This is a genomic window from Streptomyces yangpuensis (assembly GCF_001005295.1).
In the GTDB taxonomy this organism is placed as follows: domain Bacteria; phylum Actinomycetota; class Actinomycetes; order Streptomycetales; family Streptomycetaceae; genus Streptomyces; species Streptomyces yangpuensis.
This window is the reverse complement of record NZ_LBMK01000009.1, coordinates 170,102-226,821: the sequence shown is the minus strand read 5'-3', so window position 1 is coordinate 226,821 and position 56,720 is coordinate 170,102. Positions and strand designations below refer to the sequence as shown.

51 protein-coding genes and 7 tRNA genes (1 of these 58 cut by a window edge) are annotated in these 56,720 nt (G+C 72.4%); 38 read left to right on the top strand and 20 right to left on the bottom strand.

Going from position 1 to position 56,720, the window contains the following annotated elements:
• Window positions 1-240: 240 nt before the first annotated feature.
• From AAT21_RS31700 to AAT21_RS31675, 6 genes are all read left to right on the top strand, one after another.
• The gene (locus tag AAT21_RS31700) at window positions 241-978 is read left to right on the top strand and encodes a GNAT family N-acetyltransferase (protein ID WP_046780488.1); all 738 of its coding nucleotides are present in this window, start codon (window positions 241-243) and stop codon (window positions 976-978) included.
• Window positions 979-1,047: 69 nt separating this feature from the next.
• Entirely contained in the window at window positions 1,048-2,250 is a 1,203-nt protein-coding gene (gene cbiE, locus AAT21_RS31695; RefSeq protein WP_046780410.1) for a precorrin-6y C5,15-methyltransferase (decarboxylating) subunit CbiE, read from the top strand.
• Between the two features lie 275 nt (window positions 2,251-2,525).
• Window positions 2,526-5,783, top strand: a complete 3,258-nt coding sequence (cobT, locus tag AAT21_RS31690; RefSeq protein WP_046780409.1) for a nicotinate-nucleotide--dimethylbenzimidazole phosphoribosyltransferase — start codon at window positions 2,526-2,528, stop codon at window positions 5,781-5,783.
• A gap of 57 nt (window positions 5,784-5,840) precedes the next feature.
• Window positions 5,841-7,301, top strand: coding sequence for a hypothetical protein (locus AAT21_RS31685; RefSeq protein WP_046780408.1), 1,461 nt, complete (start codon window positions 5,841-5,843; stop codon window positions 7,299-7,301).
• A 118-nt stretch (window positions 7,302-7,419) separates the two neighbouring features.
• Window positions 7,420-8,655, top strand: coding sequence for a uroporphyrinogen-III C-methyltransferase (gene cobA, locus AAT21_RS31680; RefSeq protein WP_046780407.1), 1,236 nt, complete (start codon window positions 7,420-7,422; stop codon window positions 8,653-8,655).
• Between the two features lie 43 nt (window positions 8,656-8,698).
• Entirely contained in the window at window positions 8,699-9,511 is an 813-nt protein-coding gene (locus tag AAT21_RS31675) for a TrmH family RNA methyltransferase (protein ID WP_046780406.1), read from the top strand.
• Between the two features lie 74 nt (window positions 9,512-9,585).
• On the opposite strand, the gene AAT21_RS31670 is transcribed toward AAT21_RS31675, so the two are convergent.
• Window positions 9,586-10,782: a serine/threonine-protein kinase gene (locus tag AAT21_RS31670; RefSeq protein ID WP_046780487.1), complete on the bottom strand. Its 1,197-nt coding sequence runs from the start codon at window positions 10,780-10,782 to the stop codon at window positions 9,586-9,588.
• A 551-nt stretch (window positions 10,783-11,333) separates the two neighbouring features.
• Between AAT21_RS31670 and AAT21_RS31665 the strand changes: the two genes are divergently transcribed.
• A complete protein-coding gene (locus AAT21_RS31665) occupies window positions 11,334-11,519 on the top strand; it encodes a hypothetical protein (protein WP_046780405.1) in 186 nt (61 codons plus the stop codon).
• Window positions 11,520-11,763: 244 nt separating this feature from the next.
• Here the strand turns inward: AAT21_RS31665 and AAT21_RS31660 are convergent.
• The 5 genes from AAT21_RS31660 to AAT21_RS31640 all read right to left on the bottom strand — a co-directional run bounded on the left by AAT21_RS31660 (window position 11,764) and on the right by AAT21_RS31640 (window position 12,228).
• Window positions 11,764-11,838: transfer RNA gene (locus AAT21_RS31660), tRNA-Val, on the bottom strand.
• Between the two features lie 40 nt (window positions 11,839-11,878).
• Window positions 11,879-11,950, bottom strand: a tRNA-Val gene (locus AAT21_RS31655).
• A gap of 19 nt (window positions 11,951-11,969) precedes the next feature.
• Window positions 11,970-12,041: transfer RNA gene (locus tag AAT21_RS31650), tRNA-Val, on the bottom strand.
• A gap of 1 nt (window position 12,042) precedes the next feature.
• Window positions 12,043-12,116: transfer RNA gene (locus tag AAT21_RS31645), tRNA-Cys, on the bottom strand.
• A 39-nt stretch (window positions 12,117-12,155) separates the two neighbouring features.
• Window positions 12,156-12,228 (bottom strand) — tRNA-Gly (locus AAT21_RS31640).
• Between the two features lie 180 nt (window positions 12,229-12,408).
• Between AAT21_RS31640 and AAT21_RS31635 the strand changes: the two genes are divergently transcribed.
• From AAT21_RS31635 to AAT21_RS31625, 3 genes are read left to right on the top strand one after another with little or no spacing between them, the layout of a single operon-like run.
• Entirely contained in the window at window positions 12,409-13,491 is a 1,083-nt protein-coding gene (locus tag AAT21_RS31635; RefSeq protein WP_046780404.1) for a chorismate-binding protein, read from the top strand.
• A complete protein-coding gene (locus AAT21_RS31630) occupies window positions 13,488-14,309 on the top strand; it encodes an aminotransferase class IV (protein WP_046780403.1) in 822 nt (273 codons plus the stop codon). Before AAT21_RS31635 ends, AAT21_RS31630 begins: the two co-directional genes overlap by 4 nt.
• 43 nt (window positions 14,310-14,352) lie before the next feature.
• On the top strand, window positions 14,353-15,195 hold the full coding sequence (locus tag AAT21_RS31625) for a GNAT family N-acetyltransferase (protein WP_046780402.1): 843 nt from the start codon (window positions 14,353-14,355) through the stop codon (window positions 15,193-15,195).
• A gap of 47 nt (window positions 15,196-15,242) precedes the next feature.
• On the opposite strand, the gene AAT21_RS31620 is transcribed toward AAT21_RS31625, so the two are convergent.
• Window positions 15,243-15,737: a DsbA family protein gene (locus AAT21_RS31620; protein WP_046780401.1), complete on the bottom strand. Its 495-nt coding sequence runs from the start codon at window positions 15,735-15,737 to the stop codon at window positions 15,243-15,245.
• Between the two features lie 196 nt (window positions 15,738-15,933).
• On the opposite strand from AAT21_RS31620, the gene AAT21_RS31615 reads away from it, so the two are divergent.
• Complete coding sequence (locus AAT21_RS31615) at window positions 15,934-16,374, top strand: hypothetical protein (RefSeq protein WP_046780400.1); 441 nt, start codon at window positions 15,934-15,936, stop codon at window positions 16,372-16,374.
• 168 nt (window positions 16,375-16,542) lie between these two features.
• Window positions 16,543-16,716, top strand: a complete 174-nt coding sequence (locus tag AAT21_RS36295) for a hypothetical protein (RefSeq protein WP_200904491.1) — start codon at window positions 16,543-16,545, stop codon at window positions 16,714-16,716.
• Here the strand turns inward: AAT21_RS36295 and AAT21_RS31610 are convergent.
• Window positions 16,657-17,277: a CGNR zinc finger domain-containing protein gene (locus AAT21_RS31610; RefSeq protein ID WP_046780486.1), complete on the bottom strand. Its 621-nt coding sequence runs from the start codon at window positions 17,275-17,277 to the stop codon at window positions 16,657-16,659. The two genes, AAT21_RS36295 and AAT21_RS31610, sit on opposite strands and share 60 nt — an antisense overlap.
• 198 nt (window positions 17,278-17,475) lie before the next feature.
• Window positions 17,476-17,889 carry an SsgA family sporulation/cell division regulator gene (locus tag AAT21_RS31605; RefSeq protein ID WP_030011909.1) on the bottom strand — a complete coding sequence of 138 codons (414 nt, stop codon included), beginning with the start codon at window positions 17,887-17,889 and terminating at the stop codon, window positions 17,476-17,478.
• 176 nt (window positions 17,890-18,065) lie between these two features.
• On the opposite strand from AAT21_RS31605, the gene AAT21_RS31600 reads away from it, so the two are divergent.
• Both AAT21_RS31600 and AAT21_RS31595 read left to right on the top strand, forming a co-directional pair.
• A complete protein-coding gene (locus AAT21_RS31600) occupies window positions 18,066-18,557 on the top strand; it encodes a TIGR02611 family protein (protein WP_046780399.1) in 492 nt (163 codons plus the stop codon).
• Window positions 18,558-18,603: 46 nt separating this feature from the next.
• Window positions 18,604-18,675, top strand: a tRNA-Val gene (locus AAT21_RS31595).
• Window positions 18,676-18,743: 68 nt separating this feature from the next.
• On the opposite strand, the gene AAT21_RS31590 is transcribed toward AAT21_RS31595, so the two are convergent.
• Window positions 18,744-21,074: an SCO7613 C-terminal domain-containing membrane protein gene (locus AAT21_RS31590; RefSeq protein ID WP_046780398.1), complete on the bottom strand. Its 2,331-nt coding sequence runs from the start codon at window positions 21,072-21,074 to the stop codon at window positions 18,744-18,746.
• Window positions 21,075-21,213: 139 nt separating this feature from the next.
• Here AAT21_RS31590 and AAT21_RS31585 point away from each other — a divergent pair.
• A tRNA-Val gene (locus tag AAT21_RS31585) sits at window positions 21,214-21,285 on the top strand.
• A gap of 61 nt (window positions 21,286-21,346) precedes the next feature.
• Here the strand turns inward: AAT21_RS31585 and AAT21_RS31580 are convergent.
• Window positions 21,347-22,072 (bottom strand): 3'-5' exonuclease, encoded by a 726-nt coding sequence (locus AAT21_RS31580; protein WP_046780397.1) that lies wholly within the window; start codon window positions 22,070-22,072, stop codon window positions 21,347-21,349.
• A 222-nt stretch (window positions 22,073-22,294) separates the two neighbouring features.
• Between AAT21_RS31580 and AAT21_RS31575 the strand changes: the two genes are divergently transcribed.
• Window positions 22,295-22,909: a DUF4365 domain-containing protein gene (locus AAT21_RS31575; RefSeq protein WP_030963318.1), complete on the top strand. Its 615-nt coding sequence runs from the start codon at window positions 22,295-22,297 to the stop codon at window positions 22,907-22,909.
• Window positions 22,909-24,153: a hypothetical protein gene (locus AAT21_RS31570; protein WP_235439294.1), complete on the top strand. Its 1,245-nt coding sequence runs from the start codon at window positions 22,909-22,911 to the stop codon at window positions 24,151-24,153. Before AAT21_RS31575 ends, AAT21_RS31570 begins: the two co-directional genes overlap by 1 nt.
• On the opposite strand, the gene AAT21_RS31565 is transcribed toward AAT21_RS31570, so the two are convergent.
• On the bottom strand, window positions 24,095-24,619 hold the full coding sequence (locus AAT21_RS31565; protein WP_052758076.1) for a GNAT family N-acetyltransferase: 525 nt from the start codon (window positions 24,617-24,619) through the stop codon (window positions 24,095-24,097). The genes AAT21_RS31570 and AAT21_RS31565 overlap by 59 nt on opposite strands.
• A 420-nt stretch (window positions 24,620-25,039) precedes the next feature.
• Between AAT21_RS31565 and thrS the strand changes: the two genes are divergently transcribed.
• The gene (thrS, locus tag AAT21_RS31560; RefSeq protein ID WP_030965188.1) at window positions 25,040-27,016 is read left to right on the top strand and encodes a threonine--tRNA ligase; all 1,977 of its coding nucleotides are present in this window, start codon (window positions 25,040-25,042) and stop codon (window positions 27,014-27,016) included.
• Window positions 27,017-27,087: 71 nt separating this feature from the next.
• Entirely contained in the window at window positions 27,088-27,648 is a 561-nt protein-coding gene (locus AAT21_RS31555; RefSeq protein ID WP_046780396.1) for an HIT family protein, read from the top strand.
• Between the two features lie 40 nt (window positions 27,649-27,688).
• On the opposite strand, the gene AAT21_RS31550 is transcribed toward AAT21_RS31555, so the two are convergent.
• From AAT21_RS31550 to AAT21_RS31530, 5 genes are all read right to left on the bottom strand, one after another.
• On the bottom strand, window positions 27,689-28,090 hold the full coding sequence (locus tag AAT21_RS31550) for a DnaJ family domain-containing protein (protein WP_046780395.1): 402 nt from the start codon (window positions 28,088-28,090) through the stop codon (window positions 27,689-27,691).
• Window positions 28,091-28,315: 225 nt separating this feature from the next.
• Window positions 28,316-28,897: a TetR/AcrR family transcriptional regulator gene (locus AAT21_RS31545; RefSeq protein ID WP_046780394.1), complete on the bottom strand. Its 582-nt coding sequence runs from the start codon at window positions 28,895-28,897 to the stop codon at window positions 28,316-28,318.
• Window positions 28,898-28,973: 76 nt separating this feature from the next.
• Window positions 28,974-29,864, bottom strand: a complete 891-nt coding sequence (locus AAT21_RS31540) for an SDR family NAD(P)-dependent oxidoreductase (RefSeq protein ID WP_046780393.1) — start codon at window positions 29,862-29,864, stop codon at window positions 28,974-28,976.
• A gap of 281 nt (window positions 29,865-30,145) precedes the next feature.
• Window positions 30,146-31,810, bottom strand: a complete 1,665-nt coding sequence (locus AAT21_RS31535; RefSeq protein ID WP_046780392.1) for a hypothetical protein — start codon at window positions 31,808-31,810, stop codon at window positions 30,146-30,148.
• A gap of 149 nt (window positions 31,811-31,959) precedes the next feature.
• Window positions 31,960-34,173 (bottom strand): elongation factor G-like protein EF-G2, encoded by a 2,214-nt coding sequence (locus tag AAT21_RS31530; RefSeq protein ID WP_046780391.1) that lies wholly within the window; start codon window positions 34,171-34,173, stop codon window positions 31,960-31,962.
• Window positions 34,174-34,486: 313 nt separating this feature from the next.
• Between AAT21_RS31530 and pgsA the strand changes: the two genes are divergently transcribed.
• From pgsA to AAT21_RS31455, 15 genes are all read left to right on the top strand, one after another.
• Window positions 34,487-35,152, top strand: a complete 666-nt coding sequence (gene pgsA, locus AAT21_RS31525; RefSeq protein WP_046780390.1) for a phosphatidylinositol phosphate synthase — start codon at window positions 34,487-34,489, stop codon at window positions 35,150-35,152.
• The gene (locus tag AAT21_RS31520) at window positions 35,152-36,057 is read left to right on the top strand and encodes a phosphatidylinositol mannoside acyltransferase (RefSeq protein ID WP_046780389.1); all 906 of its coding nucleotides are present in this window, start codon (window positions 35,152-35,154) and stop codon (window positions 36,055-36,057) included. Before pgsA ends, AAT21_RS31520 begins: the two co-directional genes overlap by 1 nt.
• Complete coding sequence (locus tag AAT21_RS31515) at window positions 36,054-37,226, top strand: glycosyltransferase family 4 protein (RefSeq protein ID WP_046780388.1); 1,173 nt, start codon at window positions 36,054-36,056, stop codon at window positions 37,224-37,226. Before AAT21_RS31520 ends, AAT21_RS31515 begins: the two co-directional genes overlap by 4 nt.
• 87 nt (window positions 37,227-37,313) lie before the next feature.
• Window positions 37,314-37,856: a LemA family protein gene (locus AAT21_RS31510; protein ID WP_030034543.1), complete on the top strand. Its 543-nt coding sequence runs from the start codon at window positions 37,314-37,316 to the stop codon at window positions 37,854-37,856.
• A gap of 194 nt (window positions 37,857-38,050) precedes the next feature.
• Entirely contained in the window at window positions 38,051-38,968 is a 918-nt protein-coding gene (gene pdxS / locus AAT21_RS31505; RefSeq protein WP_030656154.1) for a pyridoxal 5'-phosphate synthase lyase subunit PdxS, read from the top strand.
• Window positions 38,969-38,975: 7 nt separating this feature from the next.
• Window positions 38,976-39,569: a pyridoxal 5'-phosphate synthase glutaminase subunit PdxT gene (gene pdxT / locus AAT21_RS31500; protein ID WP_046780387.1), complete on the top strand. Its 594-nt coding sequence runs from the start codon at window positions 38,976-38,978 to the stop codon at window positions 39,567-39,569.
• Between the two features lie 57 nt (window positions 39,570-39,626).
• On the top strand, window positions 39,627-40,379 hold the full coding sequence (locus AAT21_RS31495; protein ID WP_046780386.1) for a YebC/PmpR family DNA-binding transcriptional regulator: 753 nt from the start codon (window positions 39,627-39,629) through the stop codon (window positions 40,377-40,379).
• Window positions 40,380-40,583: 204 nt separating this feature from the next.
• Window positions 40,584-41,114, top strand: a complete 531-nt coding sequence (gene ruvC, locus AAT21_RS31490; RefSeq protein ID WP_046780483.1) for a crossover junction endodeoxyribonuclease RuvC — start codon at window positions 40,584-40,586, stop codon at window positions 41,112-41,114.
• Complete coding sequence (gene ruvA, locus AAT21_RS31485) at window positions 41,111-41,734, top strand: Holliday junction branch migration protein RuvA (RefSeq protein WP_030965171.1); 624 nt, start codon at window positions 41,111-41,113, stop codon at window positions 41,732-41,734. The genes ruvC and ruvA overlap by 4 nt, the downstream gene beginning before the upstream one ends.
• Before the next feature lie 142 nt (window positions 41,735-41,876).
• Window positions 41,877-42,950 (top strand): Holliday junction branch migration DNA helicase RuvB, encoded by a 1,074-nt coding sequence (ruvB, locus tag AAT21_RS31480; protein ID WP_046780385.1) that lies wholly within the window; start codon window positions 41,877-41,879, stop codon window positions 42,948-42,950.
• 165 nt (window positions 42,951-43,115) lie between these two features.
• The gene (yajC, locus tag AAT21_RS31475; protein WP_046780384.1) at window positions 43,116-43,559 is read left to right on the top strand and encodes a preprotein translocase subunit YajC; all 444 of its coding nucleotides are present in this window, start codon (window positions 43,116-43,118) and stop codon (window positions 43,557-43,559) included.
• A gap of 153 nt (window positions 43,560-43,712) precedes the next feature.
• Window positions 43,713-45,491: a protein translocase subunit SecD gene (gene secD, locus AAT21_RS31470; protein ID WP_079026088.1), complete on the top strand. Its 1,779-nt coding sequence runs from the start codon at window positions 43,713-43,715 to the stop codon at window positions 45,489-45,491.
• Between the two features lie 3 nt (window positions 45,492-45,494).
• Window positions 45,495-46,553 carry a protein translocase subunit SecF gene (gene secF, locus AAT21_RS31465; protein WP_046780383.1) on the top strand — a complete coding sequence of 353 codons (1,059 nt, stop codon included), beginning with the start codon at window positions 45,495-45,497 and terminating at the stop codon, window positions 46,551-46,553.
• Complete coding sequence (locus AAT21_RS31460; RefSeq protein WP_046780382.1) at window positions 46,550-47,104, top strand: adenine phosphoribosyltransferase; 555 nt, start codon at window positions 46,550-46,552, stop codon at window positions 47,102-47,104. The genes secF and AAT21_RS31460 overlap by 4 nt, the downstream gene beginning before the upstream one ends.
• 190 nt (window positions 47,105-47,294) lie before the next feature.
• Entirely contained in the window at window positions 47,295-49,748 is a 2,454-nt protein-coding gene (locus AAT21_RS31455) for a RelA/SpoT family protein (protein ID WP_046780381.1), read from the top strand.
• 69 nt (window positions 49,749-49,817) lie between these two features.
• Here the strand turns inward: AAT21_RS31455 and AAT21_RS31450 are convergent, their stop codons facing one another.
• Window positions 49,818-51,047 carry a DUF349 domain-containing protein gene (locus AAT21_RS31450; protein WP_046780380.1) on the bottom strand — a complete coding sequence of 410 codons (1,230 nt, stop codon included), beginning with the start codon at window positions 51,045-51,047 and terminating at the stop codon, window positions 49,818-49,820.
• Between the two features lie 190 nt (window positions 51,048-51,237).
• Window positions 51,238-52,023: a peptidylprolyl isomerase gene (locus AAT21_RS31445; RefSeq protein ID WP_046780379.1), complete on the bottom strand. Its 786-nt coding sequence runs from the start codon at window positions 52,021-52,023 to the stop codon at window positions 51,238-51,240.
• A gap of 153 nt (window positions 52,024-52,176) precedes the next feature.
• On the opposite strand from AAT21_RS31445, the gene AAT21_RS31440 reads away from it, so the two are divergent.
• The 4 genes from AAT21_RS31440 (at window position 52,177) to AAT21_RS31425 (ending at window position 56,399) form a co-directional block, all read left to right on the top strand.
• Window positions 52,177-52,887, top strand: coding sequence for an MBL fold metallo-hydrolase (locus AAT21_RS31440; protein WP_046780378.1), 711 nt, complete (start codon window positions 52,177-52,179; stop codon window positions 52,885-52,887).
• Window positions 52,888-52,897: 10 nt separating this feature from the next.
• Window positions 52,898-54,157 carry a histidine--tRNA ligase gene (hisS, locus tag AAT21_RS31435; RefSeq protein ID WP_046780377.1) on the top strand — a complete coding sequence of 420 codons (1,260 nt, stop codon included), beginning with the start codon at window positions 52,898-52,900 and terminating at the stop codon, window positions 54,155-54,157.
• 113 nt (window positions 54,158-54,270) lie between these two features.
• Window positions 54,271-54,888, top strand: a complete 618-nt coding sequence (locus AAT21_RS31430) for a vitamin K epoxide reductase family protein (protein ID WP_030965156.1) — start codon at window positions 54,271-54,273, stop codon at window positions 54,886-54,888.
• A 152-nt stretch (window positions 54,889-55,040) separates the two neighbouring features.
• Window positions 55,041-56,399 (top strand): replication-associated recombination protein A, encoded by a 1,359-nt coding sequence (locus AAT21_RS31425; protein WP_046780376.1) that lies wholly within the window; start codon window positions 55,041-55,043, stop codon window positions 56,397-56,399.
• Between the two features lie 121 nt (window positions 56,400-56,520).
• On the opposite strand, the gene AAT21_RS31420 is transcribed toward AAT21_RS31425, so the two are convergent.
• Window positions 56,521-56,720, bottom strand: the 3' end of a protein-coding gene (locus AAT21_RS31420) for a DUF2470 domain-containing protein (RefSeq protein ID WP_046780375.1). 496 nt of this gene lie beyond the right edge of the window; the window shows 200 of its 696 coding nt (coding positions 497-696); its start codon lies off the right edge, out of view; its stop codon occupies window positions 56,521-56,523.

Here is a 56,720-nt window from a genome sequence, read left to right as displayed (position 1 = left end):
CCGGACCCCGCCGCCCGATGCCGTCGGGCCCCCGGACGGTCATGCATCTCGGCCCCGTACGCCCCTGTCGGCGCGCGGGGCCGAGTCCTGCCCGCTCCCGGGCAACCCGGCCCTGCACATCCCCCCGCCGATGCTGCATGCTGTGGCCTACGACCCGTGGACCCGGTTCCGCACCAACTGCCCCCGCCCACGGTCGCATCGCACCACGGTCGCACCACGTTCTCAGGCATGGAGCTGCGCATGACTACCACCTTTCCGGACGTCACCATCAGCACGGACCGGCTGGTGCTGCGCCCGTTCGAGGAGGAGGACGTCACCGCGCTCGCCGAGATGATGAACGACGAGAACATCACCGCCTGGACCTCCGTACCGCACCCGTACACCCACGCCCACGCGCGGGCATGGGCCACCCGGGACTCCCACGCCGAACGCGCCGAGGGCCGCGGCATCGTCTTCGCCGTCACCGAGTTCCTCACCCAGCGCCTCGTCGGCATCGTCCACCTGCGCAACACCGACTGGCGCACCCGCGCCACCGAGGCCGGCTACGTCACCGCGCCCTGGGCCCGCGGCGAGGGCTACGCCAGCGAGTCCGTCCTGGCCGTCGCCCAATGGCTCTTCCGTGAGCAGGCGTTCGAGCGCCTCGAACTGCGCACCGCCGCCGACAACACCGCCTCCCAGCAGGTCGCCCAGAAGATCGGCTGCATCAGCGAGGGCGTCCTGCGCAACGCGTGGACCGTGCGCACGCAGACGGCCGACGGCGGCTGGGCCGACACCCGCACCGACCTCATCGTCTGGAGCCTCCTGCCCGAGGACCTCGACGAGGGCGACGGCCTCGACGGGTACGACGGCTACGAGAGCTACGACACCCACGAAACCCACGACACCCACGGCGGCGGCCGGGGCGCGTACCCGGGCCACGTGGTCCCCGGACAGCGGTCCGACGCGAACGGCCACCCCGTCGGCGCCGACCGGAAATGAACCGATGACCGGGTAGTCTCACCGTGCCCGCCCCTCCCTCCCGCCCCCCACATCAGGAGACAGACGACGATGGCCGACCGGGTCACGGTGATCGGCTGGGACGGTTCGCCCCTGACCTCGGCCGCCCGGTCCGCGCTCTCCGCCGCCACCCTCGTGGCCGGAGCCGCCCACCACCTCGCGCTCCCCGAAGTCCCGCCCACCGCCGAACGCATCCGCCTGGGCAGCCCGGGCCTGGCCGCCCGCCGCATCGCCGGCCACCGCGGCACCGCGGTGGTCCTCGCCGACGGCGACCCCGGCTTCTTCGGCGTCGTACGCACCCTGCGCGCCCCGGAGCACGGCCTGGAGGTCGAGGTCGTCCCCGCCGTCTCCTCCGTCGCGGCCGCCTTCGCCCGCGCCGGCATGCCCTGGGACGACGCCCAGGTCGTCGTCGCCCACCCCCGCACCCTGCGGCGCGCCGTCAACGTCTGCCGCGCCCCCCCCAAGGTCGCCGTCCTCACCTCGCCCGGCGCCGGCCCCGCCGAACTCGCCCTGCTCCTCGACGGGGTCCACCGCACCTTCGTGGTCTGCGAGGAACTCGGCACGGACCGCGAGCAGGTGAGCGTCCTCACCTCCGACAAGGCCGCCGACCACAGCTGGCGCGACCCGAACGTCGTCATCGTCATCGGCGGCGCGGGACAGGCACCCGCCGCCGAGCCCGGCTGGCTGCTCGGCCAGACCCCCGCGCACTCCGCCGAACGCGGCTGGGCCCGGGCGCAGCCCGGCGCGGGGGAGGGGGAGTCGGGACTGCTGCACGCCGCCCAACTCGCCCGGCTCGGCCCGCGCACCGGCGACCTCGTCTGGGACATCGGCACCGGGTCCGGTGGCGTGGCCGTGGACGCGGCCGCCCTCGGCGCGGCCGTCATCGCCGTGGACGCCGACCCCGCGGCCCGCGACCGGGTGACCGCCGCCGCCCGCGCCCGCGGAGTGCAACTGCAGTTCGTCGACGGGCGGGCACCGCACGTCCTGGAGAACCTGCCCGAGCCCGACGTCGTCCGTGTCGGCGGCGGCGGCGCCGAGGTCGTCGCGGCCGTCGCGGACAGGCGCCCCGGACGGATCGTCAGCCACGCCTCCACCCGCGACGAGGCGGAGGCCATCGGCCGGGTCCTCACCGAACACGGTTACGACGTCGAGTGCGCGCTCCTGCAGTCCGTCGGCCTGGACCCCCGCACCTGGGCCGAACAGGACCGTTCCGTGGTGTTCCTCCTGGCAGCTCAGCGCCCTGTCACCCGCTGAGACGAGGGCCGGGGTAGGCTGGCCGATCGTCGTACTGCGCGGACGTTTCCGGCATCGCGACACGGCCTGGACGCGCGACGTGGCGCAGTCCACAGAGGACCGTGGTGGTTATGGCCGCCACGATCGCTAACGGGCGCGACAATGCTTACTGGTTGTCGCGCAGGCGCACGTGAGACGGACTCGTCGCACCCGCGACACCGCACGGCAACTCCGCTCGGAGGCCTCGTGGGCGACCGGGTGATCGAAGAGGCAACACCGATGGGCGAGGGGTAAGCATGACTGACACCGGCCAGGTCCCGGGCGAGGGTCTCCCGGACAACACGGGCATGGTGGATCAGCAGGGCATGCCCGCCCCGGTCCAGATGCCGGCACCGATGCCCGGCTACGCCTTCCAGGACCTCATGGACCCGGCCGAGCCGGAGGACGAGGAACTCCTGCTGATGCCGAGCGCCCAGGGTTCCTGGAGCGACCCGCAGGTCGTCCCGCAGGTCCCGGCCTTCCCGGTGGAGCCCCAGGCCGCCGAGCCGCAGCTGTACGCCGACCCGGCCTACGGCACCGACGCCGCCTATCCCGGCGCCCCGGCGGCGTACCCCGAGCCCGGCGGGTACACCGAGTTCCCGCAGCCCGTCTTCCCCGACGGCTCCTACAGCGCGGGCGCCCACGAGACGGGCGGCCGGGACTCCGGCGCGCTCGACCTCGGCGGGCTCGTCGTCCCGCCGCCCGCGGCCCCCGCCGCCCCGACGGCGCCCGCGGCTCCCGTCCGGCGCCCGCTGCACATGGGCCCGCCCGTGCCCGACGCCACCGGCGGAGTCGTACGGTCGCTCGCGGACCGCGGCCCAGCCGCCGCGCCCGCGCAGGCCGCCCCGCTCGCCTCCGCCCTGAACACCGCCACGGGGGCCACCCCGCTCCACCAGGCCGGCCCACCGACCATCGGGCCCGAGTACCTGGACGTGCCCCGCGCGGAAGCCGCCCAGGAGCCCGCCCCGCAGCTCGGCGAGGTCCCGCCGCAGGCCGGGGCGCCGTGGACGCCGGAGCCGGTCGCCGCGCCGGAGCCGCTGCCGGCCGCGGCAGCCCAGGCCCCCGAGCCTGCCGCAGCCCCCGAGCCGGCCGTAGCCCCCGAGCCTGCACAGGCCGCCGAGCCCGTACAGGCCGCCGTGGAGCCCGAGGCTGCGGCGGCGCCCGCCGAGCCGGTGGCGGCCCAGGCCCCGCAGCAGCCCGAGCCCGCAACGGCCGAGGCGCCCGCCCCGACGGCGGAGACCTCCGAGTCGGCGGCCGCCGGGGCACCCGTCGTCACACCCCAGGCGGCCGCACCCGCGGAGCCGGCCGAGGCGTCCGTCGAGGCCGCCGTCGTGGAGCCGGTCCAGCCCGTGCCGACCGAGGCCGCGCCCGCCGAGGCCGCGCCCGCCGAGGTCCCGCCGGTGGCCGTCCCGCCGCAGCCCGTGGCGGTCGCCCCCGCGGAGGCCACGGAGCCGGTCGCGCCCGCCGCACCTGTCGCGCCCGAGCCGGGCCACCCCGAGCCCGTGGCCGTCGTCGTGGAGCCCGCCGAGCCGGCCGTCGAGGCCGCTGTCGTGGAGCCCGTCCAGCCGGTGCCCGCCGAGGCCGTCGCCCCCGTCCCGGTCCAGCCGGTGGCCGACCCGGCCCAGCCCGTCGTGACCGCCCCCGAGGAAGCCGCCCAGCCGCTCGCCGAGGCCGTCGCCGTGGAGCCCGTCCAGCCGGAGCCCGCAGAGGCCCAGGACGCCGACCGGCCGGAGCAGGCCGAGGCCGAGCAGACCGAGCACGCCGAGCCCGAGCCCGCCGCGGGCGAGCCGGCCCCCGGGTACGACGACGCCGAGCGCGAGGCCGTCCTGCGCGTCATGCGCGAGCGCCGCGACATCCGCAAGGGCTTCCGGACCGACCCGATCCCGCACGAGGTGCTGCTCCGCGTCCTGGAGGCGGCTCACACCGCGCCCAGCGTCGGCCACTCCCAGCCCTGGGACTTCGTCGTCATCCGCTCCGCCGACACCCGCCGGACGATGCACGAGCTCGCCCAGCGCCAGCGCGAGGCCTACGCGAAGTCGCTGCCGAAGGGCCGCGCGAAGCAGTTCAAGGAACTGAAGATCGAGGCCATCCTCGACACCCCGGTGAACATCGTGGTCACCGCCGACCCCACCCGCGGCGGCCGCCACACCCTCGGCCGGCACACCCAGCCGCAGATGGCCCCGTACTCCTCGGCCCTCGCCGTCGAGAACCTCTGGCTCGCCGCACGCGCCGAAGGCCTCGGCGTCGGCTGGGTCAGCTTCTTCGACGAGCGCGAGATGGTCCGCGAGCTCGGCCTGCCCGAGCACCTGGAGGTCGTCGCCTACCTGTGCGTCGGCTACGTGGACGAGTTCCCTGAGGAACCCGAGCTCGCCCAGGCCGGCTGGTCGCAGCGCCGGCCGCTCTCCTGGGTGGTCCACGAGGAGACCTACGGCCGTCGCGCGCTGCCCGGCGAGGAGCCGCACGACCTCCTCTCCGAGACGGTCGCCAGCATCCGCCCGCTCGACGCGAAGGCGCTCGGCGAGGCCTGGGAGCGCCAGAAGCGCATGACGAAGCCCGCCGGGGCCCTGGGCATGCTGGAGATCATCTCCGCCCAGCTCGCGGGCCTGTCCCGGGTCTGCCCGCCGCCGATCCCCGAGCCGGCCGCGGTCGCGATCTTCGCGGGCGACCACGGGGTCCACGCCCAGGGCGTCACCCCGTGGCCCCAGGAGGTCACCACGCAGATGGTCGCCAACTTCCTGGGCGGCGGCGCGGTCTGCAACGCCTTCGCCAACCAGGTCGGCGCCGAGGTCTGCGTGATCGACGTCGGCGTCGCGGGCGACCTCCCGGCCACCCCCGGCCTGCTCCCGCGCAAGGTCCGCCCCGGCACCGCCGACCTGTCCACGGGCCCGGCGATGACCCGCGAGGAGGCGGTCGCGGCCATCGAGGTGGGCATCGAGACGGCCCGCGACCTGGTCGCGGCGGGCAACAAGGCGCTCCTCACGGGCGAGATGGGCATCGCGAACACCACGGTCTCCGCCGCCCTCATCTCCGTCTTCACGGGCGTCGACCCGTCCGAGGTCACCGGCCGCGGCACGGGCATCAACGACGAGACGCACGCCCGCAAGGTGGACGTCGTCCGCCGCGCCCTGGAACTGCACCAGCCGGACCCGGCGGACCCGATCGGCGTCCTCGCGGCGATCGGCGGCCTGGAGCACGCGGCGATCGTGGGCCTCCTCCTGGGCGGCGCCTCCCTGCGTACGCCGGTGATCCTGGACGGCGTCAGCGCCGGAGCGGCCGCACTGGTGGCACGCGCCATCGCCCCGGAGTCGCTCTCGGCCTGCATCGCGGGTCACCGCAGCGCGGAGCCGGGCCACGTGGCGGCCCTGAACAAGCTGGGCCTGCGCCCCCTGGTCGACCTGGACCTCCGCCTCGGCGAGGGCACCGGCGCCCTGCTCGCCCTCCCGCTGGTCCAGAGCGCGGCCCGCGCGATGCACGAGGTCGCCACCTTCGACTCGGCGGGCGTCACGGAAAAGTAGGGCCGACCGGAGCACCCCGCCGCGCGGCGGGGTGCGACCCCCCGGAGCCTGGTTCCCATGAGCATCGGAGCCAGGCCCAGGGTGGTCGTCTCCCCACCGGACACCCGGGGCCTGCGCGAGGTGAGCGCGGGCAGCCGGGTCCTGGGCCGCGTCTGGTCGCTCCGAGAGCTGCGTCGCGTTCTGCACAGGGCCCGCTACCCGTCGGCCATGCCCCTGCGCGACCCGCGCTTCGTCATCTGGCGCGGCGCCGGCCCCGATACCTGGCCCGACCACCCCTGGCCCCGCCGCACGGCGGGGACTGTGATGGCGCTCGGCCTGGCGGGCTCCGCCGTGCTCCTAGTCCGCATCGGCGCCGTGGACGCCTTCGAGTCCCAGACCTTCGCCGGGCGCCTGACCGGATGGCTGCTGCTCGTCGCGGCCGCGGTGCAGTCCGCGGGGGTCGTCTCCGCGCTCGACTACTGGGGCAAGCGGCGCTGGAAATACTCGGGCGCTGTCACGCTGATCGGAGCCCTGATCGCTCTGGCGATGAGCGTGCTGCTGCTCAGCATGTGGTTCGAGGCGTCGGAGTTCGTCGTCTACCTGCCGGTCTACGTCGCTCTGCTCGGCTGGTCCTCGTGGGCTCTGTGGCGGCTCTGCCGACACGCGGCCTGGAAGGGCCTGCCCCACCCCAGGAGCGTCGTCGCGGGCCTGACGCTCTCCGCCGTCCTGGCCGGTGTGAACTTTGCGAACACCACGCTCTACGAACCCAACGTGCGGCGCAGCCTCATCACGACCGAGGCGAAACTGGGGGAGCCCAAGCTCAGTCCGGACGGCAAGATCGTGCACATTCCGCTCAGGGTGAGCATCAAGAACGTCGGCACGGTTCCCGTGGACATCCTCACCACGATCTTCTGGGTGATCGGAGTGAAAACGGTGCTCCACGAGGAGACGAGGCTCCAGTACTGGCGGGAGATCCTGGCCTTCGACGGTGATGCCGAGCAGTACACCGAGGTCACCGGCCGGGACCAGCTGGCCACCGGTACATTCGGAACCGAGGGCTCCTGGCTCGATCCGGGCAACGAACACGCCGAAGACAAGATCATCCAGATTCCGGCAGGGGTCGAGTACTCCATGATCGAGGCATCGGCCAAGGCGATCACCACGAGAAGGGACCGCGGCAAGATCGCGCCGGGTTACGGGCAACCCCAGTTCTCCTGGCACCCTTCCTCGCCCGGTTTCTCGGCCTGCCCGCTCCCGGGCGGTGACTGCATCGCCTTCCGGGCGCGCATCAGGCACAACAATAATCTGATCAACGTCACCAGGAGAGCCCGCTACGTCACGTCGTGGTGGCAGATGGAACCGGGTGGCCGGAACTCCGAGATCAATTCCGTGATCGGACCCGGAACCCCGTGCCGGGGCGTGCTGCCGCTCAGGGAGGAGCCGGACCGCTACGGGCTCATGAAGACCCTCTCCGTGACGTCCAGGGTCCCCGCCACCGGGCTCATGCGCCCGTCGGGTGCTCCGACCCCTCCACCCTGACCGGACGGCCCGCGCCGTATGGTGGACCCGCACCGCATCACCGCACGTCAGCAATCCCGCCGCTCCAGCGCCGCAGCGGCACGCAAGAGCACCGCCGCCCCCAGGAGCCGCATCCGCCATGGCCGACACCCCCGCCTACCCCGTAGGACTCCGCCTCGCCGGCCGCCGCGTCGTCGTCATCGGCGGTGGCCAGGTCGCCCAGCGCCGCCTCCCCGCGCTCATCGCGGCCGGCGCCGACGTCCTCCTCGTCTCGCCCTCCGCCACCCCCTCCGTGGACGCCATGGCCGAGACCGGCGAGATCCGCTGGGAGCGCCGCCGCTACCAGGACGGCGACCTCGCCGGCGCCTGGTACGCCCTCATCGCCACGCAGCACCGCGACGTCAACGAGCAGGCCTCCGCCGAGGCCGAGCGCGAGCGCGTCTGGTGCGTGCGCGCCGACGACGCCGCCGCGGCCACCGCCTGGACCCCGGCCACCGGCCGCATCGAGGGCGTCACCGTCGCCGTGCTGACCGGCAACGACCCGCGGCGGTCCGCCGCCGTCCGGGACGCCGTGGTCGAGGGCCTGCGCGACGGCAGCCTCGCCGCCCCCGGCCACCGCCACAAGTCCACCCCCGGCGTCGCCCTCGTCGGCGGCGGCCCCGGGGACCCGGACCTGATCACCGTGCGCGGCCGCCGCCTCCTCGCCGAGGCCGACGTGGTCATCGCCGACCGGCTCGGCCCCCGCGACCTGCTCGACGAGCTCCCGCCGCACGTCGAGGTCATCGACGCCGCGAAGATCCCGTACGGCCGGTTCATGGCCCAGGAGGCCATCAACAACGCGCTGATCGAGCACGCCAAGGCCGGCAAGGCCGTGGTCCGGCTCAAGGGCGGGGACCCGTACGTCTTCGGCCGCGGCATGGAGGAGCTCCAGGCCCTCGCCGAGGCCGGTATCGCCTGCACCGTCGTCCCCGGCATCTCCAGCTCCATCTCCGTGCCCGGCGCCGTCGGCATCCCGGTCACCCACCGCGGGGTCGCCCACGAGTTCACCGTGGTCAGCGGCCACGTCGGCCCCGACGACCCGCGCTCCCTCGTGGACTGGGCCTCCCTCGCCAAGCTCACCGGCACCCTGGTGATCCTCATGGGCGTCGACAAGATCGGCCTGATCGCCGAGGCGCTCGTCCGGCACGGCCGCTCCGCCGACACCCCCGTCGCGGTCGTCCAGGAGGGCACCACCGCCACCCAGCGCCGGGTGGACGCCACCCTCGCCACGGTCGGCGAGACGGTCCGCGCCGAGGAGGTCCGCCCGCCGGCGGTCATCGTCATCGGCGAGGTCGTCCGCGTCAAAAGCCCGGACGTTCCCACCACCAGCGCCTGACAAGGCCGTTGGCACCGCACCCAGGACAAGGCAGTATCACCCTGTGGCTGATCTCATCACCATCACCGACCCCGACGACCCCCGCCTGCGCGACTACACGGGCCTGACCGACGTCGAACTGCGGCGCAGGCGCGAACCCGCGGAAGGCCTCTTCATCGCCGAGGGCGAGAAGGTCATCAGACGGGCCAAGGACGCCGGGTACGAGATGCGCTCGATGCTGCTCTCCGCCAAGTGGGTCGACGTCATGCGCGACGTGATCGACGAGATCCCGGCCCCGGTCTACGCCGTCAGCCCGGACCTCGCCGAACGCGTCACCGGCTACCACGTGCACCGCGGCGCCCTCGCCTCCATGCAGCGCAAGCCGCTGCCCACGGCCGAGGAACTCCTCGCCACGACACGCCGCGTGGTCGTCATGGAGGCGGTCAACGACCACACCAACATCGGGGCCATCTTCCGCAGCGCCGCCGCCCTCGGCATGGACGCCGTGCTGCTGTCGCCCGACTGCGCCGACCCGCTCTACCGGCGCTCGGTCAAGGTCTCCATGGGCGCGGTGTTCTCCGTGCCCTACGCCCGGCTGGAAGCCTGGCCCAAGAGCCTGGACTCGGTGCGCGAGGCCGGCTTCAAGCTGCTGGCGCTGACCCCGCATGAGAAGGCGACCCCGGTCGACGTGGCGGCCCCGCAGTCCCTGGAGCGGGTCGCGCTCATGCTCGGCGCCGAGGGCGACGGCCTGTCCACGCAGGCGCTCGTCGCCGCCGACGAGTGGGTGCGCATCCCCATGGCCCACGGCGTGGACTCCCTGAACGTGGGCGCCGCCGCCGCGGTCGCCTTCTACGCGGTGGCCCAGGGCCGCCCCTAGTGCTGTGACCGGAAAGGTTCACCAGCACTAGATTCTGTCGTCGAAGCAGCGCCGCGGGCCAGGCGGGGGCGTCGCTACAGCTTCTGTGCCGCCGCGATGCCCAGCGCCACGATCAGCGTGACCACGATGAACACGATCAGGCGCTGGCGCATCAGCTTCGGGTCCGGCCGCGGGGGACGCCGCCCCGCACCCGTCGTCCTGGGCGCCGGACGGCCGCCCGTGCGTCCCGCGGTCGGCCGGGAGGACGGGCCGCCGGGACTGCGCGGGTTGCGCGAGGAGGAGGGCCGCGAGTGCGGGCCGCCGGGCGCGCCGCCTTGCGGCCTGGGCGCGCTGCCGCCCGTACGGCGCTCCGTACGCAGTTCCGCGTGGTCCGCGGACCCCTCGGGCAGTCGTCCCGTCGGCCGTTCGACGCGGGCCCGCTGCGCCGGCGGGCGGCCGTCCGGGAGCCCCTGCGCCTCGCGGGCCGCGATCTCCTTGAGCCGCATCGACAGCTGGAGCGTGCTGGGGCGCTCCTCGGGGTCCTTGGCCAGACAGGCCCGTACGAGGGGCGCCAGCGCGTCCGGGACGCCCTGCAGGTGCGGTTCCTCGTGCACCACGCGGTACAGCATGACCTCGGAACTGCCGTGCCCGAAGGGCGAGTCGGCGGTGGCCGCGTAGGCGAGGGTGGCGCCGAGGGCGAAGACGTCCGTGGCCGGGGTGACGGCGGCGCCGCGCACCTGTTCGGGGGCGAGGAAGCCGGGGGAGCCGACGGCCGTACCCACATGGGTGAGGGTGCTCGCCCCGGTCGCCCACGCGATCCCGAAGTCGATGATCCGGGGGCCCTTGGGGGACAGGAGGATGTTCGAGGGCTTGAGGTCGCGGTGGACGACTCCCGCCTCGTGGACGGCCACCAGCCCCTCGGAGAGCGCGGCGCCGACGGCGGCGATCTGCGCGGCCGTCAGGGGGCCCTCCTCGGCCACCTTGTCGTGGAGCGAGGGCCCGGGCACGTACTGGGTGGCGAACCAGGGCCGCTCGGCCTCCAGGTCCGCGGCGACCAGGCGCGCCGTGCACCCGCCCCGGATCCGCCGGGCCGCGGACACCTCGCGGGCGAACCGCGAGCGGAACTCCTGGTCCTCGGCCAGATCCGGCCGGATGACCTTGAGCGCGACGCGCTGCCCGCGCCGGTCCGATCCCAGGTAGACCACGCCCATGCCGCCGGCCCCGAGCCGCCGGTGCAGTCTGAACGAGCCGACGACACGCGGGTCCTCGCGCCGGAGCCGCATCATCGCCATGTCCACCCCGCTGACCGGTCGTCCTGTTGACGTGCCACAGCTTACGGACCATCCGGCATGCGTGCTCAGAGGCCGCGCCCTCGTCGGGAGATTCGATTGTCAGTGCGGCACAGCACACTTGAGGGAGCTTCAGGGATCCGGCCGGCCGTTGCTACCGGGGCGCACGGCATGCCCAAACGGCCCTTCGGGCAAGGGGATTGGCGCCCCGCCGCAGGCCGGAGCGCGCCGGAGTGCGCGCCGGAGCCGCCGCGACCCGAGTCGATCTTGCGGATGGCCGGTCGGCGGACACGCGGAAACAGGGAGTGACGGAAGTGAGGGAAGTCACTACCCTCCGGTCATCCCCTCCGGGATGACCCCGACGTGAGGGGGAGGGTCTCCACCCAGGGGAGTACACGGGACGGCCGCCCTCATCCTCCCGGAGGCCCGGCAATGGGTACGAGGGCATGAGGCCTGCGGCCTTCCGCCCGCCTAGTGTTGAAGTCAAGCGGCGGGTGATGCACTCGTCCCCCGAGGTCAAGAGCCCGCCGCTGCCAGACGACAGGGAGAGGGCCATGGCGGGCATCGCACGGCAGGGACGCAAGGCATTCGCGTTCAACGGCCATGAGTCCGGTACCCGCCACCCGCTGGTGGCCGCGGCCATGGTGCTCCCCCTGGCCGCCCTGCTGCTCTTCCTCTTCGGCGGATTCGATCAGCTGGCGGCGCAGGCGTCGTCCGTGGGCATGATGCCGGGGCGCTGAGCGGCGCCCCGGGCCCGGGAGAGCGGCCCGGGCCGGGACATCGGCCTGTCGTACCCCGTGGGGACGGGGGCGCGACGGACGGCAGGTGAAGGGTGCTGCCCGTGCGACTGGGGAGTCGTACGGGCAGCACCCTTTTTGACGTTCCCGCAGGAGCCGGCGGGGCCCGCCGGAGCCGGCGGGAGACCGCGCACCCGTGTGGCGGAACGCGAAAGCCCCGGCCGTGGAGACGGCCGGGGCTTTCCGGTGGTGCGCGATACTGGGATTGAACCAGTGACCTCTTCCGTGTCAGGGAAGCGCTCTCCCGCTGAGCTAATCGCGCGGGACCACGGTATGAAACCGCAGGTGGTGCGTGTACTGCGTGCGCGATACTGGGATTGAACCAGTGACCTCTTCCGTGTCAGGGAAGCGCTCTCCCGCTGAGCTAATCGCGCGGGGATCCTTGCGGATCAGTGGACGATACTGGGATTGAACCAGTGACCTCTTCCGTGTCAGGGAAGCGCTCTCCCGCTGAGCTAATCGTCCTTGGAGGTGGAGACGGGATTTGAACCCGTGTAGACGGCTTTGCAGGCCGTTGCCTCGCCTCTCGGCCACTCCACCATGGAGCTGCAGGGGTTCTCGGGAAGATCCCCCACTTCGAGCGGACGACGAGACTCGAACTCGCGACATCCACCTTGGCAAGGTGGTGCTCTACCAACTGAGCTACGTCCGCAGGTCACCTTGTTCGCTCCGGGGTTCTCCCCCTTCGCTCCCTGGCGACGTGTTGAACTCTAGCGGATTACCGGGCCAGCTCAAAAACGCGTTTCCGCAGCGTGCTGCCGCACGATCACCACAGGTCACCCGGCCGTCACCGCACCGGCGCTCCCGCGTCGCCGGTCATAGACTCGCAGCCGTGCACGACCTGCCACCCATGGCCCGCTTCGGCGGCCTCCTCGCGACCGACCTGCGGGATGTCACCAGTGATCCCGCCGCCCTCGACTCCACCGGCTTCTGGGCGGTGGCCGCCGACTTCGAAGGGCGCCTCGTCTGCGCGCGCTTCGGGGACGTACGGCCCGACCCCGTTCCCGCGCCCGTCCCCGGTGCCTGGGCCGGTCCCGACGCCGACCAGTGGACCTCCTCCCTCGACCGGGCCGCGTACGTCGCCGGGGTGCGCCGCATCCGCGAGCACATCGCGGCCGGCGAGGTCTACCAGGCCAACCTCTGCCGGGTGATGTCCGCGCCGCTGCCGCGTCCGGACCTCGCCGATGTCGACGCCCTCACCGCGCTCCTCGCGCGCGGCAACCCCGCGCCCTTTGCAGGAACGATTCGGCTGGCCGCTCACGGGGTGGAGATCGCCACCGCCTCGCCCGAGCTGTTCCTGCGCCGCGACGGCCGCCGGGTCGAATCCGGACCCATCAAGGGAACCGGCCGCACCGCCGCGGACCTCCTGCCCAAGGACCACGCCGAGAACGTGATGATCGTCGACCTCGTGCGCAACGACCTCGGCCGGGTCTGCGCCACGGGCTCCGTGACCGTTCCCGAGCTGTGCGCCGTCGAGGAGCACCCCGGCCTCGTCCACCTCGTCTCCACCGTGAGCGGTGAACTCGCCGACGGCGTCGGCTGGCCCGAACTCCTCGCCGCGACCTTCCCGCCCGGATCGGTCACCGGCGCACCCAAGTCCTCCGCCCTGCGGATCATCGAGGCCCTGGAGACCGCCCCGCGCGGCCCCTACTGCGGCGGCATCGGCTGGGTCGACGCGGACCGCGGCACCGGCGAGCTCGCCGTCGGGATCCGTACCTTCTGGATCGACCGGGAAGCCCCCGGCGGCCCCCGGCTGCTCTTCGGCACCGGAGCCGGCATCACCTGGGGGTCCGACCCCGACCGCGAATGGGCGGAGACCGAACTCAAGGCCGCCCGCCTGCTGCGGGTCGCGGCCGGCCGGGAGTCCATCGCCCCCCAGGGGGCCGACCACACCACCGGAAGGACCGCACCATGAGAATCTGGCTCGACGGATCCCTCAGGGACCTCGACGACGCCACGGTGTCCGTCCTCGACCACGGGCTCACCGTGGGCGACGGCGTCTTCGAGACGCTCAAGGCCGAGCGCGGCCGGGCCTTCGCACTCACCCGCCACCTGGAGCGGCTGACCCGCTCGGCCCGCGGCCTCGGCCTCCCGGACCCCGACCTCGACGAGGTGCGCCGGGCCTGCGCCGCCGTCCTGGAGGCCGAGCCGGTCGAACACGGCCGCCTGCGCATCACCTACACCGGCGGCCTCGCCCCGCTCGGCTCCGACCGCGGCGACGCCGGCACCACCCTGATCGCCGCCGTCGCCGCCTCCCCCCGGCGCCCGGACACCACCGCCGTGATCACGGTCCCCTTCGTCCGCAACGAGCGCTCCGCCGTGGCCGGCCTGAAGACCACCTCGTACGCGGAGAATGTCGTCGCCCTCGCCGCGGCCCACCGGGCGGGCGCCTCCGAGGCGCTCCTGGCCAACACGGTCGGACGGCTCTGCGAGGGCACCGGGTCCAACGTCTTCGTCGTGCTCGACGGGGAACTGCACACCCCGCCCCTGCAGTCCGGCTGCCTCCCCGGCATCACCCGGGCCCTCGTCGTCGACTGGGCCGGCGCCAAGGAGACCGACCTGCCGCTGGAGGCGCTCGAACAGGCCGAGGAGGTCTTCCTGACGTCCTCGCTGCGCGACGCCCAGGCGGTCGTCCGCCTCGACGGCCGGGACATCGCCAGGGAGCCCGGACCGGTCACGGCCGAGGTCATGCGGATCTTCGAGGTGAAGGCCGGCGACGACATCGATCCGTGAGCACCGGTGACGCGGAGCCGTAGGGCAGGTAGAACTCCAAGTGATGACCACCACCCTGCGGCCCGCGCAGCCGCTTCAGCGAAACAGCGACGGCACCCGGCGGCGGACCTACGAGGTCCGGGTCAACAGCCGTCGCGTCGGCACGCTCGAACTGGCCACCCGCTCCGCGGCCCAACCCGGCATCGGCGTGATCCGCGGGCTGTGGATCGACGAGGGCGACCGGCGGCGCGGACGCGGCACGGTGGCCGCGCTCGCCGCCGAGGAGGTGCTGCGCTCCTGGCGCTGCACCGGGGTCGCGGTGTCGGTGCCCGCCGACGCCGGGCCGGCGCTGCGGATGGCCGCGGCCCTCGGCTACCGGGAGACCGGCCGGATCATGGTCAAGGACCTGCCGGCGCAGCCGCCGGTCCTCCCGGCGGGCAGCCTCGGGCGGCCGATGACCCGGGCCGAGTACGACGCCTGGCTGGAGCCGGGCATCGTGGAGTACGGCCGCCGGCTCGTCGCCCCCGGCATGACCGAGGAGCAGGGCGTGACGGCCTCCCGCGCCGAACACGCCAGGATGCTGCCCGACGGCCCGGACACCCCCGGGACGCACGTCCTCCTGCTGCAGACCGTGGCGGGGGAGGCCCTGGGCACGCTGTGGGTGGGGGAGTGCGAGCTGCCAGGCGCCGGCACCGTCCCGTACGTGTACGACGTGAAGGTCGCGCCCGAACACCGCGGGCAGGGCCACGGGCGCAGCCTCATGCTCCTCGCCGAGCGGACCGTCCTGGCCGCCGGCGGGAGCCGGCTGGGCCTGCACGTCGTCGAGGGCAACACCCCGGCCCGGCGGCTCTACGAGTCGCTCGGGTACCGGGACATCGCCGTGAACGCCGCGAAGGAACTGATCTAGGTCCGGGCGTCCGGGCGTCCGGGCCTCCCTGCGGGGGAGCGGACCGGTCAGGCGGCCAGGAGGCGGTCGACGATCTCCTCGATGCGGGCGCGCAGGCCCTCCTGGCTCTTGCCGCCGTCCAGGCGCTCGCCGTCGATCACGTACGTCGGCGTGCCGGTCACGCCGATGGCCTTGCCCTCCGCCTGGTCGGCGTCGACGATCAGGATGTGCCGTCCGTCGATCAGGGCGGTGTCGAACTCCTCGACGTCGAGACCCAGGCCGCGGGCCACGTCCAGCAGCACCGGCTCACCCCGCTCGGCCAGCTCCGCCGTGCGGGCCAGCAGGGCCTCCGCGTACGGCCAGCCCTGCCCCTGCTCGGCGGCCTCCTCGGCGGCCTGCGCGGCGGCGAAGGCGTGCTTGTGCTTGTCCAGGGGGAAGTGGCGCAGCCGGATGTCCAGCCGGTCGCCGTAGCGGGCCCGCAGGGCGCGGACGTCGTCCAGGGCGCGGTGGCAGTCCGGGCACTGCAGTTCGCACCAGACGTCGAGGATCACGGAATCGGTCATACGGACAGTCTCCCAGCCCCCACCCGCCCCACCGACCGCCACCTCGGCAGGACTCCGCGCCCCTAAGGGGATGCCCCAGATCTCCCGGAGATCCACGCGGGGCGGGCGCAGAGCCTGGCCGCTGCGGCGGCGGGCGGTGCACGATGGAGGGACGGACGGGACACACCTCTCCGCCGCCGAGAGTCCGGAGGACCGCATGCTTGCCGAGACCATTTGCTCCGCGGTGTCCGCGGCGGGCCTGGGCATCGCCGTGGTGACCGCCTACCGCAGGCGGTTCCTGGCCGCCGCGCGGATCGCCGCCTACTCGCTGGTGCCCGTCGGCCTCGTGATGACGGGTGTCGTGGAGTGGCTGACCGGCATCGTCTTCAACCCGACCGTCTGGATCGGCTTCGGGCTGCTGGGGCTGGCCTGGCTGATCCTCTTCACCACGCGCGCCGTCGAGCGGCGCAGCCTGGGCGGGTCCGGGAAGCCCGCGAAGAAGCAGGCGAAGGCGGGCGCGTCCCCGGACGCCGTCGCCCCCGCCGCCTCCAAGCCCTCCCTGGGCGCGGCCGCCCCGCCCCGCCGTGACCAGCCGCCCACCACCCCCGCGGACGACTTCTCCGACATCGAGGCCATCCTCAAGAAGCACGGCATCTGACCACCGCGCCCGCGGCGGGGCGGCGTGCGGCGCCCAGCGGCAGGAAGCACGGCGGGCGGGGTGGGGGGTGCGGGATCGCGATACGTCCACGAGATCGAGCGAACTGCCGCGCGAGTGTTGGCGTGTTGAGGGGTGCGGGGCGGTTCGCTGCGCCATCATCGGCGCGACATGTTCGAGACATCGCAGAGTGACCCCGCAGTGCCCGTCGCGGTACCCGACCCCGTCGCCGACGAGCCGCGGGGCTGTCTGTTCGCGCTCTCCCAGCCGCCCCTGATGATCTTCCTAGCGGTGATCGGGATCCTGCTGCTGCTCGCCGCCGTGCACGATCTCTTCCTGCTCTGACGCTCCCGCGTCGGCCTCCTTGCGACGGGCCCGGTACGCCGCCACGTGCAGCCGGTTCCCGCAGGTCCGGCTGTCGCAGTAGCGCCGGGAGCGGTTCCGCGAGAGGTCCACGAAGGCGCGCCGGCAGTCGGGGGCCTCGCAGCGGCGCAGCCGCTCCTGCTCGCCGGAGACCACGATGAAGGCCAGTGCCATGCCGCCGTCGGCCGCCAGGTGGTCGCCCACCGACGCGCCGGGTGCGAAGTAGTGCACGTGCCAGGGGTAGCCGTCGTGGTCGGTCAGCTGCGGGGTGGTGCCCGCGGTCGCCACGAGCTCGTTGATCAGCACGGACGCGGCGCGGGCGGTGGGCGCCGCGAAGACCTGGGCGAACTTCGAGCGCACGGTCCGGACGCCGGCCAGATCGCGGGCGCCGAGCTCGCCGACGTCGCTGATCGAGTACTCCTGGACGAAGCCGCGCAGCGCGCCGATGTCCGAGAGCCCGTCCGGCTGGTCCGGTTCGGCCGCGGTGTTCACCAGTGCGACGACGACGTCGAGCGCGCGACGGGTGTCGTGTGGGATCTGCACGGTGTCTCCCTCGGGGGCCGGGCCTGCGGCGACGGGCGTGCCGCCGATGCCGCCCGACAATAGCCGGTCCCCGCGCAGCACACAGGCGCCGTCCTCGCGGGTGGCTTCCGCGGGAACAGCGCCGGCGCAGGTGTATGTGGTTGTCCGCTCCGCACCGTCGCCCCGAGTCGGACGGTGTCGAGCGGCCGGGAGCCTGGCTCAGCTTTCGGCCAGGATGTGGGAGAGCTCCTTGTCGAGGTCGAAGTGCCGGTGCTCGGTCCCGGGTGGAACCGCGGCGTCCGTCCGCTTGAGGAACGACTCCAGGGCTCGGGCGGGTGCTTCGAGAAGCGCTTCTCCCTCCGGTGAGCTCAGGGCGATGCAGACGACGCCCTGACCGTGACTGCGGGAGGGCCAGACGCGGACGTCGCCGGTACCGGTGGGCCGGTGGAGGCCCTCCGCGAGGAGGTCGCGGGCGAACACCCATTCGACCGTCTCCTCGGCGCCGGTGTGGAAGGTGGCGTGCACGGCGTAGGGGTCGGCCGTGTCATACCGCAGGCCCGCGGGAACAGGCAGTGAGGACTCGCTCGACACAACGAGGCGCAGGTGCAGCTCGCAGCTGACCGTGGTGTTCATAAGCGCCAGGGCCTTTCGCTCAGTGTGCGCTCGGGGATTCGCACGTCGGCGAAATCGACATGCCACCTACGGTGTCGTTGTAAACCCCTCTGACCGTTTTGCGGACCTCTGGGTCCCTCGGACGGCGGATCCAAACCATCGTTCCCGTGTGCTTCGAGCTCGGGTAGATTCGGACCATGAATACGGGGAGTGACCGCGGAACGAACGAGTCCGCTGCCGGCGAAACCGCCACGGAAACCACCGCGCAGACCTCCGCAGACACCACTGCGGAGACCGCCGAGACCGCGGAGGAAACGCTGCACGTCTCGAAGGCGCCCGCCTTCATCAAGGCCCGCAGGACCCTGCACCTCAGCTGGCAGGTCGGCGTCTTCGTCGTCGGCCTCGCGGTGATCGCCGCGGGCGTCGCCATGCTCGTCCTGCCCGGCCCCGGCTGGGTGGCGATCTTCGCGGGCCTGGCGATCTGGGCCACCGAGTTCGCGTGGGCCCACTTCGTGCTGCGCTGGACGAAGCGCAAGGTCAGCGAGGCCGCCCAGAAGGCGCTCGACCCCAAGGTGCGCCGCCGCAACATCATCCTGACCACCACGGGCCTCGTCATCGCGGGCGCCCTGATCGGCTTCTACCTGTGGAAGTACGGGCTCGTCCTGCCCTGGGACCTCAAGGACCAGTGATGGTCAAAGAGCACCGCTGACATGGGGTAATGTTTGCGGTGCGTCCGGGCGATTAGCTCAGTGGGAGAGCACTTCGTTCACACCGAAGGGGTCACTGGTTCGAACCCAGTATCGCCCACCCGGACCAGAGGCCCGGAGACATTCACCGTCTCCGGGCCTCTGGCGTTCTCCGCCGCGCGCCCCGGCCTACCGCAGCCGGCCGATCGCGGCCCGCAGCCGACGGGCGTCCCGCAGGCGCTTCTCGTACGTCGCCCCCACCGCCAGCAGCAGCACCCCCGCCAGGGCCGGCGGCACCCAGCGCGGCAGCGCCCCCGCGACCTGCACCACATACGGCGCCAGCTCGTGCACCGCCACCGCCGCCAGCACCGCGCCGCCCAGCAGGAGCGGGGCCTGCAGCCGCCGGTGCGCACCCACCAGGGTCACCGCCAGCGCCGCCGCACCCAGCACCAGCGGACGCACCCAGCCGGTGTCCCCCCAGGCCGCCAGCAGGCTCGGCACCAGCGTCGCCGCCAGCCCCGGTCCGTACGCCGTCCACGACGAGGCCTGCGCGTCCCGGCGCCGCCGCAGGAAGCCCACCGCGAGAGCGGGCAGCGTGACCGGCAGGGTGTAGGCCTCCGGCGCCGTCACCCCGGCCTCCGCCAGCCGTACCCACGTCGCCGCCACGAACAGCGCGCCCGCCGCCCATCCCAGCACCCGCCGCTCCGGCCGCACCGCGGCGCCCGCGCAGACCACCCCGGCCAGCGCCAGGACCAGCGCCAGCGTCCCCGGCCGCCCCGCGGACAGGGCCAGCGCCAGGACCCCCGACACCCCCGCCGCGATCTCCGCCGGCCGCCGTACGGCGCCCAGCCGCGGCCCGAGCGCCGCCACCGACGCCGGCACCGCGAGGACCGGCAGCGCCCACCAGACCACCGCCAGGTCCGACACCGCGGCCGCGGCCACCAGCAGCCCCGTCCCGTAGCCGACCGCGCACACGGCCGCCCCCGACCGGACCCACCGGGCCGCGGGCCCGTACGCCGCTCCCGCGGCGCAGCCGGCCCCCAGCAGCCCCCACACCGCGAAGGTCGCCGCGCGGCCGTCCAGCGCGCCCAGGGACACGTTCGCGGCGCCCGCCAGCGCGCACGCCGCCGCGGCGATCCCGGCCCCCCGCGAAGGGGAGCGCAGGGCCAGTGCCCCCACGGCCCCCGTCACCGCGAGCTGCACGGCGAAGACCACCGCCACCGGGAACCCCGGCAGCACCGGCGCCGTGAACAGCCCCGCCCAGGCCGCCACCACCGCCACCACGACGGGCTCGGGCCGCGCCGACACCCGCGACAGCCACCAGGACGCCCCCGCCGTCATCAGCAGCGCGACCGTGGCCGACCCCCCAGGACCGTACGGATCCGCCACCGGGGCGGTCGCCGCCCACACCTCGTCGAGCACCCGCAGCCGGGCCACCAGCACCGGCGCCACCGCCGCACCCGCCGCCAGTGCACCCAGGGCGCCCACCACGACACCGGCCAGGACCGACCCGCGCCGGACCGCCCGCGGCAGCGCGGGCACCCGCAGCGCCGCCAGCAGCGGCAGACCCACCACCAGGTGCGCCACCACCACCCAGCCCGGCGCGAGCTCCGGCCGGGCCACACCGGCCACCGCCACCACCGCCGCCACGGCAGCCACCGGCGCCGCCGCCCGGGCGTGCGGCTCCCGCCAGGCCGCCGCCGTACCCAGCGCCGCACCCGCCAGCAGCAGCGCCGCCGGAGCCAGGGCCTGCGCCGCCGAATCCGCCGACCACGACCGGGCCGCCCCGACGAGCAGCGCCGCCGAGCCCAGCACGGCCGCCGGGACCGCCGCCGCGCGGACCCGCAGCGCCAGCGCCGCGTCCAGCGCCGCCGTCACCAGCAACGCCCAGCCGAGCCCCAGCGGGCCCGCCTCCCCGGCGACCGCCGCCAGCGGCAGCGGCAGCTGCGCCGCGACCACCGCCGCCGGCAGCGGGAGCCGCAGCGAGCGCAGCGCCGACCCGTACCCGGCCCACACCGCCGCCAGGACCGCCGCCGCGCCGGCCGCGTACCCGGTGCCGTCCGTGTCCGGCATGCCGACCGCGTACAGCGCGTACGCGTCCAGCACCGTCAGCAGCAGGCCCACCGCGGCCACCGACTCCGCCGTCGACCGCAGCCCGCGGCGCAGCAGCACCACGGGCGCGGCCAGCGCCGCCGCCGTCACCACACCCAGCACCGCCGAGCGCCCGGCGATCCCCATGGAGCCCCAGCTGATCAGCGTGAACGCCAGCGCGGCCACGGCCAGCAGCACCGCACCCAGGGTCAGCAGAACGTTCTGGGCGCTGGGGGCCGAAGCCTCCTTCGCCGGCCCGGCGGGCGCGGGCGGGCCCCAGCGGAGCGGAGCCGGTGCGGCCGTGGACTGCTGGAGCAGACGCAGCAGCCAGTCCCGGCGGCCCAGCAAGTACAGGCGCCGGGCATCGAGTTGGGCCAGCTCACGGTCGATGAGCGCCAGCTCTTCGGCCGGCGGCAGAGGCGAGTTCATATGCGGAGTGTGGCCCCCGTCACCCGGTCAGGACATGGGCGGGGGTACTCAAGTACGTACTGAGTACCCCCGGCCGGAGCCCGGCGGCGGAAGCGGTTTGAACCAGCCCCGAGGCTTCTGTATTGTTCAGTGCGTTCCCGGGCGATTAGCTCAGCGGGAGAGCACTTCGTTCACACCGAAGGGGTCACTGGTTCGATCCCAGTATCGCCCACCGGGTCAGGCCGGTCCGTCGATGACGGACCGGCCTTCCGCATGTCCGGGTCCGCGCCCTCCTAGGCGGCCGCCGACAGATCCGGCCGCAGCGGCCAGTGCGGGTCCACCGCCTCCGGGGTCCCCTGCCGCGCGAACCACGCCTGGAGGCCGCGCGCCTGCGCCGCGTGCCACACCGCCTGGAGCGTGTGCAGTTCGGCCGGCGTCAGCCGCTCCAGCCGCGAGGCGAACCGGCGGCCCACCGCCCGTACGAGCTCCAGCGAGGCCATGGCGTCCGCCGCCGCGTCGTGCGCGCCCTCCAGATCGATCCCGTAGTGCGCGCACAGGTCCGTCAGCGTCCGGCGGCCCTTGCGGTACCGGTCCAGATGCTTGTCCAGCACCCGCGGATCCAGCACCGTCAACGGCCGGTTGTCCAGGTACCGCGACAACGACGACGCCCGGTGCCGGCGCAACTCCCGGTCCAGCAGCGTCAGGTCGAACGGCGCGTTCATCACCACCACCGGCCGGCCCGCGATCTGCTGCTCCCCGAGCGCACGCGCTATCTCCTCCACCACCGGCGCCGGCCAGCGCCCGTGACGCTGCAGGTGCTCGTCGGTGAGGCCGTGCACTTCCGTCGCACCCGGGGGTACCGGAACACCGGGATTGACCAGCCAGCGCGTCGTGCGGACCCGGCCGCCCGCGCACTCCTGCACGATGAGCGCGGCGGACACGATCCGGTCCTGCTCCACGTCCACCCCGGTGGTCTCCGTGTCGAATGCGGCCAGCGGGCCCTCGTACCAGCGTGTCATGGCGAACTCCTCGTTCCCGGTCGGCAGTTGGGGTGCAGCCGGGCGCCGCCGCCTCGGAACGTGCCGCCCCTGCCCGAATCGGTGATACCCGGGCTGTTTGTTCCGTACGCCGTTTGCGGCGACCCGGGTGCGGAGACAACAACCATGGGGGACCGTACACATGACCGGTCGTCACCCCACCCACCACTCAGAGCAGAGCCCGGAAGGCATGGGGAGCCGGCCATGGCGCTCGCACAGCCCGAACCGGGCGGGGTGCTGGCGGGGCAGATCGATCCGCGGACCGGCACCGGTGCAGGTGCACCGGACGGGACGCGGGCCGTACCGCTGCGCGGCACACTCGCCACCACCGCATGCATGGAGACCCTCCAGGTGGGATACCTGCACGCCGTCGCCGCCGCGGCCGGCTGCTCGCTGTCCCAGCCCTTCCCCGACAACGGCGTCGACTGGCACGTCAGCCACGGCGCCCCCGAGCACGTCGTCGACGACGAGGTCACCGTCAAGGTGCAGTTGAAGGCGACCTACCAGGTACCGCCCCGGCCGCCCGGGCCCACCTTCGCCTTCACCCTCGACAACGAGCACCTGGTGAAGCTGGCCCGCACCCCGGTCGCCGTCCACAAGATCCTCGTCGTGATGCTCGTCCCGCGGGAGCGCGACCAGTGGCTCGCCGCCGGACACGACCGGCTCGACCTTCGGCACTGCTGCTACTGGACCAATCTCGCCGGACACCCCGTGACCGGCCGGCGCCGGACCACCGTACGGATCCCCACCGCGCGGATCTTCGACGACCGGGCGCTGTGCGAGATCATGACCCGGGTCGGGTCGGGAGGGACACCCTGATGCACTGGCACCCGCCGAACCTCGAACCGCTGCTGCCCCCGGACCACGGCAGCCACGGGCATTTCCCGGACTTCCCCGGCTTCCCGCACTCCGCCGCGCCCGATCCCGGGCAGGTCGACCCCGCCGTGCTCGGTGCACTGCTGCACCGGCACGGCTGGCTGCGCCGGGGAGGCGCCGCCGGACGGTACGGGCGCTGGACACCGCCCGGGCACGACGGCACCAGCGTGCTCGTCCCCGAGAACCGGGCCTTCCCCGACTGCACCGACCTGCTGGAGGAGGCGCTGACCGCGCTGTCGCGCAGCACGCTCCCGTCGGCGCGGGAGGTGCTCTACGGGCTGAGCGTGCCCAGCGACGAGATCCGCTGGGAGCGGGAGGCCCCGCCGGGGGCGTACGGGCTGGGCGGCGAAGCCGCCTGGACGGCGCAGGAGCAGCTGCGCTCGGCCGCCCGGCAACTGCTGCTGGCGGGGGCGCTCGCGGCGCGGGCGCGGGCCGGCTACTACGGCGCCCGCCACCGCGCGCAGGCCGAACGGGTCCTGGACGCGGTGCTGGTGGGGCCGCAGCCGGGCGGGCGGCGGCTGAGCGCGTACGTGCCGGTGGACGGCGGGCGGGGCACCGTGACGCGGTTGCACCACGCGCTGCACGCGGCCCGCGAGGCCGTGGACTACCAGCGGGCCACCGGCGGGATGGAAGCCTTCGACGCCGCCGTCGCGGCAGGGGTCAGCCGGGAGCTCGCCGAGGCACTGATCGCGCTGGTGCGGGGCTCGGAGGGGGCCCGTGTCGCCCTCGCCTGGGCGCCGGCGGCGGGGGTCCCGGCGGGCTGCGCGGCCCGGCCGGAGCCGGTGGAGTTCTCCCCGGGCGACCTGCCGGTCCTGCGGGAGGCGGCCGCGCGCTACACCCGCGAGGAGCCGGCCGTGCGGGTGCGCGTCGCGGGGGCGGTGGTCCGGATGCGGCGCTCGGCCCCGGGCGGAGGGGGCACGGTGCGGCTGCGGGTGCTGGCCGGGGCGGAGGTCCCGTACGTACGGGCCGCGCTCGACGAGGAGGCGTACCGGGTGGCCGGCCACGCGCACCTGGTGGGCCTGCCGATCCGGATCAGCGGACGGCTGCAGCGGCGGGGCGGCTTCCGCCGGCTCACGGACGCCACGGACGTGAGCCCCGTCCCCCTGGACGAGGTCGAGCGGGACCGCCTCATGAAGTCCCTGGACGAGTCCCTGGACCCTGCGGACGTGCTGCCGTCGGACGACTGAAGGAGGCCATCACCAGACCCGGGGCGGGGGAGAAGTCCGGGCCGCGGCTGAAACCGAAGGCCTCGTAGAGGCGGACGGCCGGGGTGTTGGCGGCTCCGGTGGTCACCTGGACCGGGCGGCCGGGGAAGAGCTCGGCCAGCTCGGCCAGGGCGTGGCGCAGCAGCAGGGAGGCGATGCCGCGGCGGAAGAAGGCGGGGGCGACGCAGAGCCGGTCGATCCCGGTGGCGGGGCCGGTGGGCTCCTCCGCCCAGGCGAGGAACCCGGCCGGCTCCCCGTCCTCGGAGACGGCCCCGACCCAGTGCAGTGCCTGTGCGCGCATCTCGGCGAGGCTCTCGCGCAGGGCGGGGATCCCGTCGAAGCCGATGAGCTCCGCCTCGACGGTGTACGCCGCCCGGCCGATCCGGTGCACGGCGGCGGCGGTGGCGTCGTCGGTCAGGTCGAGCGAACGGACGTGCAGGCTGGGCATACGGGTCCCTCCGGGGGCTGAGGCGACCCCTCACGCTACCGGCGGCGCCCGCGGGCGCGACCGAATTTCCCGGCGGGGCCGGGGCCGGGGCCGGGACCCCCGGGCGGGGGCGGGGGCTGGGTGGCGCGGCCTGCTCCCGCCGGAGCCGGGGCTTCGGACGTGCGGCCCGCACCTGCCGGGGCCCGGCGGTGGCTTCGGTGTGGGGTGGGGACACTCCGGGGCGTCTCCCCGTGCCGGGCCGGACCGCCGGTGCCTGGTCGGCGCCCGGGCCCAGCCCGCGCGCCGCCTGCGGCTGTCCAGGGGATACGGGCGGGGGCGGGGCGGAGCCCGGGAGTGACCGTTTAGCGGCGCGGCCACTCGGCTCGGTACGATTCACGCGCGCAGCGTTCGCTCGCGCATCCCCTGAGTCAGGAGTGACCGGTGTCAGACGTCCGTGTGATCATCCAACGCGATTCCGAGCGGGACGAGCGCGTGGTGGCCACGGGCACTACGGCGGCGGAGCTCTTCGCCGGCGAGCGCACCATCGTCGCCGCCCGCGTCGCGGGCGAGCTCAAGGACCTCGCCTACGAGGTGCAGGACGGCGAGACCGTCGAGCCGGTGGAGATCTCCTCCGAGGACGGCCTCAACATCCTGCGCCACTCCACCGCGCACGTCATGGCGCAGGCCGTGCAGGAGCTGTTCCCCGAGGCCAAGCTCGGCATCGGCCCGCCGGTCCGGGACGGTTTCTACTACGACTTCGACGTGGCCCGGCCCTTCACCCCGGAGGACCTCAAGGCCGTCGAGAAGAAGATGCAGGAGATCCAGAAGCGCGGCCAGCGCTTCTCCCGCCGCGTCGTCACCGACGAGGCGGCCCGCGAGGAGCTCGCGGACGAGCCCTACAAGCTGGAGCTCATCGGCATCAAGGGTTCCGCGTCCACCGACGACGGCGCGAACGTCGAGGTGGGCGGCGGCGAGCTGACCATCTACGACAACCTGGACGCCAAGACCGGCGAGCTGTGCTGGAAGGACCTCTGCCGCGGTCCCCACCTGCCCACCACCCGCAACATCCCGGCGTTCAAGCTCATGCGCAACGCCGCCGCCTACTGGCGCGGCAGCGAGAAGAACCCGATGCTCCAGCGCATCTACGGCACCGCGTGGCCGTCGAAGGAGGAGCTGAAGGCCCACCTCGACTTCCTCGCCGAGGCCGAGAAGCGCGACCACCGCAAGCTCGGCAACGAGCTCGACCTCTTCTCCATCCCGGACGAGATCGGCTCCGGCCTCGCCGTCTTCCACCCGCGCGGCGGCATCATCCGCCGGGTCATGGAGGACTACTCGCGCCGCCGGCACGAGGAGGAGGGCTACGAGTTCGTCTACTCCCCGCACGCCACCAAGGGCGCCCTCTTCGAGAAGAGCGGCCACCTGGACTGGTACGCGGAGGGCATGTACCCCCCCATGCAGCTCGACGGTGGTACCGACTACTACCTCAAGCCCATGAACTGCCCGATGCACAACCTGATCTTCGACGCGCGCGGCCGCTCCTACCGCGAACTGCCGCTGCGCCTGTTCGAGTTCGGCACCGTGTACCGGTACGAGAAGTCGGGCGTGGTGCACGGTCTGACCCGCGCCCGGGGCTTCACCCAGGACGACGCGCACATCTACTGCACGCGTGAGCAGATGGCCGAGGAGCTCGACCGCACGCTCACCTTCGTGCTGAACCTGCTGCGCGACTACGGTCTGACCGACTTCTACCTGGAGCTGTCCACCAAGGACCCGGAGAAGTTCGTCGGCTCGGACGAGGTCTGGGAGGAGGCCACCGCGGTCCTCCAGCAGGTCGCCGAGAAGCAGGGCCTCCCGCTGACCCCCGACCCGGGCGGCGCCGCCTTCTACGGTCCGAAGATCTCCGTGCAGGCGCGCGACGCCATCGGCCGCACCTGGCAGATGTCGACGGTGCAGCTGGACTTCAACCTGCCGGAGCGCTTCAACCTGGAGTACACCGCCCCGGACGGCTCCCGCCAGCGGCCGGTCATGATCCACCGCGCCCTGTTCGGCTCGATCGAGCGGTTCTTCGCCGTGCTGCTGGAGCACTACGCGGGCGCCATGCCGCCGTGGCTGGCCCCGGTCCAGGCCGTCGGCATCCCGATCGGCGACGGGCACGTCGAGTACCTGCAGGAGTTCGCCGCCGCGGCGAAGAAGCAGGGCCTGCGGGTGGAGGTCGACGCCTCCTCCGACCGTATGCAGAAGAAGATCCGCAACCATCAGAAGCTCAAGGTCCCGTTCATGATCATCGTCGGTGACGAGGACATGGCCGCGGGCACCGTCTCCTTCCGCTACCGCGACGGTTCGCAGGAGAACGGCATCCCGAAGGACGAGGCGCTGGCCAAGCTGGCGAAGGTCGTCGCGGACCGCGTCCAGGTCTGATCCGTACGGTGCGGGCCCCCGGAAAGTGATCACTTTCCGGGGGCCTTCCTCGTCCGCACGGGCAAGGTCATATGCTGCATGGCATGACGACTGAGCCGGAGCAGCAGATCGGGGTCGGCACGCAGGACGCGTTCCAGCGGCTGTGGACGCCCCACCGGATGGCCTACATCCAAGGGGAGAACAAGCCGACCGGCCCGGAGGCCGGGGACGGCTGCCCCTTCTGCGGGATTCCGGAGATGTCCGACCAGGACGGCCTGGTCGTGGCGCGGGGCAAGCACGTCTACGCCGTGCTGAACCTCTACCCCTACAACGGCGGCCACCTGATGGTGGTCCCGTACCGGCACGTCGCCGACTACACCGAGCTCGACGGTCCGGAGACGGCCGAACTGGCCGACCTCACGAAGCGGGCGATGCTGGCGCTCCGCAAGGCCTCGGGTGCCCACGGTTTCAACATCGGAATGAACCAGGGGGCGGCGGCCGGTGCCGGTATCGCCGCGCACCTGCACCAGCACATCGTGCCCCGCTGGGGCGGGGACACGAACTTCATGCCGGTCGTCGGTCACACCAAGGTCCTGCCCCAACTCCTGGCGGACACCCGCCAGATGCTCGCCGACGCCTGGCCCCAGGGCTGACCCCGGGGGCTCCGGCCCCACCAGCCGTGCCGGACGCCTGCTACGAGGCGTGCCGCTCACGCCGGGCCCGCAGCTCGGCCTCGACGTCGAACTCCTTCAGGTTGAGGGGAGGGCCGGGCGGGGGCATCCGCAGGGCCGCGCGGATCTTCTCGTTCACCTCGGTGAGCAGGGCCCGTGCCTCGCGTTCGGTGCGCGCCGCCGCGGCCGCCTCCCGGGCGTCTTCGGCCTCCTTGCGCAGCGCGAGCGCCGGCGGGAGGGCGGCGAAGCCCTCCCGGTGCATCTTGTCCCGGATCCACCACAGCTCGTCGTACGGGGCGTCGAGCGAGGCCAGCGGCTTGCCGAAGCCCGGCAGCTCCTTGAAGTCGCCGCGTGCGGTGGCCTGCCTGATCTGCCGGTCCACGAAGGACTCGAAGTCCACGCCCGGCGGTTTGCGCTCGGTCACGGTCGCCTCCTCGGCCCGTCTCCTCGTCCCTCCACCCTAAGGGCTTGCCGGGAAGCAACACCTTGATTCCCGGCAAGCCTTTAGTCACCGAACCCAGTGCCGCATCAGGCAACGTTCGCCGCGTCCTGAGTTCCCCACCTTCACCCGGGTTCCGCGTCACGGAATTCCACACCTCTGCCGTCACGACTCCCCAGAGGGAGGGCGGTCTGCGGGAGAGGGGAGACCTCACACCGTCGTTGGTGTGGCGCGCAAGCCGCCGAGCAATGCGGCCAGGTAGCGGTGCGCGGTGTCGATCCGGTCTGCGGGAGCGCCGCCGTGTACATCTACGGCGTGGGCGATGCCGCACATGAGCGGGACCAGATCGGCTGCGGCCAGGTCGGGTCGGACCGCCCCGGCCGCGCGGGCCCGGTCGAGGAGTGTGGTGCCTGTCGACCACAGGGACTCCTTGAGTTCCGTGGTGCGAGGCAGGGCGTCGACGGAAGCGGCGGCGACCGGCGCCAGGGAGGCGTCGGTGACCTGTGCCTCGACGGTGCCGGCCAGGAAGCTCTCCAGCGCCCGCCAGGCGTCGGTGTCGGCCAGCGCCTGCCTGCCGTGGGCGGTCAGGGCCTCCAGGCGGGGAGTGGCGACGGCCTCCAGGAGAGCCTCGGGCGTGGCGAAGTGGCGGTAGACGGTGCCGACTCCGAGTCCGGTGCGGCGGGCGACGTCGTTGAGCTGCAACGGCACGCCCTGGTCGACCAGCTCGCGGGCGACGGCCACGATCCGGTCCCAGTTGCGGGCCGCGTCCTTGCGCAGTGGTGTCGTCGTCATGGGGACATGCTAATCGGATGGCTCATCCGGATGCCCCCGCCGCCCGTGCCAGCCATGCCGGGCCGGGCCTGGCGGGTCAGGGCGCCACGAGGGGTGCGTGCTGCCGGCTGAGCCGGCGCACGGCATCGGCGACGCGGGGGTCGGTGGCCGCGCGCAACGGCGCCGCCGGGCGGGCCGTGGCGCCGATGAGGATGCCGGTCCGGCCCGCCAGGGACTCGTCGGTGGCCGCGGTGATGGAGGACTTCGCGGCCTCGGATGCCGGGCCCGCGGTGGAGCGTTCGAACTTGCGGCGCACCAGCGGCCACAGCAGTTGCAGGGCCGGTGAGACGATCTTCGGGTCGGTCATGGTGCCGTTGGTCATGTCGGTCGCAGCGCCTCCGGGGTCGGCGGCGAAGACCGAGACGCCCGTGCCGTCGAGCCGCGCCGCCAGGTCGAGCGTGTAGGCGAGGTTCGCGAGCTTGGCGCGGCCGTACCAGTGGAAGCCGTAGTAGCCGCCGGGCGGCTCTACGGCGTCGAACACCCGTTTGGCTAGACCGACCGCAGCCGAGGTCACGTTCACGATCCTGCTCGGTGCACCGGCCGTGAGCGTGGGCAGCAGCAGCTCCGTCAGCAGGTACGGCGAAAGGTGGTTGACGACGAACGACGCCTCCACGCCGTCCAGCTCCTGTCGATCCGTGAACATCGCCCCGACGTTGTTCACCAGCACGGTCAGCGGTTCGCCGGAGGCGGCGTGGTCGCCGGCTATCCGCCCGGCGAGTGCGCGCACGTCGTCGAGCGAGCCGAGGTCGGCGGGCAGGAACCGGCCAGGGTGAGCCGGGTTCACCGCGTCGATCCGCTCGACCGCCCGGGCGCCCCGCTCGGCACTGCGCCCGACCACGGTCACCGAGAATCCGGCGGCAGCCAGTCCCAGAGCCGTCTCCAACCCGATACCGGCGGTCCCGGCCGTGACCACAGCTGTCTTCCTCATGCGTTCCTCCAGCCCGGCGATTCGGATAGGTCATCCGCTTAATGGCAACGGTAACACAAGCGGATGACTCATCCGTTTGTGGTGGCGGATGGGGCCGTCCCGCCGCCCTGGGCCGATCACAGCACCGTCCGGGCCCGCCGTCAGGTCACCACCGACCCCGTCCTCCGGCGGTCGCTGACCCGCACACGGACAGCCACCCGCACACAGCACGACGTACAACGCGCCGCCCGGATCACCAGCCGGACGGCGCGTCATAACAGGCTCAACGATGCCTGATGCGGCTAGGCGTCGTAGACGTCCGCCTTGCGCGGGGCCGGCTCCTGGATGAGTCCGCTCATGATCGAGGAGCGGTTGGTGAAGCGCTCGGTGTCCACGCCGTTCTCCTCCAGGACCTTGAACGTCGCCGTGTGGATCGACCTCAGGACCGGGGCGACCGTGCGCAGGGCGTCGTCGGCCATGAACCGGTGGCGCCACATCGAGCTCGCCCAGACGTGCCGCAGGCCGAAGGGCTCGGGCAGCACCAGCTTGCCGCCGAAGAAGTCGAGGATCGGCGGGTACCAGGTCAGGGGCGCGCGCACGGCCAGGCGCACCACCTCCTGGGTGTCGACCAGCGCCAGCGGCTTCTCCACGGTCTCCCAGAAGCGGATGCTCTTGGGCACCTCCACCACCGGTGCCTTGGACTTGGTGGTGAAGAGGCCGTGCACGGGGCCCAGGGTGTGCGCGGTGACGTCCACGCGCAGGGTCTTGTAGAGCACGGTGACCGTGACCAGCATGTTGATGATCAGCTGGCCGTCCCAGAGCGGGTACTGGATGCCCAGGTAGTGCCGGTTGCCGGAGTTGAACTGCTGCTCGTTGCAGATCCGGGTGACCTCGTGCGGCTTGACGAGGAAGGCGTCGACGTTCTCCCCGGTGGGGCGGGCCACCTCGGCGGCGCCCTCGCCGACCGGAGTGACGATCCAGTGCTGGATCGCGGCCGGCGGGAAGCCACCGGTGTGCAGCGGGCCCCGCTCCAGCTTGCGCAGCTGGGTGTCGATCGCGCGGATGACGTCCCAGGCCCGGAAGGGGTGGATCTCCTTGCCCTCGTCCTTCGGGGCGAGCTCCTCGGCCATCTGCCAGTTGCCCCAGCGGGTGCCCATCCCGAGGATGCCCTTGGGGCCCGCGTAGAAGACCTGGTTGCTGCGGTTCTCGGCGGTGAGCTTGGCGAGCTGGTGGCGCAGGTCCTCGCGGGCCTTCTCGTCGGGGTTGCCCGGCACGGCCTCCGGGATCTTGGCGGCGACGCCGCCGCCGGACAGCAGCCCGTCCCAGCGTTCGCGCAGGTCACGGGCGGTGGACTCGCAGGTGCGGCGGGCCAGCAGCCAGCCCAGCGCGGGCGCGATGAGCATGCCGCGGGCGTAGAGGCCGAGGAAGCCGGTGAGCGGCAGCCTGAACATCAGGACGGCCGCCACGATGCCCACCCCCACCAGGAGCGCGGTGCCCAGCCAGGAGTGCTTGCCCTCCTTGGAGGCGAGGGACTTGCGGAGCTGGAAGAGCCCCAGCCACAGCAGCAGCCCGGGCAGGAACAGCACACCGCAGATCAGCATGATCACCCGGAGCCTGCGGTCGCGCTCCTTGCGGATGCGGGACGCGGCCAGGCAGTGCTCCACGACCGTCTGCGGGTCGGCGCCGAAGGACTGGATGAGCGGCTTGCGGCCGGACCCCAGGGCGCGGGCCTCGACGGCCCGGCAGAAGGCCTCGCCGAGGCTGGGCTCGAAGAGCGAGAGCTTCGGGGGCTTCACCGTGGCCGGGTGGTTCTCGCTGTTGGCCCCGAGTATCGCGTCGAGCCGGGTGTCCTTGCCGCCGTCGCGGTACGCGGCCGAGGCGAGGGCGTTGGTCGCCGCCGTCTGCCCCCCGCCGTTCTGCAGAGGAATCTGCGCGCCGGGCCTGAAGTCGAATCCGTCGTCCGCCACCGCTGCCCCCACCCCATCGCTGTGCGTTCCTGCTGTGTTCCTGCTGTTTTGGTGCGCCGAAGAGCCTATCGGCGGATCCCGCCCCATGGTCATGGGACAGGGAAATGCCGCCCATCGCAAGCTGGTTGGATGGGCGGCACACCCCGGTGCTATCTCAACCTGCTTCCCTTCTCCGCCTGTTCACGCACCTTGTCCGCGATCTGGGGCGGCATGGGCTCGTGCCGGGCGTAGGCGCGGGCGAAGCGGCCGGTGCCGTGCGAGACCGAGCGCAGCTCGACGGCGTAGCGGCCGATCTCGATCTCGGGGATCTCGGCGCGGACCCGGGTGCGCCCGGACCCGGCCTGGTCGGTGCCGACGACGCGGCCGCGGCGGCCCGCGAGATCGCTCATGACGGGCCCGACGTACTCGTCGGGGATCAGGACGTCGACCTCGGCGACCGGTTCGAGCAGGTCGATCCGGGCCTCGGCGGCGGCCTCGCGCAGGGCGAGCGCGCCTGCGGTCTGGAAGGCGGCGTCCGAGGAGTCGACCGAGTGCGCCTTGCCGTCGAGGAGGGTGATGCGGATGTCGACCAGCGGGTAGCCGGCCGCGACCCCGCGGGCGGCCTGGCTGCGGACGCCCTTCTCCACGGAGGGGATGAACTGGCGGGGCACGGCGCCGCCGACGACCTTGTCGACGAACTCGATGCCGCTGCCGGGCGGGAGCGGTTCCACCTCGATCTCGCAGATGGCGAACTGGCCGTGCCCGCCGGACTGTTTGACGTGCCGGCCGCGGCCGGCCGCCTTGCCGCCGAAGGTCTCGCGCAGGCTCACCTTGTGCGGGACGGGATCGACCTGGACGCCGTAGCGGGTGCGCAGCCGCTCCAGGGCGACGTCCTGGTGGGCCTCGCCGAGGCTCCACAGGACGACCTGGTGGGTGTGCGGGTTCTGCTCCAGCCGCATGGTGGGGTCCTCGGCGACGAGCCGGGCCAGGCCCTGCGAGAGCTTGTCCTCGTCGGCCTTGCTGTGGGCCTCGATGGCGAGGGGGAGCAGCGGGTCGGGCATGGTCCAGGGCGTCATGAGGAGCGGGTCGTCCTTGGCGGAGAGGGTGTCGCCGGTCTCGGCCCGGCTGAGTTTGGCCACGCAGGCCAGGTCGCCGGCGATGCACCGGCCGAGGACGCGCTGCTGTTTGCCGAAGGGGGCGGTGAGGGTGCCGATCCGTTCGTCTGCCTCGTGGAGGTCGCGGTCCTCGTGGCCCCGGTCGGTCAGGCCGTGCCCGCTGACGTGGACGGTCTCCTCGGGGTTCAGGGTGCCGGAGAAGAGGCGTACGAGGGAGACGCGGCCGACGTAGGGGTCGGAGGAGGTCTTGACGACCTCGGCGACCAGGGGGCCGGCGGGATCGCAGGTGACGTCGGGGCGGGCGGTGCCGTCGGGACGGGTGACGGTGACGGCGGGGCGCTCCAGGGGCGTCGGGAAGCCGCCCGTGATCAGTTCGAGGAGTTCCACGGTGCCGAGGCCCTGGCGGGCGCCGTCGGCGGCGGGAGCGGCCATCAGGACGGGGTGGAAGGTGCCGCGGGCCACGGCCCGCTCCAGGTCGTCGACCAGTGTTCTGAGGTCGATGTCCTCGCCGCCGAGGTAGCGGTCCATGAGGGTCTCGTCCTCGCTCTCGGCGATGATCCCCTCGATCAGGCGGGAGCGGGCCTCGGTGATGAGGTCCAGCTCGGCCGGGTCCGGGTCGCGCTCCACGCGCTCGCCGGAGGCGTACTCGTACACGCGCTGCGAGAGCAGGCCGAGCAGGCCGGTGACGGGGGCGTGCCCGTCCGGGCCGGCGGGGCCGTGCAGGGGGAGGTAGAGGGGGATGACCGCGTCGGGGTCGTCGGCGCCGAAGATCTCGCCGCAGACCGCGGTCATCTGCGTGTAGTCGGAGCGGGCGGCCTCCAGGTGGGTCACGACGATGGCGCGGGGCATGCCGACGGCTTCGCACTCGTCCCAGACCATGCGGGTGGCGCCGTCGATCCCGTCCGAGGCCGAGACGACGAAAAGGGCCGCGTCCGCCGCGCGCAGACCGGCCCTGAGTTCCCCGACGAAGTCGGCGTATCCGGGGGTGTCCAAGATATTGATCTTGATCCCGTCCCATTCGACGGGGACGAGGGAGAGCTGGATGGAGCGTTGGCGCCGCTGTTCGATCTCGTCGTAGTCGGAGACGGTGGCGCCGTCCTCGACCCGTCCGGCCCGGTTGACCGCTCCGGCGGTCAGGGCGAGGGCTTCGACCAGTGTGGTCTTGCCGGATCCGCTGTGGCCGACCAGCACGACGTTCCGTATGGAGGACGGGCGGTCGGCCGTCAGTGCCCTGCCGGCGGCTCCGGCTTGGTGTGATGTGGCTCCCATGGTGCTCGTGCCTCCCGGTGGTGACGGTGAGGAGGGTGGGTTCCTTGTCCCCGCGCATGAGGAATGCGCGGTTCTACGAGCTTTGCACCGCTGTCACGCGGCGTCCATACGTCGTACCGCGGACGTACCGGCGGCGTACAGGGGGCGTACGGGGCGCGTACCCGGGACGCACCGCGGACCGGCCGCGGCACGAAGTACGCCTTACGGAGCGAGAACCGGTGGGTGCGCGGCGTTCCGGCGGCGGCGTGCTGGCTACGATGGGCCAGCCGGTGGCCGTGGTGGCCGTGCGGCCCAGCGACCCTCCGGGAAGGCCATGCTGAACAAGTACGCGCGTGCATTCTTCACGCGTGTTCTCACGCCATTCGCCGCATTTCTGCTCCGGCGGGGGGTGAGCCCGGACGCGGTCACCCTGATCGGCACGGCCGGAGTGGTGGCGGGCGCGCTGGTCTTCTTCCCCCGCGGGGAGTTCTTCTGGGGCACCATCACGATCACCCTCTTCGTCTTCTCCGACCTCGTCGACGGGAACATGGCCCGCCAGGCGGGGATCTCCAGCAGGTGGGGCGCCTTCCTCGACTCCACCCTCGACCGGGTGGCCGACGCGGCGATCTTCGGCGGCCTCGCCCTCTGGTACGCCGGCTCCGGCAACGACAACGCGCTGTGCGCGGTGGCGATCTTCTGCCTGGCCAGCGGCCAGGTGGTGTCGTACACCAAGGCGCGGGGCGAGTCGATCGGCCTTCCGGTGGCCGTCAACGGGCTCGTCGAACGCGCCGAGCGCCTGGTGATCTCGCTGGTTGCGGCCGGTCTGTCCGGACTGCAGACCTTCGGGGCGCCGTCCTGGCTCGGCGTCCTCCTGCCGATCGCCCTGTGGGCGGTCGCCGCCGGCTCGCTCGTCACGCTGATCCAGCGCGTGGTCACCGTACGCCGCGAGGCCGCCGAGGCCGACGCCGCTGCCGCCGCTGCCGAGGGGGGCGCGGCCTGATGGGCGCCGCACAGGACAAGCTGGTCGACGGGCTGTACGGACTAGGCTGGGCCGGGGTCAAGAAGCTGCCCGAGCCGGCCGCCGTGGCCCTCGGCCGGCGGATCGCGGACTTCGCGTGGAAGCGCCGCGGCAAGAGCGTGCTGCGGCTGGAGTCGAACCTGGCCCGGGTGGTGCCGGACGCCAGCCCGGAGCGGCTGCGCGAGCTGTCCAAAGCCGGCATGCGCTCGTACATGCGCTACTGGATGGAGTCCTTCCGGCTGCCGACCATGGACCCGGCGCGGTTCGGCACGGACGTCGAGTTCAAGGACGAGCATCTCCTGCGCGAGGCCCTCGCCTCCGGGCGCGGGGTCGTCGTCGCCCTGCCGCACCTGGCCAACTGGGACCTCGCCGGAGCCTGGGCCATCGGCCACATCGGCTCGCCGTTCACCACGGTCGCCGAGCGCCTCAAGCCCGAGAGTCTCTACGACCGCTTCGTGGCCTACCGCGAGAGCCTGGGCATGGAGGTCCTGCCGCACAGCGGCGGCGCCGCCTTCGGCACCCTCGCCCGGCGGCTGCGCTCCGGCGGCCTGGTCTGCCTGGTCGCCGACCGGGACCTGTCGGCCTCCGGCGTCGAGGTGGACTTCTTCGGCGGGGCGGCGCGCATGCCGGCCGGGCCGGCGCTGCTGGCCCAGCAGACGGGAGCGGTGCTGCTCCCCGCCACCCTGCACTACGGCGACACACCCAAGATGTACGGCCGGATCCACCCCGAGGTGGAGGTCCCCAAGGCCGGGACCCGGGCCGAGAAGACCACCGCCATGACCCAGGCGGTGGCGGACGCCTTCGCGTGGGGCATCGCCGAGCACCCGGAGGACTGGCACATGCTCCAGCGGCTCTGGCTGGAAGACCTGGAGGAGCGCACGCAGTGAAGATCGGCATCGTGTGCCCGTACTCGTGGGACGTGCCGGGCGGCGTCCAGTTCCACATCCGGGACCTGGCCGAGCACCTGATCGGCCTCGGCCACGAGGTGTCGGTGCTGGCCCCGGCCGACGACGAGACCCCGCTCCCGCCGTACGTGGTCTCCGCGGGGCGGGCCGTGCCGGTCCCGTACAACGGGTCCGTGGCCCGGCTGAACTTCGGCTTCCTGTCGGCGGCCCGGGTACGGCGCTGGCTGCACGACGGCACCTTCGACGTGATCCACATCCACGAGCCGGCCTCGCCCTCGCTGGGACTGCTCTCCTGCTGGGCGGCGCAGGGGCCGATCGTGGCCACCTTCCACACCTCGAACCCGCGCTCCCGGGCGATGATCGCCGCGTACCCGATCCTGCAGCCCGCCCTGGAGAAGATCAGCGCGCGGATCGCGGTGAGCGAGTACGCGCGGCGCACACTGGTGGAGCACCTCGGCGGGGACGCGGTCGTGATCCCGAACGGCGTGGACGTGGACTTCTTCGCGAAGGCCGAGTCCAAGGCGGAATGGGGCGGCGGGACGCTCGGCTTCATCGGCCGCATCGACGAACCGCGCAAGGGCCTGCCGGTGCTGATGGCGGCCTTCCCGAAGATCGTGGAAGCCTGCCCGGACGTACGCCTGCTGGTCGCGGGCCGCGGTGACGAGGAGGAGGCCGTGGCCTCGCTCCCCGCCGGCCTGCGCTCGCGCGTGGAGTTCCTCGGGATGGTCTCGGACGAGGACAAGGCGCGGCTGCTGCGCAGCGTCGACGTGTACGTGGCCCCGAACACCGGCGGCGAGAGCTTCGGCATCATCCTGGTCGAGGCCCTGTCGGCGGGCGCCGCGGTACTGGCGTCCGACCTGGACGCCTTCGCCCAGGTCCTGGACCAGGGCGGGGCGGGCGACCTCTTCGCCAACGAGAACGCGGACGCCCTGGCGGCCGGCGCGATCGCCCTCCTGCGCGACCCGGACCGCCGCGCGGAGCTCAGCGCGCGGGGCTCGGCCCACGTACGCCGCTTCGACTGGTCCACGGTCGGCGCGGACATCCTGGCCGTCTACGAGACGGTCACGGACGGCGCGGCGGCGGTCGCCACCGACGAACGCGTCCCCCTCCGCACCCGCCTCGGCTTCTCCCGCGAGCCCTCGGACTCCTGACCCCACCCGAGCCCCTCGGCCTCCCCGGCCCGGCCCGGCCAGGGCCGATGGGGGCCGGAGGGCGGTGGAGCGGTAGGGTCGCGCAGCGTGATCGAAACCCTTGTCTGGATCGCCCTGGCCCTGGCTGTCATCGGCGTGTACCTCAGCTGGACCGCCGGGCGGCTGGACCGGCTGCACTCGCGGATGGACGCCGCGCGGGCCGCGCTCGACGCACAGCTCGTCCGGCGCGCCTCCGTGGCGCTGGAGGTGGCCACCTCCGGGGCGCTCGACCCCGCCTCCTCGCTCGTGCTGTACGAGGCCGCGCACGCCGCCCGGCAGGCCGAGGAGGACCACCGTGAGGTCGCCGAGAGCGAGCTGAGCCAGGCGCTGCGGGCGGTCTTCGCCGACGCCGACCAGGTCGAGGTGCTGAAGGCCGCTCCCGGCGGGGCGCAGGCCACCGAGGAGCTGGCGGCGGCCGTCCGCCGGGTGCCGATGGCCCGCCGCTTCCACAACGACGCCGTACGGGCCGCCCGCGCGCTGCGCCGCCACCGCAAGGTCCGCTGGTTCAGACTGGCCGGACACGCGCCGTTCCCGCTGGCCTTCGAAATGGACGACGAGCCTCCGGCGGACCTCGCGGACCGGCCGACCTGACCCCTGGGAGACACCTCCCGGGCCTGTCGTCAAAGGAGCGCCAGGCGGGACTTTGACGGCGGGCCTAGGGCCACGGGGGACAAATGAAAGAGCCACTGGCTCCATATTGGCCCTTGTAGTGGACTGATCCCCTGGGGTTTCCTCAGCCGAGTAGTACGCGCAGTACCCGTCTTCCTTTCGAGTGAGGTCAATCCGTGAGCACGCTTCCCACCTCCCCCCAGTCCGCCGAGTCGGCGATCGGCACCTCGCGCGTCAAGCGCGGCATGGCCGAGCAGCTCAAGGGCGGCGTGATCATGGACGTGGTCAACGCCGAGCAGGCGAAGATCGCCGAGGACGCGGGCGCCGTGGCCGTCATGGCCCTGGAGCGGGTCCCGGCCGACATCCGCAAGGACGGCGGCGTCGCGCGCATGTCCGACCCGAACATGATCGAAGAGATCATCGAGGCCGTGTCCATCCCCGTGATGGCCAAGTCCCGCATCGGTCACTTCGTCGAGGCCCAGGTCCTGCAGTCCCTCGGCGTCGACTACATCGACGAGTCCGAGGTCCTGACCCCGGCCGACGAGGTCAACCACTCCGACAAGTGGGCGTTCACCACCCCCTTCGTCTGCGGTGCCACCAACCTGGGCGAGGCCCTGCGCCGCATCGCCGAGGGCGCGGCCATGATCCGCTCGAAGGGCGAGGCCGGCACCGGCAACGTCGTCGAGGCCGTCCGCCACCTGCGCCAGATCAAGAACGAGATCGCCAAGCTGCGCGGCTTCGACAACAACGAGCTGTACGCCGCCGCCAAGGAGCTGCGCGCCCCGTACGAGCTCGTCAAGGAGGTCGCCGAGCTCGGCAAGCTCCCCGTCGTGCTGTTCTCCGCCGGTGGTGTCGCCACCCCGGCCGACGCCGCCCTGATGCGCCAGCTCGGCGCCGAGGGTGTCTTCGTCGGCTCCGGCATCTTCAAGTCGGGCGACCCGGCCAAGCGCGCCGCCGCCATCGTGAAGGCCACCACGTTCTTCGACGACCCGAAGATCATCGCGGACGCCTCCCGCAACCTGGGCGAGGCCATGGTCGGCATCAACTGCGACACCCTCCCCGAGGCCGAGCGCTACGCCAACCGCGGCTGGTAGTCCCGATATGACGAACACCCCCGTGATCGGTGTCCTGGCCCTCCAGGGCGACGTACGGGAGCACCTGATCGCCCTGGCCGCGGCGGACGCCGTGGCCAGGCCGGTCCGGCGCCCCGAGGAGCTCGCCGAGGTCGACGCCCTGGTGATCCCCGGCGGCGAGTCCACGACGATGTCGAAGCTCGCCGTGCTCTTCGGCATGCTGGAGCCGCTGCGCGAGCGCGTGGCCGCCGGCATGCCCGTGTACGGCACCTGCGCCGGCATGATCATGCTGGCGGACAAGCTCCTCGACGGCCGGGACGACCAGGAGACCCTGGGCGGCATCGACATGATCGTGCGCCGCAACGCCTTCGGCCGGCAGAACGAGTCCTTCGAGGCGAAGATCGACTTCGTGGGCATCGAGGGCGGCCCGGTCGAGGGCGTCTTCATCCGCGCCCCGTGGGTCGAGTCCGTCGGCGGCGCCGCCGAGGTGCTCGCCACCTACGACGGCCACACGGTCGCCGTGCGCCAGGGCAACGTCCTGGCGACCTCGTTCCACCCCGAACTGACCGGCGACGACCGCGTCCACGCGTACTTCGTCGAGATGGTGCGCGCCGGGCTGTGACGAGCTCCCGGTAGGATCGAAGACGAACACTGTTGGTGACGCGAAGGAGACAGGCGGATGTCCGGCCACTCTAAATGGGCTACGACGAAGCACAAGAAGGCCGTGATCGATGCCAAGCGCGGCAAGCTCTTCGCGAAGCTGATCAAGAACATCGAGGTCGCGGCCCGCATGGGCGGCGCCGACATCGACGGCAACCCGACGCTCTTCGACGCGGTCCAGAAGGCCAAGAAGCAGTCGGTCCCGAACAAGAACATCGACTCCGCGGTCAAGCGCGGCGGCGGCCTCGAGGCCGGCGGCGCCGACTACGAGACGATCATGTACGAGGGTTACGGCCCGAACGGTGTCGCGGTGCTCATCGAGTGCCTCACCGACAACCGCAACCGCGCCGCCTCCGACGTCCGCGTCGCCATGACCCGCAACGGCGGTTCGATGGCCGACCCGGGCTCGGTCTCGTACCTGTTCAACCGCAAGGGCGTCATCGTCCTGCCCAAGGCCGAGCTGAGCGAGGACGACGTCCTCGGCGCGGTCCTGGAGGCCGGTGCCGAAGAGGTCAACGACAACGGCGACACCTTCGAGATCATCAGCGAGGCCACCGACCTGGTCGCGGTCCGCACCGCGCTCCAGGAAGCCGGCATCGACTACGACTCGGCGGACTCCAGCTTCGTCCCGACCATGCAGGTCGAGCTCGACGAAGAGGGCGCCCGCAAGATCTTCAAGCTCATCGACGCGCTGGAGGACAGCGACGACGTGCAGAACGTCTTCGCCAACTTCGACGTCTCGGACGAGGTCATGGAGAAGGTCGACGCGTAACGGCGGCGCGAGCCGAGCGCAACCGGCGGGCCGACAGGACACACCCTGTCGGCCCGCCGTCGCATTGTCAGTGCGGGCGGATAGCCTGACGGTGTCAACCGGGTGTGCGCCCGATTTCGGACCGCAACCATCGATTGAGCAGCCATGACGCTGCTCGGCCACCTCCGCGGGAGCGGCGGCGGTGCAGCCGCACAAGGGGGCGCGGTGCGTGTACTGGGCGTGGACCCGGGCCTGACGCGATGCGGCGTCGGCGTCGTGGAGGGCGTCGCGGGCCGTCCCCTCACCATGCTCGGGGTGGGGGTCGTACGGACATCCGCGGTCGCGGAGCTGGGCCACCGGCTCGTCGCCGTCGAGCAGGGGATCGAGGAGTGGCTCGACACGCACCGGCCCGACATCGTCGCCGTGGAGCGGGTCTTCAGCCAGCACAACGTCAGCACCGTGATGGGAACCGCCCAGGCCAGCGCCGTCGCGATGCTGTGCGCCGCCCGCCGCGGGATACCGGTCGCGCTGCACACCCCCAGCGAGGTCAAGGCCGCCGTCACCGGCAGCGGCCGGGCCGACAAGGCCCAGGTCGGCGCGATGGTCACCCGGCTGCTGCGGCTGGCCGAGCCGCCCAGGCCCGCCGACGCCGCCGACGCCCTCGCCCTCGCCATCTGCCACATCTGGCGGGCCCCCGCCCAGAACCGCCTCCAGCAGGCGGTCGCCCAGCACGCCTCGAAAGGCCGTACCCGATGATCGCCTTCGTCAACGGCGCGGTCGCCGCGCTCACCCCCAACCTCGCCGTGATCGAGGTCGGCGGAGTGGGCATGGCCGTGCACTGCACGCCGAACACCATCGCCGGCCTGCGTGTCGGGGAGCAGGCCCGGCTGGCGACCTCGCTGGTCGTCCGGGAGGACTCGCTGACCCTGTACGGCTTCGCCGACGACGACGAGCGCCAGGTGTTCGAGCTGCTCCAGACCGCGAGCGGGGTCGGCCCCCGGGTGGCGCAGGCCATGCTCGGCGTGCACACCCCCGACGCCCTGCGGGTGGCCTTCGCCTCGGGTGACGCGAAGGCGCTGACCGCGGTGCCCGGCATCGGCCCGAAGGGCGCACAGAAGCTGTTGCTGGAGCTCAAGGGCAAGCTGGGCGCCCCGGCCCCCGTGGTGGGTGCCCAGCGCGCGGTGGCGTCGGGGCCCGCCCCCTGGACCGAGCAGCTCACTGCCGCCCTGATCGGCCTCGGCTATGCGTCGCGGGAGGCGGAGGAGGCCGTGGTGGCGGTCACCCCGCAGGCGGAGGCGGCCATCGCCGCGGGCGGCTCGGCCCCGGTGCCCCAGCTGCTGCGCGCGGCCCTGCAGTCCCTGAACCGCGCCCGCTGACCGTTTCGCCGCCGCGCGGGACCGGACGCCGCGTACCGGGTGCGCTCGGGCCCTGCGCGGGCCGGCACCGCCGCGCGGCGGCCCACGCGCAGCCACCGCCCCCGCACAGACCACCGCACGACGCAGAAGGCAGACTGACACCGTGAACTGGGACGACGAGACCGACACCACCGAGCCGGACCGGCTCGTAGCGGCGGCAGCCGACGGTGAGGACACCGCCGTCGAGGCGGCCCTGCGCCCCAAGGACCTCGGCGAGTTCGTCGGCCAGGAGAAGGTCCGCCAGCAGCTGGACCTGGTACTGAAGGCGGCCAGGCAGCGCGGGGCCACCGCCGACCACGTCCTGCTGTCGGGCGCGCCCGGACTGGGCAAGACCACCCTCTCCATGATCATCGCCGCCGAGATGGGGGCACCCATCCGGATCACCTCCGGCCCCGCCATCCAGCACGCCGGCGACCTCGCCGCGATCCTCTCCTCCCTCCAGGAGGGCGAGGTCCTCTTCCTCGACGAGATCCACCGCATGTCCCGGCCCGCCGAGGAGATGCTCTACATGGCCATGGAGGACTTCCGCGTCGACGTGATCGTCGGCAAGGGTCCCGGAGCCACCGCGATCCCGCTGGAGCTGCCGCCCTTCACCCTCGTGGGTGCCACCACCCGGGCCGGACTGCTGCCCCCGCCGCTGCGGGACCGTTTCGGCTTCACCGGACACATGGAGTTCTACGCCCCCGAGGAGCTGGAGCGCGTCGTCCACCGCTCCGCCCGCCTCCTCGACGTCGAGATCGACACCGCCGGCGCGGCCGAGATCGCCGGGCGCTCCCGCGGCACCCCGCGCATCGCCAACCGCCTGCTGCGCCGCGTGCGCGACTACGCCCAGGTACGGGCGGACGGGGTGATCGACCGGGAGGTGGCCGCCACCGCCCTCCAGGTGTACGAGGTGGACGCCCGCGGCCTCGACCGACTGGATCGAGCCGTTCTGGAGGCACTCCTGAAGCTGTTCGGCGGCGGCCCCGTGGGGCTGTCGACCCTCGCCGTGGCGGTGGGGGAGGAGCGGGAGACCGTGGAGGAGGTCGCGGAACCCTTCCTGGTCCGCGAGGGCCTGCTCGCGCGCACCCCCCGGGGCCGGGTCGCGACCCCCGCCGCATGGGCTCACCTGGGGCTTGTCGCACCGCAGCACGGCGCCGGCGGATCAAGCGGGCAACAGGGCCTGTTCGGGGCCTGACGGCGCGGAGGTTGGCCCGGTCGGGAACGCCGGTGCCATGCTGGGCGTTGTTCCATCGGTGCGGACTCGCCTAGACTCCGCCGATGCCGACCCTTCGGGTCGGTGTGCCCACCCCCGTAGAAAAGGCCGCCGTCCGCGTGCGGTCGTGCGAAGGATTTCCGTCCCGTGAATCTCGTGACACTCCTCCCGTTCATCGTGCTCATCGGGGCGATGTTCCTGATGACCCGCTCCGCGAAGAAGAAGCAGCAGCAGGCCGCGCAGATGCGCGACCAGATGACGCCCGGCACCGGCGTCCGCACCATCGGCGGCATGTACGCCACGGTGAAGGAGATCGGTGACGACACGGTCACCCTCGAGGTGGCTCCCGGCGTCCACGCGATCTACGCGAAGAACGCCATCGGCGCCGTACTGGAGGACGCGGAGTACAACCGCATCGTCCACGGCTTCGACGACGTGACGACCGACACGCCCGTCGTCCCGGACGACGCCTCCTCCCTCACCAAGGACGAGGCCGAGGCCCCGAAGCTGGACCTGGGCAAGAAGGACGAGCCCAAGGGCGACGACAAGCCCGAGGACGGCAAGACCGACGGCGAGGCCGGCGCGAAGTAGCGCGCGGCCGGGGACCGTGCGGCCGCCCGACCGGCGGTCGGCGCGGTCCCCGTCAGTGACACTTCTGCGGGGGGCAGGGGTCCCCACCACACATTTCGTGGCCGTCCGCGCGCTGACCCGGCGCGGGACGGTTGGACAGGGAGAAACGACAAGGTGGCAGCACCGAAGAAGGGCCGGCGGCCCACGGGGGCTCAGGGGAGGCCGGGGCGTGCCCTGGCGATCATCCTGATCGCGATGGTGGCGCTCACCGCGGGGATGTTCATCTCCAAGCAGACGACTCCCCGGCTGGGCATCGACCTCGCCGGCGGCACGAGCATCACGCTCAAGGCCAAGAGCGAGCCCGGCAAAGAGAACGCCGTCAACGAGACCAACATGAACACGGCGGTCGGCATCATCGAGCGCCGTGTCAACGGTCTCGGTGTCTCCGAGGCCGAGGTCCAGACGCAGGGCCGCGACCACATCATCGTGAACATCCCCAAGGGGATGAACGAGAAGCAGGCGCGCGAGCAGGTCGGCACCACCGCCCAGCTCTACTTCCGCCCGGTCATCGCGTTCGCGGACGGCGCCCCCGCCGCTCCCGAGGGCAGCCCGAGCCCCAACCCCTCCGCGAGCGGCTCCGGCGCTCCGAAGGCCCAGGACGGGAACAAGACCAGCCCGTCCGCCACCCCGTCGTCCAGCGCCACTTCCCAGGGCCGCGCGCTCAGCGAGGGCCTCAAGGCCCCGAACGCGCCCACTCCCACGCCGTCGGCGAGCGAGTCGAAGAAGGCAGACGACAAGGCGGCCCCGTCGCCGTCCGCGAGCGCCCCCGCGCCCGACCCGGCCGCCGCGGACCTCCAGGCCAAGTTCGCCGCACTCGACTGCACGAACGAGGAGCAGCGGACCAACGTCGACAAGGGCATCAAGCCCAGCGACCCGACGCTCGCCTGCGGCCAGCGCGGCGACCAGTGGGGCAAGTGGATCCTGGGCCCGGCCGCGGTCGAGGGCAAGGACGTGAAGAGCGCCAAGGGCGAGATCGACCCGCAGTCGGGTCAGTGGATCGTCACGATGAACTTCAACGACCACGGCGCCGACGCCTTCGCGAAGGTCACCGGCGAACTGGCGGCCAAGCAGATGCCGCAGAACCAGTTCGCGATCGTCCTCGACGGCGACGTCATCTCGGACCCGTCCGTCAGCACCGCGATCACCGGCGGCAACGCACAGATCTCCGGTGGCTTCAACCAGCAGTCCGCGCAGGACCTGGGCAACATGCTGTCGTACGGCGCCCTGCCGCTGTCCTTCCAGGAGGACAGCGTCACCACCGTCACCGCCGCGCTCGGCGGCGAGCAGCTGCGCGCCGGCCTCATCGCCGGTGCGATCGGCCTCCTCCTCGTGGTCGTCTACCTGCTGGTCTACTACCGCGGTCTGGCCTTCATCGCGATCGTCAGCCTCCTGGTCTCCGCGATCCTGACCTACACGATCATGGCGCTGCTCGGTAAGGGCATCGGCTTCGCGCTGAACCTGCCGGCCGTCTGCGGTGCGATCGTCGCCATCGGTATCACCGCGGACTCGTTCATCGTGTACTTCGAGCGCATCCGTGACGAGATCCGCGAGGGCCGCACGCTGCGCCCGGCCGTCGAGCGCGCCTGGCCGCGTGCCCGCCGCACGATCCTGGTCTCCGACTTCGTGTCGTTCCTGGCCGCCGCGGTGCTCTTCATCGTCACCGTCGGCAAGGTGCAGGGCTTCGCCTTCACGCTGGGTCTGACCACCCTGCTCGACGTGGTCGTGGTGTTCCTCTTCACCAAGCCCGTCATGACGCTGCTGGCGCGCACGAAGTTCTTCGCCAGCGGTCACCCGTGGTCCGGGCTGGACCCGAAGCGGCTGGGCGCCAAGCCCCCGCTGCGCAGCTCCCGGCGCACCGCCGCACCCGCCCCCGTCGAAGCAAAGGAGGCGTGAGAGATGTCGAAGCTGGGAGATCTCGGCGCCAAGCTGTACCGCGGTGAGGTCGGCTACGACTTCGTCGGCAAGCGCTTTCTCTGGTACGGCGTTTCCATCCTGATCACCATCACGGCGATCGTCGCCCTGGCCGTCCAGGGCCTCAACATGGGCATCGAGTTCAAGGGCGGTGCCGTCTTCACCACCCCGAAGACGGCCCTGTCGGTCGCCAAGGTCACGGAGGCCGCGGAGGAGGCCTCCGGTCACGACGCGATCGTCCAGGAGCTCGGCACCGGCGGTATGCGCATCCAGATCTCCGGTCTGGACACCGACGCCGCGACCGACGTGAAGAAGGAACTGGCCACCGACCTCAAGGTCACCGAGGCCGACATCAACGCCGACCTGGTCGGCCCCAGCTGGGGCGAGCAGATCGCGAACAAGGCCTGGACCGGCCTCGGCGTCTTCATGATCCTCGTGGTGATCTACCTCGCCATCGCCTTCGAATGGCGCATGGCCGTCGCCGCGCTGATCGCCCTGATCCACGACCTCACCATCACCGTCGGCGTGTACGCGCTCGTCGGCTTCGAGGTCACCCCGGGCACCGTCATCGGTCTGCTGACCATCCTCGGTTACTCCCTCTACGACACCGTCGTCGTCTTCGACGGTCTGAAGGAGGGCTCGAAGGACATCACCAAGCAGACCCGCTTCACCTTCAGCGAGGTCGCCAACCGCAGCATCAACGGCACGCTGGTCCGCTCGATCAACACCACGGTCGTGGCGCTGCTCCCGGTCGCGGCCCTGCTGTTCATCGGTGGCGGCTTCCTGGGCGCCGGCATGCTGAACGACATCTCGCTGTCGCTGTTCGTCGGCCTCGCGGCCGGTGCGTACTCCTCGATCTTCATCGCGACCCCGCTGGTCGTGGACCTCAAGGAGCGCGAGCCGGCGATGAAGGCGCTGAAGAAGCGGGTGCTCGCCAAGCGCGCGGCCGGGGCGGCCAAGGGCGAGTCCGCGGACGACGTCCACGGCTCCGACGACGAGCCGCAGGTCGTCTCGCAGGGCCGGCAGCCGGGACGGCGACGTTGACCGCTCAGCTGCCCGAGGACGTCCGTTCCCTCCTGCTCAGCCGGATCAAGGACGTGGCGGACTACCCGAAGCCGGGTGTGATGTTCAAGGACATCACCCCGCTGCTGGCGGACCCCGACGCGTTCGGCGCGCTGACCGGCGCGCTCGTCGAGCTGGCCGGGCAGTACGGCGCCACGAAGATCGTCGGGCTGGAGGCGCGCGGGTTCATCCTCGCCGCCCCGGTGGCGGTGCAGGCCGGGATCGGCTTCGTACCGGTCCGCAAGGCCGGCAAGCTGCCGGGCGCGACCCTCGCCCAGTCCTACGAGCTGGAGTACGGCACGGCGGAGATCGAGGTCCACGCCGAGGACCTGTCGACCGGTGACCGGGTCATGGTCATCGACGACGTGCTGGCCACCGGCGGTACGGCGGAGGCCTCCCTCTCGCTGATCCGGCGGGCCGGGGCCGAGGTCGCCGGCGTGGCCGTCCTGATGGAGCTGTCGTTCCTCCCGGGCCGGGCCAAGCTGGCCGGGTCCCTGGCGGGAGCCCCGCTGGACGCGCTGATCGTGGTCTGACCGCCCCCACCGGCGTACGGCGGCGGGCATCCGGAATCCTCCGGGTGCCCGCCGTTCGTGTGCCCGGGCCGCCTCGACAGGCTCGGCGAACGGGGTGACCGAACCCTCGCTACGATGGGTTATCCGGACCGGACACGGGCACCGGATCCTCTCCCGGACTCCGTCCGGGGGACACCCGTGAGGAGCGCTCTTGCCAGACGAGGTCCAGCCAATCTCCGCCGCGCAGCCCGACCCGCAGGCCGAGCGGGCCCCGGCGGCCGCCGCCACGCCCCCGCCGGCCCCGCCGGTCAAGCCCGCCCCGGCCAAGCCGGCGCCGGTCAAGCCCGCGCCGGCGAAGTCGGCCGCGTCCTCCAACCGGGTGCGCGCCCGCCTGGCCCGGCTCGGTGTGCAGCGCTCGAACCCGTACAACCCGGTGCTGGAGCCCCTGCTCCGCATCGTGCGCAGCAACGACCCGAAGATCGAGACGTCGACGCTGCGCCAGCTCGAACAGGCCTACCAGGTGGCGGAGCGCTGGCACCGCGGCCAGAAGCGCAAGAGCGGCGACCCGTACATCACCCACCCGCTCGCGGTCACCACCATCCTCGCCGAGCTCGGTATGGACCCGGCCACCCTCATGGCCGGTCTGCTGCACGACACCGTCGAGGACACCGAGTACGGCCTGGAGGACCTGCGCCGCGACTTCGGCGACGCCGTGGCCCTGCTCGTCGACGGCGTCACCAAGCTCGACCGGGTGAAGTTCGGCGAGGCCGCCCAGGCCGAGACCGTCCGCAAGATGGTCGTGGCGATGGCGAAGGACCCGCGCGTCCTGGTCATCAAGCTGGCCGACCGGCTGCACAACATGCGCACGATGCGCTACCTCAAGCGGGAGAAGCAGGAGAAGAAGGCCCGCGAAACCCTGGAGATCTACGCCCCGCTGGCGCACCGGCTGGGCATGAACACGATCAAGTGGGAGCTGGAGGACCTTTCCTTCGCGATCCTCTACCCCAAGATGTACGACGAGATCGTGCGCCTGGTCGCCGAGCGGGCGCCCAAGCGCGACGAGTACCTCGCCGTCGTCACGGACGAGGTCCAGGTGGACCTCAGAGCCGCCCGGATCAAGGCCACCGTGACGGGCCGCCCCAAGCACTACTACAGCGTCTACCAGAAGATGATCGTCCGCGGCCGTGACTTCGCGGAGATCTACGACCTGGTGGGCATCCGCGTCCTCGTCGACACCGTCCGGGACTGCTACGCGGCCCTCGGCACCGTGCACGCGCGCTGGAACCCGGTCCCCGGCCGGTTCAAGGACTACATCGCGATGCCCAAGTTCAACATGTACCAGTCGCTCCACACGACGGTCATCGGGCCCAGCGGCAAGCCCGTCGAACTGCAGATCCGCACCTTCGACATGCACCGCCGCGCCGAGTACGGCATCGCCGCGCACTGGAAGTACAAGCAGCAGACCGTGGCGGGCACCTCCAAGGTCCGCACCGACGTCCCGCAGGCCGCCAAGGGCAGTGCCGGCCAGGACACGGTCAACGACATGGCCTGGCTGCGCCAGCTGCTGGACTGGCAGAAGGAGACCGAGGACCCGGGCGAGTTCCTCGACTCGCTGCGCTTCGACCTCTCGCGCAACGAGGTCTTCGTCTTCACCCCCAAGGGCGACGTCATAGCGCTGCCCGCCGGCGCCACCCCGGTGGACTTCGCCTACGCCGTCCACACCGAGGTCGGCCACCGCACGATAGGGGCCCGGGTCAACGGCCGGCTGGTCCCGCTGGAGTCGACCCTCGACAACGGCGACCTCGTCGAGGTCTTCACCTCCAAGGCCGAGGGAGCGGGACCGTCCCGGGACTGGCTGGGCTTCGTCAAGTCCCCCCGCGCCCGGAACAAGATCCGCGGCTGGTTCTCCAAGGAACGCCGTGACGAGGCCATCGAGCACGGCAAGGACGCCATCGCCCGGGCCATGCGCAAGCAGAACCTGCCGATCCAGCGCATCCTGACCGGCGACTCGCTCGTGACCCTCGCGCACGAGATGCGCTACCCGGACATCTCCTCCCTGTACGCGGCGATCGGCGAGGGCCACGTGGCCGCGCAGGGCGTCGTGCAGAAGCTGGTGGCGGCCCTCGGCGGCGAGGAGGCGGCCAACGAGGACATCGAGGAATCGATCCCGCCCGCACGGGCCCGCAGCAAGCGGCGCAGCAACGCCGACCCAGGTGTCGTCGTCAAGGGTGTCGACGACGTGTGGGTCAAGCTGGCCCGCTGCTGCACCCCGGTACCGGGCGACCCGATCATCGGGTTCGTCACGCGTGGCAGTGGCGTATCGGTTCACCGCGCGGACTGCGTCAACGTCGACTCCCTCTCCCAGCAGCCCGAGCGGATGCTGGAGGTCGAGTGGGCACCCACCCAGTCCTCGGTCTTCCTCGTCGCCATCCAGGTCGAGGCACTGGACCGGTCCCGGCTGCTGTCGGACGTCACCCGCGTCCTGTCCGACCAGCACGTCAACATCCTGTCGGCGGCCGTCCAGACCTCCCGCGACCGGGTGGCCACCTCGCGCTTCACCTTCGAGATGGGCGACCCCAAGCACCTGGGCCACGTCCTGAAGGCCGTCCGGGGCGTGGAGGGCGTCTACGACGTCTACCGCGTCACCTCGGCCCGCCGTCCGTAGCGCACGGACACGACGAGGGCCCCGGTACGTAAGATCCGTACCGGGGCCCTCGTCGTGGTGGCGGCCGGATCAGCCGCCGAACTCCTCCAGGCCCTTCAGCGCCTGGTCCAGCAGGGCCTGGCGGCCCTCCAGCTCACGCGCCAGCTTGTCGGCCTTGGCGTTGTTGCCCGCCGCACGCGCCGCGTCGATCTGCTCACGCAGCTTGTCGACCGCCGCCTGCAGCTGCCCGGTCAGACCGGCCGCACGGGCCCGAGCCTCCGGGTTCGTACGGCGCCACTCGCCCTCCTCGGCCTCCTGGATGGCCCGCTCCACGGCGTGCATCCGGCCCTCGACCTTCGGCCGGGCGTCGCGCGGCACGTGGCCGATGCCCTCCCAGCGCTCGTTGAGGGAGCGGAACGCGGCCCGGGCCGCCTTCAGGTCCGTCACGGGGACGAGCTTCTCGGCCTCCTCGGCCAGCTCCTCCTTGAGCTTCAGGTTCTCGATCTGCTCGGCGTCCCGCTCGGCGAACACCTCGCTGCGGGCCGCGAAGAACACGTCCTGCGCACCGCGGAAGCGGTTCCACAGGTCGTCCTCGGCCTCGCGCTGCGCCCGGCCCGCCGCCTTCCAGTCCGCCATCAGCTCGCGGTAGCGGGCGGCCGTCGGACCCCAGTCGGTCGACTTCGACAGCGACTCGGCCTCCGAGACCAGCTTCTCCTTGGCCTTGCGGGCGTCCTCGCGCTGCGCGTCCAGCGAGGCGAAGTGCGCCTTGCGGCGCTTGGAGAAGGCGGAACGGGCGTGCGAGAACCGGTGCCACAGCTCGTCGTCCGACTTGCGGTCCAGACGCGGCAGGCCCTTCCAGATGTCCACCAGGGCACGCAGCCGCTCACCGGCACTGCGCCACTGGTCGCTCTGCGCGAGCTGCTCGGCCTCGGTGACCAGCGCGTCCTTGGCCGCCCGGGCCTCGTCCGCCTGCTTGGCCTTGGCGACCTTGCGCTCCTCGCGCCGGGACTCCACGGTCTCGACCAGCTTGTCCAGCCGCACCCGCAGGGCGTCCAGGTCGCCCACGGCGTGGTGCTCGTCGACCTGCGTGCGCAGGTGGTCGATCGCCGTCTGGGCGTCCTTGGCGGACAGATCAGTGGTCCGCACCCGCTTTTCGAGGAGGCCGATCTCGACCACCAGGCCCTCGTACTTGCGCTCGAAGTAGGCCAGGGCCTCCTCAGGGGTGCCGGCCTGCCACGATCCGACGACCTGCTCGCCATCGGAAGTACGCACGTACACGGTGCCCGTCTCGTCGACTCGGCCCCACGGGTCGCTGCTCACAGCGCCTCCTCCACCTGATGCCTGCGAGGGGGGTTCACCCCCTGGGCATCGTCCACAGTTTCCTGGGGCGGGCAGCGCCCGCCCTGCACAACGCCAACATAGGCGACCGCCGGGCCGGCTGTCCGCATCCCGCACGACGGAATATCGGCGTACGGGGGCGGGCCGGCCGGCCCCGGGGCCGCAGCACCCGTCAGTTCTGGGTGACCGAGCCCTTCTCGATCTTGACCTCGGTCTTCGGCGCACCGTCCTGGCCGCCGTCGGCCGTACCGGCCTTGGCGATCTCCTCCAGGACCTTCAGGCCCGCCGCGTCGATCTTGCCGAACGGCGTGTACGTCGGCGTCAGCGGGCTGTCCTTGTAGACCAGGAAGAACTGGCTGCCGCCCGAGCCGGGCTGGCCGGTGTTGGCCATCGCCACGGTGCCGGCCGGGTAGATCACCTGGCCCTGCTCGTTCGGCTTGCCCAGGGAGTCCAGGTTCTCGTCGGGGATGTTGTAGCCCGGGCCGCCGCGGCCGGTGCCCTCCGGGTCGCCGCACTGGAGCACGAAGATCCCGCCGGCCGTGAGGCGGTGGCACTTGGTGTTGTCGAAGTAGCCCTTGTCGGCGAGCGACTTGAACGAGTTGACGGTCTGCGGGGTCTTCGCCGCGTCCATCGCGAAGGTGATGTCACCGGCGCTGGTCTTCAGCGCGAAGGTGTACTTGCCCTTCTGGTCGATGGCCATCTCCGGCGAGGGAGACTGCTTCGGCTCCGGCGGGGTCGCCGAGGCCGACGGGTCCGCCGCCGTGTCCTTCGGGTCCTTGTCCGAGTCGAAGACACCGCCCACGACCAGGCCGACCAGCGTCGCGATCACCACGGCCACCGCCGCGCCGATCACCGCCGCACGCTGCCGGTTCTTCTTGCGGGCCTCGGCGCGGCGCTTCTGCTGGCGCTCGTACTTCTCCCTGGCGAGCTGTCGCCGCCGCTGATCGCTCGTGACCACCGGGTCGTCTCCTTGTACGTGTCTGATACTGCTGTCCGGGCTGGGATAGGCCGTACCGTATATGGGTTCGCTGTGTAATGAGCGGCGCCGGTAGGCTCTGAGCAGCAGGATTGACGACCTGCGGCCTCCCACCGACGACGATTGAGGACGAACGTGCTGATTGCCGGGTTCCCCGCAGGTGCTTGGGGTACCAACTGCTACGTGGTCGCCCCCGCAGCCGGTGAGGAGTGCGTCATCATCGACCCGGGCCACCAGGCCGCCCAGGGTGTCGAGGAGACGCTGAAGAAGCACCGGCTCAAGCCCGTCGCGGTCGTCCTGACCCACGGCCACATCGATCATGTGGCCTCGGTGGTCCCGGTGTGCGGAGCACACGACGTACCGGCCTGGATCCACCCCGAGGACCGCTACATGATGAGCGACCCGGAGAAGGCCCTCGGCCGCTCCATCGGGATGCCCCTCATGGGCGAGCTGACCGTGGGCGAGCCGGACGACGTCCGCGAGCTGGCCGACGGAGCCGCCCTGAAATTGGCCGGAATGGACTTCTCCGTGGCGCACGCGCCGGGCCATACCAAGGGGTCGGTGACCTTCCGGATGCCCGAGCTGGCCGACATCCCGCCGGTCTTCTTCTCGGGCGACCTGCTCTTCGCCGGCTCCATCGGACGAACCGACCTGCCGGGCGGCTCCCACGCCGAGATGCTCGATTCGCTGGCCCGCGTGTGCCTGCCGCTCGACGACTCGACCGTGGTGCTGTCCGGCCACGGTCCCCAGACCACCATCGGCCGCGAGCGCGCGACCAACCCGTACCTTCGGGAGGTCGCCGCCGGGCTCGGAGACGGCACCGCCGCTCCACGACGAGGAATGTGACGAAAGCTTCGTGGCTACTTTCCAGGCCCCCAAGGGCACGTACGACCTGATCCCGCCGGTCTCCGTGAAGTACCTGGCGGTACGCGAGGCCATCGCGGCCCCGCTGCGCAACTCCGGCTACGGCTACATCGAGACCCCCGGTTTTGAGGACGTGGGCCTCTTCGCCCGCGGTGTCGGCGAGTCCACCGACATCGTCTCCAAGGAGATGTACGCCTTCGAGACCAAGGGCGGCGACCAGCTGGCCCTGCGCCCCGAGGGCACCGCCTCCGTGCTGCGCGCCGCCCTGGAGGCGAGCCTGCACAAGAAGGGCAACCTGCCGGTCAAGCTCTGGTACTCCGGCTCCTACTACCGCTATGAGAAGCCGCAGGCGGGCCGCTACCGTCACTTCTCGCAGGTCGGCGCCGAGGCGATCGGTGCCGAGGACCCGGCGCTGGACGCAGAGCTGATCATCCTGGCCGACCAGGCGTACCGCTCGCTCGGCCTGCGCGACTTCCGGATCCTGCTGAACTCGCTGGGGGACAAGGAGTGCCGCCCGGTGTACCGGGAGGCGCTGCAGTCCTTCCTGCGCGGCCTCGACCTCGACGAGGAGACCGTCCGCAGGGCCGAGATCAACCCGCTGCGCGTCCTCGACGACAAGCGGGCCGACGTCCAGAAGCAGCTCGTCGGCGCTCCGGTGCTGCGCGACTACCTGTGCGACGCGTGCAAGGCGTACCACGAGGACGTACGGGCGCTGGTGACGGCGGCCGGCGTCGCCTTCGAGGACGACGAGAAGCTGGTGCGCGGGCTGGACTACTACACCCGCACCACCTTCGAGTTCGTCCACGACGGTCTGGGCTCGCAGTCGGCGGTCGGCGGCGGCGGCCGCTACGACGGCCTGTCCGAGATGATCGGCGGCCCGGCGCTGCCGTCGGTGGGCTGGGCGCTCGGCGTGGACCGCACGGTCCTCGCGCTCCAGGCCGAGGGCGTCGAGCTGGACATCCCGGCGTCGACCTCGGTGTTCGCCGTGGCGCTGGGCGAGGCCAAGCCGACCGTGTTCGGCCTCGTGACGCAGCTGCGCAAGGCGGGCGTCGCCGCGGACATGTCGTACGGCGGCAAGGGCCTCAAGGGCGCCATGAAGGACGCGAACCGCAGCGGCGCCCGCTTCGCGGTCGTCGCGGGCGACCGCGACCTCGCCGAGGGCGTCGTCCAGCTCAAGGACATGGAGTCCGGCGACCAGACGGCCGTGCCCGTCGGCGAGCTGATCGACACGGTCAGGGCGCGCCTGGCCTGAGCGGGCAGCGTGTCGGACGGGGCCGGGGATCCTTCCCCGGCCCCGTTCGTTCACAGGCTCGTACGGCACAATGGCCCGGGCCTTGATCACCTTGCAGATGTGGAGCGGGCGGTATGACGACACGGAGCACGGACGCGGACACCGCCGGGGGGACGACCTTCGGGGCGAGCCGGGCGCTGGCCCTGCTGCTGGTGATCACGGGGGCCGCGGGCCTCCTCGCCGCCTGGGTGATCACGATCGACAAGTTCAAGCTGCTGGAGGACCCGAACTTCACGCCGGGCTGCAGCCTCAACCCGGTCGTCTCCTGCGGCAACATCATGAAGAGCGACCAGGCGGCCGTCTTCGGCTTCCCGAACCCCATGCTCGGCCTCGTCGCCTACGGCATCGTGATCTGTGTCGGCATGAGCATCCTGGCCGGCGCCCGGTTCCGCCGCTGGTACTGGCTCACCTTCAACGCCGGCACCCTCTTCGGCGTCGTCTTCTGCGCCTGGCTGACCTACCAGTCGCTCTACAACATCAACGCGCTGTGCCTGTGGTGCTCCCTGGCCTGGGTCGCCACGATCCTGATGTTCTGGTACGTCACCTCCCACAACGTCCGTGCCGGGCTGCTGCCGGCGCCGGGCTGGCTCAGGAGCTTCTTCGAGGAGTTCACCTGGGTGCTGCCGGTACTGCACATCGGGATCATCGGCATGCTGATCCTGACCCGCTGGTGGGACTTCTGGACCTCCTGACCCGCGGACCTGCTGACCCGCTGATCCGCGGCCGCGCGGACCGGCGGCGGGCGGCCCTGTCGGTGGACTCGCTCAGGGCCTGTCCGGCGGATCATGGCCGGGGCCGCGGCCCCACCGACCCTGATCCGCCGGACAGGCCCTAGGCTTCCCGTGTGGAACCAGACCTGTTCACCGCCGCCGCCGAAGAGCGCCAGGAGAAGGACCCCGCGAGCTCGCCGCTCGCCGTGCGGATGCGCCCGCGCACCCTGGACGAGGTCGTCGGCCAGCAGCACCTGCTGAAGCCCGGATCACCGCTGCGGCGGCTGGTCGGGGAAGGGAGCGGCGGCCCGGCCGGCGCCTCCTCGGTGATCCTCTGGGGCCCGCCCGGCATCGGGAAGACGACCCTCGCCTACGTGGTCAGCCAGGCCACGCAGAAGCGCTTCGTGGAACTCTCCGCGATCACGGCGGGCGTCAAGGAGGTACGGGCCGTCATCGAGGGCGCCAAGCGCGCGGCCGGGGGTTACGGCAAGGAGACCGTCCTCTTCCTCGACGAGATCCACCGCTTCAGCAAGGCCCAGCAGGACTCCCTCCTGCCGGCCGTCGAGAACCGCTGGGTCACGCTGATCGCCGCCACCACGGAGAACCCGTACTTCTCGATCATCTCCCCGCTGCTGTCGCGCTCGCTGCTGCTGACGCTGGAACCGCTGACCGACGACGACCTGAGCGCGCTCATGCGGCGCGCCCTCACGGAGGAGCGGGGCCTGGCCGGGGCGGTGACCCTGCCCGAGGACGCCGAGGCCCACCTGCTGAGGATCGCCGGCGGTGACGCCCGGCGGGCGCTGACGGCGCTGGAGGCGGGGGCCGGTTCGGCCATCGCCCAGGGCGAGGACGAGATCACCCTCCGGACGCTGGAGGAGGCGGTCGACCGGGCGGCGGTCCGCTACGACCGCGACGGTGACCAGCACTACGACGTGGCGAGCGCGCTGATCAAGTCGATCCGCGGCTCGGACGTGGACGCCGCGCTGCACTACCTGGCGCGGATGATCGAGGCCGGCGAGGACCCCCGGTTCATCGCGCGCCGCCTGATGATCTCCGCGAGCGAGGACATCGGCCTGGCGGACCCCACGGCCCTGCCGATCGCGGTCGCCGCGGCCCAGGCGGTGGCGATGATCGGCTTCCCGGAGGCCGCGCTGACCCTCTCGCACGCCACGATCGCCCTGGCCCTCGCCCCGAAGTCGAACACCGCCACGACCGCGATCGGCGCGGCACTGGCCGACGTACGGGCGGGCCTGGCCGGCTCCGTCCCGACGCACCTGCGGGACGGGCACTACAAGGGCGCGGCGAAGCTGGGGCACGCGGTGGGATATGTGTACCCGCACGACGTGCCGGGTGCCATCGCGGCCCAGCAGTACGCCCCGGACGAGATCCACGGGAAGCGGTACTACGAGCCGACCCGCTACGGAGCCGAAGCCCGTTACGCGGACGTGGTGGAGAAGGTCCGCGAGCGCCTGCGCGGCACCGACCGCGGCTGAGGCCTCCCGGCCGGGGGTGTCCGAGCCGCCCGCGTGACCCAGCAGATCCGGCGCCCCCTCGACCACGCCGTGAACACCCCTTGACGCGGTGTCCCGCCGGTCGGGCCGGGCATGCGGGCTCTCAGTGGGCGGCGGCCGAGAAGAGAGCGCGCATGGCACGGCGCAGACCGCAGATGTCCGTCACCGGATCCGGGAAGTCGAAGCGGGCGTCGAAGGAGCCACCGGCGACCCCGCCGGTGAAGCGGACGCGCAGGCCCACGCGGTCCAGGGCGAGCGGGACGGCGGTCATGCCCCGCGCCCCGCGGTCGCCGAGCAGGCCGC

Excerpts from the sequence above, each read along its gene's own strand:
- AAT21_RS31580 (WP_046780397.1), bottom strand. The coding sequence starts at position 22,072 with ATGACACGCTGGTACGAGGGCCCGCTGGCCGCATTCGACACGGAGACC.
- AAT21_RS31600 (WP_046780399.1), top strand. The coding sequence starts at position 18,066 with ATGAATACGGGGAGTGACCGCGGAACGAACGAGTCCGCTGCCGGCGAA.
- AAT21_RS31555 (WP_046780396.1), top strand. The coding sequence starts at position 27,088 with ATGCTGCATGGCATGACGACTGAGCCGGAGCAGCAGATCGGGGTCGGC.
- AAT21_RS31625 (WP_046780402.1), top strand. The coding sequence starts at position 14,353 with ATGACCACCACCCTGCGGCCCGCGCAGCCGCTTCAGCGAAACAGCGAC.
- AAT21_RS31670 (WP_046780487.1), bottom strand. The coding sequence starts at position 10,782 with ATGGCGATGATGCGGCTCCGGCGCGAGGACCCGCGTGTCGTCGGCTCG.
- AAT21_RS31590 (WP_046780398.1), bottom strand. The coding sequence starts at position 21,074 with ATGAACTCGCCTCTGCCGCCGGCCGAAGAGCTGGCGCTCATCGACCGT.
- AAT21_RS31570 (WP_235439294.1), top strand. The coding sequence starts at position 22,909 with ATGCACTGGCACCCGCCGAACCTCGAACCGCTGCTGCCCCCGGACCAC.
- AAT21_RS31620 (WP_046780401.1), bottom strand. The coding sequence starts at position 15,737 with ATGACCGATTCCGTGATCCTCGACGTCTGGTGCGAACTGCAGTGCCCG.
- AAT21_RS31665 (WP_046780405.1), top strand. The coding sequence starts at position 11,334 with ATGGCGGGCATCGCACGGCAGGGACGCAAGGCATTCGCGTTCAACGGC.
- AAT21_RS31630 (WP_046780403.1), top strand. The coding sequence starts at position 13,488 with ATGAGAATCTGGCTCGACGGATCCCTCAGGGACCTCGACGACGCCACG.
- cobT (WP_046780409.1), top strand. The coding sequence starts at position 2,526 with ATGACTGACACCGGCCAGGTCCCGGGCGAGGGTCTCCCGGACAACACG.
- secF (WP_046780383.1), top strand. The coding sequence starts at position 45,495 with ATGTCGAAGCTGGGAGATCTCGGCGCCAAGCTGTACCGCGGTGAGGTC.
- cobA (WP_046780407.1), top strand. The coding sequence starts at position 7,420 with ATGGCCGACACCCCCGCCTACCCCGTAGGACTCCGCCTCGCCGGCCGC.
- AAT21_RS31520 (WP_046780389.1), top strand. The coding sequence starts at position 35,152 with ATGGGCGCCGCACAGGACAAGCTGGTCGACGGGCTGTACGGACTAGGC.
- AAT21_RS31545 (WP_046780394.1), bottom strand. The coding sequence starts at position 28,897 with ATGACGACGACACCACTGCGCAAGGACGCGGCCCGCAACTGGGACCGG.
- AAT21_RS31605 (WP_030011909.1), bottom strand. The coding sequence starts at position 17,889 with ATGAACACCACGGTCAGCTGCGAGCTGCACCTGCGCCTCGTTGTGTCG.
- pgsA (WP_046780390.1), top strand. The coding sequence starts at position 34,487 with ATGCTGAACAAGTACGCGCGTGCATTCTTCACGCGTGTTCTCACGCCA.
- AAT21_RS31700 (WP_046780488.1), top strand. The coding sequence starts at position 241 with ATGACTACCACCTTTCCGGACGTCACCATCAGCACGGACCGGCTGGTG.
- cbiE (WP_046780410.1), top strand. The coding sequence starts at position 1,048 with ATGGCCGACCGGGTCACGGTGATCGGCTGGGACGGTTCGCCCCTGACC.
- AAT21_RS31685 (WP_046780408.1), top strand. The coding sequence starts at position 5,841 with ATGAGCATCGGAGCCAGGCCCAGGGTGGTCGTCTCCCCACCGGACACC.
- AAT21_RS31495 (WP_046780386.1), top strand. The coding sequence starts at position 39,627 with ATGTCCGGCCACTCTAAATGGGCTACGACGAAGCACAAGAAGGCCGTG.
- AAT21_RS31530 (WP_046780391.1), bottom strand. The coding sequence starts at position 34,173 with ATGGGAGCCACATCACACCAAGCCGGAGCCGCCGGCAGGGCACTGACG.
- AAT21_RS31565 (WP_052758076.1), bottom strand. The coding sequence starts at position 24,619 with ATGCCCAGCCTGCACGTCCGTTCGCTCGACCTGACCGACGACGCCACC.
- AAT21_RS31540 (WP_046780393.1), bottom strand. The coding sequence starts at position 29,864 with ATGAGGAAGACAGCTGTGGTCACGGCCGGGACCGCCGGTATCGGGTTG.
- pdxT (WP_046780387.1), top strand. The coding sequence starts at position 38,976 with ATGACGAACACCCCCGTGATCGGTGTCCTGGCCCTCCAGGGCGACGTA.
- ruvA (WP_030965171.1), top strand. The coding sequence starts at position 41,111 with ATGATCGCCTTCGTCAACGGCGCGGTCGCCGCGCTCACCCCCAACCTC.
- AAT21_RS31430 (WP_030965156.1), top strand. The coding sequence starts at position 54,271 with ATGACGACACGGAGCACGGACGCGGACACCGCCGGGGGGACGACCTTC.
- AAT21_RS31615 (WP_046780400.1), top strand. The coding sequence starts at position 15,934 with ATGCTTGCCGAGACCATTTGCTCCGCGGTGTCCGCGGCGGGCCTGGGC.
- AAT21_RS31575 (WP_030963318.1), top strand. The coding sequence starts at position 22,295 with ATGGCGCTCGCACAGCCCGAACCGGGCGGGGTGCTGGCGGGGCAGATC.
- AAT21_RS36295 (WP_200904491.1), top strand. The coding sequence starts at position 16,543 with ATGTTCGAGACATCGCAGAGTGACCCCGCAGTGCCCGTCGCGGTACCC.